Below are 56,468 nucleotides of genomic sequence, written 5' to 3'. Positions count from 1 at the left end.
GTGCGTGCGCATGGCCTTGCGAACCGTAGCCGATGATGGCAACGTTCTTGCCTTTAACGAGGGAGAGGTCGCAATCTTTGTCGTAAAAAACGTTCATGATAATTTTCCTATAATTTTTGGTGTGGGGACATGCCCGTATGGGACGTGCTCGTGGGCACGGATTAAACTTTGAGGATGCGTTCGCCGCGGCCGATACCCGATCCGCCAGTACGTACCGTTTCGAGGATGGAGGCGCGGTCGATGGAATCGATGAACGCGTCGAGCTTGCCCTTGTTGCCGGTCAGCTCGATCGTGTAGGTCTTTTCCGTGACGTCGATGATACGGCCGCGGAAGATGTCCGCGGTACGCTTCATCTCTTCGCGTTCCTTGCCGACCGCGCGCACCTTGATCAGCATGAGCTCGCGCTCGATATGCGCGCCCTCGGTCAGGTCGACCACCTTGACCACCTCGATCAGGCGGTTCAGGTGCTTGGTGATCTGTTCGATCACATCGTCCGAACCGCTGGTGACGATGGTCATGCGCGACAGGGTGGCGTCTTCGGTCGGCGCCACGGTCAGGGTTTCAATGTTGTAGCCGCGGGCCGAGAACAGCCCGACCACGCGCGAGAGCGCACCGGCTTCGTTTTCGAGCAGGACAGAAATGATATGGCGCATTACAGGTCCTCCGAGCCGAGCAGCATTTCGGACAAGCCCTTGCCGGCCTTGACCATCGGCCAGACGTTTTCGGACTGGTCAGTGATGAAGTTCATGAACACGAGGCGGTCTTTCATCCCAAAAGCTTCTTTCAGTGCACCGTCGACGTCGCCCGGCTTTTCGATCTTCATGCCGACGTGGCCGAACGATTCGGCCAGCATCGAGAAGTCCGGCAGCGAATCCATGTAGGACTCGGAATAGCGCGAACCGTAGTCGATCTGCTGCCACTGGCGCACCATGCCGAGGAAGCGGTTGTTGAGCAAAATGATTTTCGGCGTCAGGTGATATTGCTTGCAGGTAGCCAGTTCCTGGATGCACATCTGGATCGAGCCTTCGCCGGTGATGCAGGCGACCGTCGCGTCGGGATTGGCCATCTGCACGCCCATGGCGTACGGCAAGCCCACACCCATCGTGCCCAGGCCGCCGGAATTGATCCAGCGGCGCGGCTTGTCGAACGGGTAGTACTGGGCCGCCCACATCTGGTGCTGGCCGACGTCGGAGGTGATGAAGGCGTCGCCCTTGGTGATTTCCCAGACCTTTTGGACCACCGATTGCGGCTTGATGACGAGATCGGATTCGGCGAATTTCAGGCAGTCGCGCCCGCGCCATTCGCCAATCTGCTTCCACCAGTCTTTCAACGGGGCGGCATTGACCTTGGCGTCGGCGGCGTCGAGCTGCGCCAGGAATTCGATCAGCACGTCCTTGACGTTGCCGACGATGGGAATATCGACCTTGACGCGCTTGGAAATCGACGATGGATCGATGTCCACGTGGATGATCTTGCGCGGGTTCGAGGCGAAGTGTTTCGGGTTGCCGATCACACGGTCGTCGAAGCGCGCGCCGATGGCGATCAACACGTCGCAGTGCTGCATCGCCATGTTCGCTTCGTAGGTGCCGTGCATGCCGGGCATGCCGACGAAGTTGTCGCTCGACGCGCGGTAGCCGCCCAGGCCCATCAGGGTGTTGGTGACCGGGAAACCGAGCTTGTCGACCAGCTTGTTCAGCTCGGGCGAGGCATTGGCCAGGATCACGCCGCCGCCGGTGTAGATCATCGGTCGTTCAGCCTGCAGCAGCAGTTGCACAGCCTTGCGGATCTGGCCCGAATGGCCCTTGTCGATCGGCTTGTACGAGCGCATCTCGATATCCTTCGGATAGTCGTAGGCGCATTTGTGCATGCTGATGTCTTTGGGGATATCGACCAGGACCGGACCGGGACGGCCGGTGCGCGCAATGAAGAACGCTTTCTTGATCGTGGCGGCCAGGTCCTTCACATCCTTCACCAGGAAGTTGTGCTTGACGCAGGGACGCGTGATGCCGACGGTGTCGCATTCCTGGAAGGCGTCCTGGCCGATCGCGGTGCTGGGCACCTGGCCGGAAATGACGACCATCGGAATCGAATCCATGTACGCCGTTGCCAGGCCGGTGACGGCATTGGTGACACCCGGACCGGAGGTGACCAGGGCCACGCCGACGGTGTTCGAGCTGCGCGAATAGGCATCTGCCGCATGCACGGCGGCCTGCTCATGGCGTACCAGGACGTGTTGGAATTTGTCTTGCTTGAAGATGGCGTCGTAGATGTAGAGTACGGCGCCGCCTGGATAACCGAAAACGTGTTTAACGCCTTCTTCCGCCAGACAACGGACGAGTATTTCGGACCCCGTGATGGTGGCCGATGATTCGTTGTTCATGATACATTCCTTTCAAGACCCATTGGGAGGTGATCGGATGCTCTTTCCTAACGAAATTCGCGTGGCGCGACAGTGCTCAGGCTTCCCTTCTTTCTGCGGTCACGTCGATCTTTCACGTACCCATAGATACGTTACGAACCGGCGCTAAACGCAACTCGTTTGGCGTGAGTTTCTGTAGCGATTACTGCGAACCTCTCGCGCTTGTGGCGCGGGTTAGAGCAAACTGCCTACATATGAAAGCGCGTCATGCCGATGTTGGCCTTGTGTGCCGGTCTCGACTTGACCATACAGCTTCGGGGTTGCAAAGCGTCATATACCTTACTGCGTTGCACCATTGCGGTCAAGTTAAATCGGCCCGGCTTGCCTGCTTTCGTGGCCCTGCACCGGGCAATCGCAGTAAATACCATGCAAAAAGGCCCATTCTTTGCTAGCATGCGTCAGTTTTCTCCAATGCCACAGGCTATGTACCTGAGGTGCTTCATCTCCCCACCCCTGTTCGCATGGCCACAGACAAAGAGTTATCCGATTTTCTTGAGAATGTCGAACGGCGCGCTTTCAAGCAAGCCGTGTACGCCGTGCGCAAGGATGAAGCTGCGCTCGATATCGTGCAGGACGCGATGATCAAGCTCGCCGAAAAATACGGGGACAAGCCGGCCGCCGAGTTGCCGATGCTGTTTCAGCGCATCCTGCAAAACACCATCCTCGATTACTTCCGGCGCGAAAAGGTCCGTAATACCTGGGTCAGCCTCTTCTCGGGCATGGGTAAACGCGAGGGAGAAGACGAAGAATTTGATATACTTGAATCGCTTGAGGCAGAACAAGGTTCGGCCTCGGCGGAATCGAGCGCCGATCAGGTCGAGCGCCAGCAGACACTCAGTCTGATCGATGCCGAAGTACAAAAACTGCCAGCGCGTCAACGGGAAGCCTTCCTCATGCGTTACTGGCAGGACATGGACGTGGCTGAAACGGCCGAAGCGATGGGGTGTTCGGAGGGAAGTGTCAAAACGCACTGCTCGCGAGCCACCCATACCCTCGCTGAATCGCTGAAAGCCAAGGGAATAAAATTATGAACACCGACGATCTGAACTTTGCGTACAAGGTACGCCATGCCCTCAACGAGCACCTCGACGACCTCCCGGCGTCGACCAGCGAGCGCCTGGCCGCCGCGCGCGCGGCCGCGATGGCGCGCAAGAAGCCGCACGCTCCCGTCAAGGCTGCGCAAACTCAGCTGGCGGGCAATATCGGCGCCCTGTTCTCGTTTTCCTCGCTCGGCCGCATGAGCGTGGCCATTCCCCTGATGGCGCTGGTGGCCGGCCTGGCTGGCGTGTACCAGTACGAAGAACAGCAGCGTATCGCCGAAATCGCCGAGCTCGACGCGGCGGTCCTGTCCGACGAGCTGCCGCTGACGGCGTATCTGGACCAGGGTTTCAACGCCTACCTCGCGCAGCGCGGCCAATAAGGATGACGCGCGCGACCCCATCGTTGACGTCCCTGGCGCTCGCGCTTTCGTTGTTGGCAACAACTGGCGCGGCGGGTATCGCCGCAGCCCAGACTGGTGCGCCGCCACCCGCAGGCCCGCCGTTGCAAGCCCCGGCAGTCGTTCCGGGGCAGGCGCCAACGCCGGTCATTGCGCCGATCTCCAAGCCCGCACCAGCCATCGCCGCGCCTGTCGCCACGAAACCGGTGGCGATTGCCGACAAACCCTTTTGGAAAGAACTGTCGCGTCCACAGCAGGTGGCGCTCGACCCGCTCAAGGGCGAGTGGGACCACATGGAAACGGTACGCAAGCAAAAGTGGCTCGATATCGCCAACCGCTATTCCTCCATGAAACCCGATGAGCAGCTGCGGGTGCAGGAGCGCATGCGCGACTGGATCAAGCTCACGCCCGAAGAGCGGCGCCTGGCGCGCGAGAACTATACCCTGAGCAAAAAGATCGACAAGAGCAAGAAGTCGGTTGAATGGGAAAAATACCAGCAGTTACCCGAAGAAGAGAAGAAAAAGCTGGCACTTGACGCCGCCGTCGCGAAAAAGCAGGTTACCAACCTGCCGCCGACCACGCAGACCAAGCCGGTTGCTCCGTCCAAGCCGCCTGCCGCCTGTCCGCCTGGCACGATCCGCAATGCGCCGGCTGCGGTGCCGCGTTGCATCGTCAGCTCGATTGCAGGCGCTCCGCTGGCCGCGCCGGCCACGCCGCCGGCTGTTACAACTCCACCGATGACACCGCCGGGCAATCCGGCAGCTCCCGTATCCAATGCAAAATAGCAAGACCCCGATTGCCACGCCCACCCTGAAACGTCGTCTGATCTGCCTGGTGTACGAGCTGTTTCTGCTCACCGCCGTAGTCATGTTCGGCCTGCTCATCTTCCTGCTGGTGACGCAGAAACTGAGCCAGAGCATCATCGAATACGGCCGCACGGTGGTGCTGTTCCTGGTGCCGGGCGCTTACTTCATCTATTCGTGGACCGGCAGCGGCCATACGCTGGCCATGAAAACCTGGCGTATCAAGCTGGTCAAGGTCGGTCATGCGAGCGTGCCGTTCAAGGCCGCTGCCGTGCGCTACCTGCTGGGCTGGGGCTGGGTGCTACCGGCACTCATCATCTGCTGGCGCTTTCACCTGACCAGCAAGACCGAGGTGGCCAGCGCGCTGGCGATCAACATCGTGGCGTGGGCAATGACGGTGTTTCTCGACAAGGACCGCCAGTTCCTGCACGACAGGCTGGCCGGCACCCGGCTCATTTCGCTGCCCAAGCCGGTCAAAGCCGTCAAGGCTGCCAAGCCGGTACAGGCCTGAACCCAGGGGGCGGCATGAGCGACGCCTTATGTCCCCTGTGCGGCCGCCCGCTGGGAAAGCTGCATGTCGACCGCCATCACCTGATTCCCAAGACGTACAAGGGACGCGAGCAGTTCGATATCCACAAGATCTGCCACCAGAAAATCCATTCGACCTTCACCGAGCACGAGTTATTCAAATCCTTCCATACCTGGGAAGCTTTGCGGCAGCATGACGATATTCGCGCGTTTATCGCCTGGGTGGCAAAAAAGGAGCCTTCGTATTTTTCGCGCAACGTGCGCTCGAATAATAAAAAGAAGCGATAAACCGGCTGTATTGATTAGACTTCAATAATCGGTTAGCATTTGCTTGAGAAGGCTCAGGTTGGGCTTCCTTCTACCCCTGATTCAGTCTGACCGATTCCCTTCTCACCTTTCAAAAACGGATCAAGGCATGCGCCTGCATCCGTTTTTTTGCTATGGGACCCACCATGTCTGTCGATTTTAAAGAAACCCGGGCGATGCTACTGCGCCGCCAGTCCAGCGTATTCGCCGTGGAAGGTGTGGAAGGCGCCGAGCGCCAGCCCGAAGCCTGCATGCAGCTGTTCGACATCGACCTTGCCAAACTCGGCCACGCGCTCTCGCAGCGCCTGCGCGCGCGCCTGCAAACCCTGGCCACGCCTGTGCTGACCGCCTTGCAGGAGCACATCTGGAAGACCCTGGCAGCGCAGCTCGGCGCAAACCGCGAGCACACGCCACTATTCAGGCGCTTTCCCGACAATATCCCGTCCAACACCCACGCACTCTGGGTCGACCGGGTCCTGACGCACTTCATGCAGGCGCCCGGCCAGCCATGCGTGCACTGCGGCCGCAGCGGAACCACCCATGTGCTCAAACCGTGCCAGCATGTGGTGTGCGACGCCTGCTTCGATGGCGCCAATTACAGCGCCTGCCCCATCTGCCATCGTCACGCCGACCGCGACTCGCCATTTTTCCTCCCCGCCCCTGCCCTCGAACGCGGCACGGCGACGGGACCGCTCAAACTGCTCGACCTTGGCGAGAGCATGGACGACGCGGCCCAGGTGCTGGTGCGCGCCATGTGCGAGCGCAGGCAGGCCATGTCGCCCGTCGACACGGACGATTTCAAGACGCTCGCCGGCGAATACCGCCTGCGCCTGCTGGCCTGGATTCCCGACCAGATCCCGGTGCGTGAAAATATCGCCCTCCTGTTCGGCACCCTGCTCAAGCACTGCGAGCCGGCCGCCGTGCTGGCCGCGGCCGGTCCGCATATCGGCACCGCGACGGACGTCATTCGCCTCGTCGCCGTCTACTCCGGCGCCGATCCGTCGCTGCAAGGACAAGTCGTGTATCGCCAGGTTCCGGTCGCGAAGGCGCGTGGCATGGCGCGCTTCAAAACCTTGTTCACGCCGGGATCGTACTGGAACAAGCAAGCGAGCTTGCCGCTACCAGTGACCATCAAGCGCTTCAAGATGGCCAGGCTGGGGCGTCCACTGCGCCGTGCTCTCCTCGCCCTGCTCGAGAGCTTGCATCCCGATTCGCTGACCGAAGACATGCTGCGCCACCGCTCGTATTGGGTCTGGCTGGGCGAGTTCCTGCACCCGCAGGAATATCACAAGCGCTATCCGAAGGTGGCGTTCGCATTCAGCGTGGTCCGCAAGAAGGGACCGGACGGCACGCCGGGGCCGCAGTTCGAGACTTTTTACGCCGGGCTGGAAAAGGCTGTCATGCGCAAGGATGCGATTGCCATGGTCGCGCTGCTGCGCAAGCGGCCGGGGGAACTGGCGCGACGCTTCGATCATGCCCTGAGCCTGGCCGCTGGCGACAGCGCCGCCGGCAGCGCCGTACTGGACGCCTTTGCAAGGTGCGCGCCGCAGTTTGCCACGCCGGTCCTGCTGACCTTGCGCGCCCTGCTGCCAACCCGCCTGCACGCGGGAGAGAGACGCATCTACTGGCCCAAAGGGTCGGTGGCGACCGGATTCATGGCGCCCGATCAGCGCCCACCCCTGCCGCAGGAAACGGTGAACCAGGCAGTTGCCCTGATCGAGCGCGAGCTGCTGGCGCGCTTTTCAAGCAAGCCGCCGGTGGGCGACTGGTTGATCGATGCCGCGCTGGCCGACATCATGGTTCCGTTCAACGAACGCACCGCAAGCCGCTCGGCCATCCAGCTGCCGCGCGGCTCGGTGCTGCCGGTCCCGGCGGGTAAAAAGGCGCGCCTGTTCCTGCACTGGTGCCAGCCGGAGAACGGCGGGCGCAGCGACCTCGATCTCTCGGTGGCGTTCTACGACGAACAGTGGCGCTTGCGGGGAGTCTGTTCCTACTATCAGCTCACGTGCAAGGGAAGCGATGGCAGCATCATCGCCACCAGTGCGGGCGACCTGACGGACGCGCCCTTCCCCGACGGCGCCAGCGAATTCGTCGACCTGGACTGCGAACTGGCGCGCCAGAACGGCGTGCGCTATGCGGTCGCGGTGCTGAACAATTACTCGGGGATGCCGTTCGAAGACCTGGAACATGCGTTCGCCGGTCTCATGTTCCGGGACGACGTACAAGGTGCGCACTTCGATCCGCGCACGGTGGCGCTGCGCTTCGACCTGGCCGGGTCCAATGGCGTGTTCCTGCCGATGGTGTTCGACCTGCGCGAAAACCAGCTGCACTGGCTGGACCTGTACGCACCGGGCGGATTTGAATTCAATAACGTGGCAACGTCGACTGCGGCCATCAGCGCCGTGTGCCCGGCCATGATTGCCTACTTCGCCAGCAGCATCCGCATGTCGATGTACCACCTGGCCTTGCTGCATGGAGCGGCGCGGGCGCAGCGGGTGATCTTGCGTGGCGATGGCACGCTGCGGGCGCTGTCGCGCCACGAGGGTGAAGATAACGCCAGCTTCCTGGCGCGTCTGCGCAAGTGGAATCCGCAAGATGTCGACAGCGCGCCCGTCATGCACGAAGCGCCGCTGTTCGCCGCCCTGCTGGACGCCGATATCACGCTGCCGGAGAACAGCATCGTGTATGCGCTGCGGCCCGGCGTGAGCGCGGCGACCATTGCCGCCAGCGACCTGATTTCGTAAGCCTGGCGGCGCCGGGTCAGAAACGTTCGTAGTCGTGCAGGTAGCGCCACTGCCCCGACGGCAGGCTGGCCATCGGCAGGCGGCCGATGCGCAGGCGCTTGATGCTGACGATGCTCAGGCCGACCAGGCGGCACATGTGCATCAGCTGGCCGGGCTTGACGCCCTTGAGCGCGAAGCGCAGGCGCGTTTCGTTCTGCCAGCTCACTTTCATCGGCGGGATTTCCTTGCCGTTGAAGGTCAGGCCGTGATTGAGCAGCGCCAGGCCGCCTTCGCGGATATCTCCTTTGACTTCCACTACGAACTCCTGCTCGACGCGCGCACCCTCGTCGATCAGCTTGCGCGCCACGCGGAAGTCCTGGGTGAACACCACCAGGCCGCTGGCCTTGGTTTCGAGCGGCGACGTCAACGTGAGGTTGGCCAGATGGCGCTTGAGAAAGCGCTGCTTGCCGTGTTCCGCCACCAGCAGGTTTTCTTGCGTGAGCAGGTTCAGTGCCGCTTCGGCATCTGCATCGGCGCCAGCGCTGTAGCTGGCCGGCTTGTGGAACAGGATGGTGACCGGCGCCAGTTCGACCAGCGTTGCCTCGGGATGGATGACGACGTCCTGATCGTCGGCCACGCGGGCGCCGGCTTCCTCGACGACCACGCCGTCAACGCTGATCCACCCTCCCGCGATGTACTTGTCGGCTTCCGCGCGCGAGCACGGCATCATTTCGGCGACGCGCTTGGCGAGGCGGATGGTGGAATCATTCATGCAGCTTGGCGCCAGTCTTTAAAAAATGCGGTGAATACGGCGACGACACGTTCGACGTCGGCCGCGGTGATGTTGAGGTGGGTGACCAGGCGCGTATGCTGACCGACCGTGGCGCGGATATGCTCGCGCGCCAGCGTGGCACGCAGCGCGTCGCAGGCGGCTGGCGGCACCTCGATGTAGAAAATATTAGTCTGCGGCGTGGCCACCTTGAGCTGCGCAATCTGCGCCAGTGCGCGCGACAGGTTGGCCGCATTGGTGTGGTCATCGGCCAGGCGCTGCACATTGTGTTCGAGCGCGTACAAACCCGCCGCGGCGATCATGCCGGCCTGGCGCATGCCGCCGCCGAGCATCTTGCGCCAGCGCTTGCCCTGTTCGATGAAGGCCTTGTTACCCAACAGGACCGAGCCGACCGGCGCGCCAAGGCCCTTGGACAGGCACACGGAGACGCTGTCGAAACCGGCGCAGGCCGCGCGCAGGCTGATGCCCTGCTTGACGGCGGCGTTGCAGATGCGCGCGCCATCGAGGTGCGCGACCAGCCCGCGCGCATGCGCGAGCGTGGTGGCGGCCGCCATGTAGTCGGCGCCGAGCACGCGTCCGCCGATGGTGTTTTCCAGCGCCAGCACGCGGGTGCGCGCGAAGTGCATGTCGTCCGGCTTGATGTACGCCTCGATGTCGGCCAGCGCGATGCTGCCGTCGGGCTGGTTGGCGATCGGCTGCGGCTGGATGCTGCCCAGGACCGCGGCGCCCCCGCCCTCATACTTGTACGTGTGCGCCTCCTGGCCCACCAGATATTCGTCGCCGCGCGCGCAGTGCAGCAGCAGCGCAATCAGGTTGCTCTGCGTGCCCGACGGCGCATACAGACCGGCCTCGTAGCCGAACATTTCGGCGGCCGTGTCCTGCAGGCGGTTGACGGTAGGGTCGTCGCCGTACACGTCGTCGCCCACGGGCGCGCTGTGCATGGCGTCGCGCATGGCGTCGCCCGGTTGGGTGACGGTGTCGCTGCGCAGGTCAATCCAGGAGGTGGCGTCGTTACTCATGTCGTCGATTCGGCTTCCGCTAAATGTTGAGTGTAGAAACGCTCGCCCATTTCTTCCAGGCCGAGCGTGGCGAGGACTTCCTGCAAACGGTCGGTAGGACGCTTGCGCGGCAGGTTCTTGTAGCTGGCGATGATCAGCTCATTTTTCATCGAGTGCTCCCAGCCCACCAGCTCCGTCACGTTGACCTGGTAGCCGTGCGCTTCGAGCTGGAGGCAGCGCAGCACGTTGGTGACCTGGCTGCCGAATTCGCGCGTGTGCAGCGGGTGGCGCCAGATTTCGGTCAGCGCGCTCTTGCCCAGGTCCTTGCCCTTGTTCTTTTTAAGGACCGTGGCCACTTCGGCCTGGCAGCACGGCACCAGCACCATGAATTTGGCACGCTTCTTGAGCGCGAAATCGATGGCGTCGTCGGTGGCGGTATTGCAGGCGTGGAGCGCGGTGACGATGTCGATTTGTTCCGGCAGCTTGTCGGAGCGGGTCGATTCGGCGACCGACAGGTTCAGGAACGACATGCCGGGAAAGCCCAGCTTTTGCGCCAGTGCCGTCGACTTCTGCACCAGTTCTTCGCGCGTTTCGATGCCGTAGATGCGCGAGCCGTCGTTCAGCCCCTTGAAGAACAGGTCGTACAGGATGAAGCCGAGGTAGGACTTGCCGGCGCCATGGTCGACCAGCGAAATGGCAGGGTGGTCCTGCTGGATTTCCTTGAGCAGCGGCTCGATGAACTGATACAGGTGATACACCTGCTTGAGTTTGCGGCGGCTGTCCTGATTGAGTTTGCCGTCGCGCGTGAGGATGTGCAATTCCTGCAGCAGCGCGATCGACTGGCCCGGACGGATTTCGGGCGCCAGCGTTTCAGCCGGCCTGGCCTTGTCGGCGCCGGTGTCAGCGCGCTTCATCGATCCACGCCGCCTGAATCGCTTCCAGTACCTTCTCGCCGCCGCGGGTGCGGTCGTCGTCGAAGCCGTCGAGCTCAATCACCCAGTTGTGCAGGTCGACAAAACGCACCGCGGCCGGATCGACCTCGGGGTGTTTGTCGAACAGCGCCTCGGCGATAGCCGTGATGTCGCTCCATTTCATGGCGCTCTCCTGATCAATGGTTCTTTTCGGCCGCATGATTGATCGTGTACTTCGGAATCTCGACCACCAGGTCTTCGGTTCCCACGATCGCCTGGCACGACAGGCGCGAGACAGGCTCCAGGCCCCACGCGCGATCGAGCAGGTCTTCTTCTTTTTCTTCCGGCTCGTTGAGGGACGCGTAGCCTTCGCGCACCAGCACGTGGCAGGTGGTGCAGGCGCACACGCGGTCGCAGGCATGCTCGATTTCGATATCGTTTTCGAGCATGACGTCGCACACCGACTTGCCGGCGGGCGCCTCGATGACGGCGCCTTCAGGGCAGAAGACGGGATGGGGAAGGAATACGATTTGTGGCACGGTGATTGTCCTGGTAGTGTTTCTTAAACTTCGTCGAGCGTTTTGCCGGCCAGCGCGGAGCGTACGCTCTGGTCCATGCGGCGCGACGCGAATTCTTCGGTGCCGCTGGCCAGCGCATCGACCGCGGCGTGCAACGCGGCCTGCTTCGCCGCAGGCTCGCCTTCCTCGACATTCGATGCCGCCAGCGCGGCGCGCACGCCGTCCATCAGCGTGTCGACCAGGGCGCGTTCCTCGTTCGAGAGCAGCGCGGCGTCGCCATCGAGCGCCGATTGCGTGGCCAGCAGGATGCGCTCGGCCTCGACCTGTTCTTCGCGCAGCGCGCGCCGCACCATGTCGACCTGGGCCGAGGTGTACGAGTCCTGCAGCATGCGCGCCACTTCATCGTCGGCCAGGCCGTAGGATGGCTTGACGGTGATCGACGCTTCGACGCCGGAACGCGTTTCGCGCGCCGACACCGACAGCAAGCCATCGGCATCGACCTGGTAGGTGATGCGGATGCGCGCGGCGCCAGCGACCATCGGCGGAATGCCGCGCAGCTCGAAACGCGCCAGCGAACGGCAGTCCGACACCAGTTCGCGCTCGCCCTGCAGCACGTGCACCGCCAGCGCGGTCTGGCCATCCTTGAAGGTGGTGAATTCCTGCGCGCGGGCGCATGGAATGGTCGAATTGCGGGGGATGATTTTTTCGACCAGGCCGCCCATGGTTTCGATGCCGAGCGAGAGCGGGATCACGTCGAGCAGCAGCCAGTCGTCGCCGGCGGCGCGGTTACCGGCCAGCAGGTTGGCCTGGATGGCGGCGCCGAGCGCCACCACTTTGTCCGGATCGATGTTCGCGTGCGGGATGGTCTTGAAAAATTCGGTGACCGCGCGCCGCACGTGCGGCATGCGGGTGGCGCCGCCAACCATCACCACGCCATCGACATCGTCGACCGACACCGAAGCGTCGCGCATGGCTTTTTTGATCGCGGTCATGGTCTTGTTGACCAGGTGCTTGGTGATGTCGGCAAAGACTTCGGCGCTGATCCTGACGTGCACGATCTCGCCCGAGTTCAGCATGGCGTCGATGGTGGTGTCGGCGTTGGTCGAGAGCAGTTCCTTGGCCTGGCGCGCCTTGACCATCAGGATCGCGGTGTCTTCGTCGGACAAAGGTGCCAGCTTGGCCTGCTCGCATACCCAGCAGAACAGGCGGTGGTCGAAGTCGTCGCCACCCAAAGCGGAATCGCCGCCCGTGGACAGCACCTCGAACACGCCCTTGGACAGTTTGAGGATGGAGATGTCGAAGGTGCCGCCACCCAAATCGTAGACGGCGAACACGCCTTCGGAACCGTGATCGAGGCCGTAGGCAATCGCCGCTGCGGTCGGCTCGCTCAAGAGGCGCAGCACGTTCAGGCCGGCCAGCTGGGCCGCGTCCTTGGTGGCCTGGCGCTGGGCGTCGTCGAAGTAGGCGGGCACGGTGATGACCGCGCCAACCAGCTCGTCGCCGAGCGAGTCTTCGGCGCGCTGGCGCAAGGTGGCCAGGATCTGGGCCGAGATTTCAACCGGGCTTTTGATGCCGGCCACGGTTTTGAGCTGCACCATGCCGGGCGAATCCTGGAAATCGTAAGGCAGGTTTTCGGCGTAGGCGATATCGGCCAGGCCGCGCCCCATGAAGCGCTTGACCGAGACAATGGTGTTCTTCGGATCGGTGGTCTGGTGGGCCTGGGCCTTGTAGCCGATGTTGGCGTGGCCGTTCGGCAGGTAGCGCACGATGGACGGCAGCAGCGGGCGGCCCTCTTCGTCGCTCAACACTTCGGGACTGCCGCTGCGCACCGTGGCGACCAGCGAGTTGGTGGTGCCCAGGTCGATGCCGACGGCCAGCCGATGCTGGTGCGGCGCGGTCGACATGCCGGGTTCTGAGATTTGCAAAAGTGCCATGTGATTACCGATTTCTTTTTATATGCGAATGACTTCGTCGTTCCTGCGGGCGGGAATGACGTGGCACGCGCGGGAACGACGGGGTACGCGCGGGACGGGAAAGAACATCAACACGCACGGCGCAAGCGTCCGACAGCGTGCCTACTGCTCCAACGCGTCAAAGGCGAAGCTAAGTTCTTCGCCGAATTTTTCCAGAAACATCAGCGCCCTCACCCCTTGCGCCGCCTGCTCGTAATCGCCCGCGTCGAGCTGCTCGCCGATCTGGACCAGGCGCGATTTGCGCTCCTGCCTGACCTGCTCGTCGAGCGTTTCCAGCGCGCCAAGATCCTTGGCCGCGCGCGCGTCGCCGAGCGCTTCGCGCCATTCCATCTGCTGCATCAGGAACGCCATCGGCATGGCCGTGTTGGACTCGGTTTGGAGGTCGACGCCATTCTGCTCGCACAAATACTGCGCGCGCTTCTGCGGGTTTTTCAGGGTCTGGTAGGCTTCGTTGGCGCGCGTGGCCCACTGCATGGCGACGCGTTTTTCGGCGTCGGTGGCATTGACGAAGCGGTCGGGATGCACCTGCCCCTGGACGTCGCGGTAAGCGGCGTCGAGGGCGCCCGTGTCGAGCGTGAAACGGGGCGGCAGGTTGAAGAGATCGAAGTGATTCTGCATGGATGCGGCTATCCGACCGAGGTCAGATGCGGAAGCTTTCGCCGCAACCGCACTCGTCCTTGACGTGCGGATTGTTGAAGCGGAAGCCTTCGTTCAAGCCCTCGCGCGTGAAGTCGAGCTCGGTGCCATCGATGTACGGCAGGCTTTTCGGGTCGACAAAGACCTTCACGCCATGCGACTCGAAGACATTGTCTTCGGCCGCCGCTTCATCGACATATTCGAGCTTGTAGGCCAGGCCCGAGCAGCCCGTGGTGCGCACGCCAAAACGCAAGCCGACACCTTTGCCGCGACGTTCGATGAAGCGGTTGATGTGCTTGGCTGCTTTTTCGGTCAGTGTGATTGCCATGTTTCCCTCCGCGTTTACAACGCTTATTTCAACTTCAGGCGACGGCCGGATGCTTGGTCTTGTAGTCCAGTACGGCCGCCTTGATCGCGTCTTCCGCCAGGATCGAGCAGTGAATCTTGACCGGCGGCAGTGCCAGTTCTTCGGCGATCTGGGTGTTCTTGATCGACAGCGCCTGGTCCAAGGTCTTGCCCTTGACCCATTCGGTCACCAGCGACGACGAGGCAATCGCCGAGCCGCAGCCGTAGGTCTTGAATTTTGCGTCTTCGATCAGGCCATCGGCGCCAACCTTGATCTGCAGCTTCATGACGTCGCCGCAGGCCGGCGCGCCGACCATGCCGGTGCCGATCGTTTCGTCGCCCTTGTCGAAGGCGCCGACGTTACGTGGATTTTCGTAGTGGTCCAACACTTTGTCCGAGTATGCCATGGTAAAACTCCTGAATATTCAATACGGTTAGTGGGCTGCCCATTGGATCGAACTGATGTCGATACCTTCTTTGAACATATCCCACAGCGGCGACAGTTCGCGCAGCTTGTGGACTTTCGACTTGAGCAGGTCCACTGCGAAGTCGATGTCGGCTTCGGTCGAAAAACGGCCGATGGTAAAACGGATCGAGCTGTGCGCCAGCTCATCGCTGCGGCCCAGGGCGCGCAGGACATACGATGGTTCCAGGCTGGCCGAAGTACAGGCCGAACCGGACGACACGGCGATATCCTTGATCGCCATGATCAGCGACTCGCCTTCGACGTAATTGAAGCTCACGTTCAGGTTGTGCGGCACACGGTGTTCCATGTCGCCATTGATATAGACTTCCTCGATCTCCTGCAAGCCCTTGGCCAGACGGTCGCGCAGCGCGGTGATGCGCGTGATTTCGCTCTCCATCTCTTCCTTGGCGATGCGGAAGCATTCGCCCATGCCGACGATCTGGTGGGTCGGCAAGGTGCCCGAGCGCAAGCCGCGCTCGTGGCCGCCACCGTGCATCTGCGCTTCGAGGCGCACGCGCGGCTTGCGGCGCACGTACAGGGCGCCGATCCCTTTCGGACCGTAGGTCTTGTGCGCGGTGAAGGTCATCAGGTCGACCTTGCTGTTGGCCAGGTCGATCTGCACCTTGCCGGTTGCCTGGGCAGCGTCGCAATGGAAAATGATGCCTTTCGAGCGGCACAGCGCGGCCAATTCCTCGATCGGCTGGATCACGCCGATTTCGTTATTGACCAGCATCACCGACACCAGAATCGTGTCCGGGCGGATCGCTGCTTCGAGCTGGGCGACCGTGATCAGGCCGTTGTCCTGCGGCTCGAGGTAGGTGGCGTCGAAACCGACACGTTCGAGTTCGCGCACGGTATCGAGCACGGCTTTATGCTCGGTCTTGACGGTGATGATGTGCTTGCCCTTGGTCTTGTAGAACTGGGCCGCGCCCTTGAGCGCCAGGTTGTTGCTTTCGGTCGCGCCGGAGGTCCAGATGATCTCGCGCGGATCGGCGCCGACCAGGGCGGCCACGTGGGCGCGCGCTTCCTCGACTGCCGCTTCGGCGGTCCAGCCGTACATATGGCTGCGCGATGCCGGATTGCCGAACTGCTCGCGCAGGTAAGGAATCATTTTGTCCGCGACGCGTGGATCGATCGGCGTCGTCGCCGAATAATCCATGTAGATCGGGAAATGCGGGGCAGTCACGAAAGTCTGCTCGAGGTTTTTGTCCAAAGGCGCGTTCATCAAATCACTCCAATATGCTTCAATTTTGTCCGACGGCGGCGTGCGGGCGGTGTACGTGCACGACGTTTTGTTCAGAATTCTTTTGCTTCTGCTGGTCGACCAGGTCTTGCAGCGAGACCGAATCGAGATAGTCGACCATCTTTTCGTTCAGCGTGGCCCACAGCTCGTGGGTCATGCAGCGGGTGCCGGTGGCCGTATCGGCGCCGTGGCAATTTTCCTTGCCGCCGCACTGGGTCGCATCGAGCGGCTCGTCGACCGCGATGATGATGTCGGCCACGGTGACCTTGTCGGCGCGGCGCGCCAGACTGTAGCCGCCGCCCGGACCCCGGATCGATTCGACGATTTCATGGCGGCGCAGCTTGCCGAACAATTGCTCCAGATACGAGAGCGAAATGGCCTGGCGCTGGCTGATGCCCGACAGCGTGACGGGGCCCTTGCCCTGTCGCAGGGCAAGATCGATCATCGCAGTTACAGCAAAACGGCCTTTTGTGGTCAGACGCATCACAACCCCGGTCACAGTGTTAAAATATTGCCTCATTTCAATCAACAACGTCGATGAAGACTGCCATCAAAGACCGTATTAGTTGATCGAATTAGTCAAGTATACCAAATACGGGGCATCTTGTCTTGGAAGGCCCCATTTCCCCCCACGAGTGGCAGGTCCCGCATCTGGACATGAGCCCGGCATTGCACCTGGGCTTCGGCGTAGCGGCTTATCCGCCATGCATGGGACGATGCGGCTTGGGCGCGTGGATTATCGGCCCTTGCCGCCCGCAGACGTCCCGGTCAGTTTCACAGAGACCATTTTCACTTTCCCTGCGGATCACAGGCCAGCGGCGCGCAACAAGTGCATCGGCCCGAACAGGGCTTGCATGCCAGCATGCTGGATAAATGACAAATTATACGGATGCTCGGAGCTCAGCTGCGGAAAACTCTTAGTTTCCGGCAATTTCTGTAATTGTTCCGCAATTTTCCCCCATAAGACCAGGGTGGGTGCCTGTTCCCGGGCCGCCAGCGCCGCCATGACCGTTTGCAGGAACGGCAGCCAGGCGCGCGCATCGATCACCGGCGCGACATGGGAACGGAACACCAGCGAGGCATTGAGCAGCAGAAATCCTTGCTGCGTCAGATTGTGCTGCAACTCCGCCAGGGTCTGGATGCTGCCATTGCCCGCTGCCGCTGCCGCCACCGGCGCCATGGCAGCGCCGCCGGTGTCGCCGGCCTGCAGCTGCCCATCGGCCACCAGCAGCATTTTCATGAAATTGCGCAGCGACGTCGCCTTGTTGACCGGCTTGGAGAGCCCGCTCTCGCACCACAGCTTGCCGACGGCTCCATCCATGAAGCACACGCCGGTGGCGCTCTCGGCGCGCGGGTACGGCCCCTCGCCCACCAGCACGTAGCGCACTTGGTCGAGCGGCAAGGCGAAGGCGGCGAACAGGCGCTGTTCCGTCGGGAGATAGGTATCGGCGGCCAGGGTCGGCAGGTACAGGGGCTCGGCGCGCATGACCGCTTCCAGTCCCTGGCGCAGTATCGGCTGCCAGGATGGGTCCGCGCGCGAGACAGCGTCGAGGATGGCGGGAGGAATGGGTTGGACGGACATCGGAACCTGCCGGTAAAAAGGGAGGATTGTAGCCGACGCGGGTCGCCGGCAGCATGCCGGGTGATGCAATTTCAACCACGCGGCCCTTTTTTGGGAAAGCGTGCATGATGCTGCCAACCCGATTGGGATGACGCAGTAACAACTAACCTATTCAGCTCTGGAGACTCATATGCAAACCATTCAAAATGTCATGACCCGCGATGTTCAACGCGTTTCGCCGGAAGACAGCGTTCACCGCGCCGCGCAGATCATGAAAGAATTCAATATCGGCTCCATTCCTGTCGTTGATGGCGAGAAACTGGTCGGCATGATCACCGACCGCGACATCACCGTGCGCTCCACCGCTGCCGGCAAGGCGCCGGAAAGCCACCGCGTCGGCGACGTGATGAGCACCGAAGTGCGTACCTGCTACGCGACGCAGTCGGTCGATGAAGTACTGACCCAGATGGGCGACGTGCAGATCCGCCGCGTGCCGGTCGTTGACCAGCAATCGCACTCGCTGGTCGGCATTGTGTCGCTGGGCGACATGGCAACCAAGCAAACCACCGGCGTCGGCGAAGCATTGCAAGAAATTTCGTCGCCAACCGATGGTGCCGCGAAAGCAAACTAAGCACTGCTGAAGATCGCCGCAGACGGGGCCGCGCCTCGTCTGCCAACATGCAGCACCAGGCCGGCCTCTCGGCAAAATCAGCAATTCCCGTCCCCCGGCAAAGTCAGCCAGCCTAGCTCTCGGCAAAATCAGCCATTTCTACTACCGCAAAAACCCTTTGCAGCACATCAAGCCGCACTGCGCCCCATCGCTTCGAGCGCGCCAACCCATTTGTCCACCGCCTGCCGTTCCGGATCGCCCACCATGCCGATCAGAGTATCGCGTACCGGCGCCACACCAACAAACCCTAATATATTGCGCTTGAGCGACTTGACGCTGTGCGCCCGAAAATACCAGCGGTACAGCAGCGCCGGCATGCCCATCGTTACCACCACACGCGCGGAGCGCCCGGACAAGCCCTTTTTGACCAGCGGATGCATGCGATCGCCCGGAAAGGCAAAACCCGGCCGCGCCACCTGCTCCAGGAAACCTTTGAGCAAGGCCGGCATATCCCCCAGCCAGAGCGGAAAGAAAAACACCATGTGCTGGGCCCAGCGGATATCGTCCTGCGCCTGCTGCAGACCGGGCGGCAATGGGCCGTGCTCCCACTCCTCCTGGCTGCGCAGGATGGGAAAGTCGAGCGCGGCGACCTGCGTTTGCCGCACCTCGTGCCCCGCCTTTGCCGCGCCCGCCCTGTACGCAGCCGCCAGCGCGTGGCACAAGTGCCCCTGTGCCGCATCGGGATGGCCCTGGATTAACAAAATGCGCTTATGCATCGCATGCCTTTCGACAGAATCGCAGTGTCATACGCCCCCCTCAGCACGGCGAGCGCAGATGGCTTACCTGTTTATATGACAGGCCAGCGCCAGCATGGTTCCCCGCTTTGATATGGTATTGCGCATGGGTCTGCTCCTGTCCTGTACCAACCAGGGCGGCTATGCTCAGGGGAATCGGGGCGCTTGCCCTGCCGGACTTACCGAAAGGGGAACAGCATGTCTGACAAGAATCTTACTCAGGGCACCGAGCGATCGTTTTCTTCAACCCTGGCGGCGATCGCCTGGTCGTTCGTCGGCCTGCGCCGCAAATCGGACTTCGAGCGCGACGTCACGGCCCTCAATCCCGTGTACGTGATCATGGCCGGGCTGATCGGGGTGGCGGTGCTGATCGCCACCCTGCTCGGCCTGGTGGCTTTCGCCACCCGCTGAGGGCCTGTTCCGGCAAACAGCAACAGGCCCCGGGCAGCTGCTTATTCGGCGTCGGGCTGGCGCGATGGATGCGCGTCGGCAAAGGGCGGCAGCGCGGCGCACACGGCATCGATGCGGGCAATGGTCGGATACGGCGCCATGTCCACATGAAAGCGGCGCGCGTTGAACACCTGCGGCACCAGGCAGCAATCGGCCATGGTCGGCATGTCGCCATGGCAGAAACGGCCTGTCTCCCGCGAATGCGCCAGGTGCGCTTCCAGAGCGGCCATTCCTTCGCGCAACCAGTGCACATACCAGTCGGTTTTGGCTTCTTCCGACAAACCGACCTCCTGCACCAGATGGCGCAGCACGCGCAGATTGGTCAGCGGATGGATATCGCAGGCCACCATCAGCGCCAGTGAACGCACGCGCGCCCGCCCCAGCGCATCGCGCGGCAGCAAGGCCACCTGCGGATGCACCTCTTCCAGGTATTCGAGGATGGCGATCGACTGTGTCAGCGTGGTGCCCTTGTCCTGCAGGCTGGGCACCGAGGCGCTGGGGTTGATCGCCAGATACTCGGGCGCCAGCTGCTCGCCGCCATTGCGCAGCAGATGCACGGGCACCGAATCGTAGCCCACGCCCTTCATGTTGAGCGCAATACGCACCCGGTAGGCGGCGGAACTGCGGAAGTAGGTGTACAGCTTCATGGCCGGCGCTCCTCATACACGGATACTGTCTGGTCGATGGCGCCGAAGATGCTGGCACCGGCGGCATCGAACATTTCGATGCGCACGCTGTCGCCGAACTTCAGGAATGACGTTTTCGGTGCGCCGTGCTCGATCGTTTCGTACATGCGCACTTCGGCCAGGCAGCAGTAGCCGACGCCGCCATTATCGATGCTCGATCCGTGCAGATTGCCCTGCTTGTTCGACACCGTGCCGGAACCGATGATGGTGCCCGCCGCCAGTTCGCGCGTTTTAGCCGCGTGCGCGACCAGTTGCGCGAAGTTGAAGGTCATGTCGTCGCCCGCGTTCGGTTTACCGAAAGGCCGCTCGTTGATCTGCACGTTCAGCGGCAGGCGCAGCTTGGTGTCCTGCCATGCGTCGCCCAGTTCGTCAGGCGTCACGCAGACCGGCGAAAACGCGCTCGCCGCCTTCGACTGGAAGAAACCGAAGCCCTTGAGCAGTTCGTTCGGAATCAGGTTGCGCAGCGAAACATCGTTGACCAGCATGACCAGGCGCACGGCTTGCGCGCTGCGCTCGACACTGGCACCCATCGGCACGTCGCCGGTGATGACCGCCACTTCCGCTTCGAGGTCGATGCCCCACTCTTCCGACAGCGCGTAGATGGGGTCGCGCGGGCCGATGAAGGAGTCCGAGCCGCCCTGGTACATCAGCGGATCGGTGTAGAACGATGCAGGAACCTCGGCGTTGCGTGCTTTTCGCACCAGTTCCACGTGATTGATATAAGCCGAACCATCGGCCCACTGGTAAGCGCGCGGCAGTGGCGAGTGGCACAGTTCCTCGTCGAAGGGCTGCGCGTCCCAGGTGCCGTTGTCGTTCAGGGCAATGTAGACGGCCTGCAAGCGTTCGACGACATCGTCCCAGTTATCGAGCGCGAACTGCAAGGTCGCGGCAATCTTGGGAACCTTCTGATAACGCGACAGGTCGCGGCTGACCACGACCAGCGAGCCATCACGCCCGCCCGATTTAAATGTTGCAAGTTTCATGTGTGCCTTAATGTTGGTCCGCTTGGGGGTTTTCGTGCATCCATGCCGCGTGTTTTGGCGCCTTGCGCGTCTCGGACCACTCGTTGAGCATGTCCCATTTGACGGCGTCGAGCTTCTGCCGCATGTCCGGCGTGGCCGTGTTGACGGCCAGCTCGAGGCGGTGGCCATTGGGGTCGAAGAAATAGATCGACTTGAAGATGGTGTGGTTGGTCGGGCCGATGACGTCGATGCCGTCCGCTTCAAGGCGCGCCTTGGCCGATAGCAGCTCGTCCATGGAGCCCACTTCCAATGCCAGGTGCTGGACCCAGGCCGGGGTATTTTCGTCGCGGCCCATCGGCGCCTGGCTCGGCAACTCGAAAAATGCCAGCACATTGCCCATGCCGGCGTCGAGGAAAACGTGCATGTACGGGTCGGGCGCGCCGGTCGACGGCACCTGGTCTTCGGCGATGGCCAGCACGAAGTCCATGTTGAGGTAGTGGAGATACCACTCGACTGTCTCTTTGGCATCCTTGCAGCGGTAGGCTACGTGGTGAATCCTGGTGATTTTCATGCTGTGCTCCCCTGTTGATTCCCCTATTAGAGTGCAAAACGAACTATCATTCAAACAATATTTTCAACGCGACTTATCAGATTAAGCTATGAATCCCACCTTGCGCCAGATGCGCGCGCTCGTCGCGCTCGCCAAGACCGGCAGTTTTACTCTCGCGGCCGAGTATCTGCACGTGACGCAATCGGCGCTGTCGGGGCTGATCAAGGAGCTCGAACTGACCCTGGGCGTGCGCGTGGTCGACCGCAGCACGCGCCGGATCGCCCTGACCGAGGTTGGACGTGAGCTGACGCCCCTGTTTTCCAAGATGATCGACGACCTCGACGGCGCGCTGCTCGACATCGCCAGCCAGACAAGGCTGAAAAAAGGCGTGGTTCGGATTGCCGCTCCGCAGTTGATGTCGTGCACCTTGCTGCCGCAGGTCATCGCCGCCTACCGCAAGGCGTATCCGGAAATCCAGGTGCGCCTGGTCGATTGCGGGGTCGAAAACGTGACCGCACGCGTGTTCAGCGGCGAGGTCGACTGCGGCATCGGCCCTGAACGCGACCCGACGGCGCAGATCGAAGCTGCGGTTCTGTTCGAGATGCCGTTTGTGCTGGTGTTCCCGCAGCAGCATGCGCTGGAGCAGAAGGAGCGCGTGACATGGTCGGATCTGGCGGCCTACCCGTTCATCTCGCTGCAGGGGCAATTTACCGAACGTTTGCTGAGCGACATGCACCATTCGCTGCGCGATGTGCCGCTCAATCCCGTCAACGAAGTGACGTTCATGACGACCGCGCTGGCCATGGTCAGCGCCGGGCTGGGCGTGACCGTCTGCCTGCCGTACGCCGAACCGCTGGTCCGCCTGCACCAGTTGCACATGCGCCAGTTGCACGAGCCGGAACTGACGCGGCGCTTTTTCGTGTACACGCGCGACAAGCGCTCGCTCTCGCCGGCGGCCGAGAGCTTCATGGCCTTCCTCTTCAAGTTCGTCGAGTCGCATGACTGGAACATTCCGATTGCGGCCGATCACGAGCCTGCCCTATCCGCAGCCAATCGCACGCCACCGTAGGTTGTGGACGCTCAGCCGCAGCTCACGCACGCTACGAGGCGCCGTCAGCCGCGCCTGCTCAGCAGGCGCCATAGACAACGCGCTTCGTCGCCGCTGCGCCTATGGCGCGCCGCCTCTATAATTGATGCTCGTCTCCAACGGATTCTGCCCATGTCACACAACACCATCGCCATCAACCAGCGCATGGATCAATTCGACGGCCACCATCGCGTGTGGCTGTTCGGCTATGGCTCGCTGATCTTCAAGCCGGACTTTCCGTTCATCGAGCGCAAACCGGCGACGATCAGCAATTGGACCCGGCGCTTCTGGCAAGGTTCACACGATCACCGCGGCACGGAGACTGCGCCGGGGCGCGTGGCCACACTGATCGCGCAGCCCGGCGCCGTCACCGCGGGCATGGCTTACCTGATCACGCCCGAAGTGTTTGCCCATCTGGACCACCGCGAAAAGAACGGCTATCTGCGCCTGGCAACCGATATTCGCTTCGAGGACGGCGGCAGCGAACTGGGGCTGGTGTACATCGCGACCGAAGACAATGCGGCCTTCCTCGGCGAGGCCAGCGAGCGCGATATTGCCCGCCAAATCGCGCGCTCGCACGGCCCGAGCGGCGCCAACCGCGATTATCTGATCGACCTGGCGCACGCGCTGCGCGAACTGGGCATGGAGGACGCACACGTGTTTGAGATCGAGCGCTATTTAACTGAGATGCGTGAATAACAAAGTAAGCCATAAAGTAACAAGGGCACACAAGGATGCAGCGAAAATCACCCCATCGGGCTAACGGCACTAGCCGAACAAATCAAGCTGCCCCGTCGCGTTGCCGCATTGCTTGGCCGGCGCCGTCGGCACCACCAGCGGCCGCTTGAACCGTGAGGCATCGAGTTGCGCAAAGCGTCCGCCGGTGGCGTTCATGCCCAGCCGCTCCACCGCCTTGACGAAACGCTGGCGTATCAGATCTGCCCACACGCCCTCCCCGTGCATGCGCTTGCTGAAGTCGCTGTCGTAGTCCTTGCCGCCGCGCATCTCGCGCACCCGGTTCATCACGCGCTGCGCCCGTTCCGGAAAATGCGCCTGCAGCCATTCCTGAAACAGCGGATTGACCTCCCACGGCAGGCGCAGCACGACGTAGTGCGCGCTCACTGCCCCGGCGTCGCGCGCCGCTTCGAGCACCCGTTCGAGCTCGGGCTCGGTAACGAAGGGAATCACCGGCGCGACGCTGACGCGAACCGGGATGCCGGCGTCCGTGAGCCGCCGGATCGTGCGCAGACGCCGGGCCGGTGCCGCCGCGCGCGGCTCCAGCGTGCGCGAAATGTCCGGGTCGAGCGTGGTGACGGTGACGGCCGCAATCGCCTGGTTTTTCGCCGCCATGGCCGCGATCAGGTCGATGTCGCGCTCGATCAGCGACGACTTGCTGATCAGCGCCACCGGATGCTCGCAATCGTGCAGCACCTCCAGCACGCGCCGGGTGATTCCCAGCCCGCGCTCGCACGGCTGGTAAGCGTCGGTGTTCACACCCAGGGCAATTGGCTCGGGCACGTAGGATGGCTTGGCCAGCTCGCGCCGCAGCAAATCGGGCGCGTTGACCTTGGCGAACAGGCGGCTCTCGAAGTCCAGCCCGGGCGACAGACCCAGGTAACTGTGCGATGGCCGCGCAAAACAATAGATGCAGCCGTGCTCGCACCCGCGGTAGGGGTTGAGCGACACATTAAAGGGAATGTCGGGCGAGGTGTTGCGGCTGAGGATGGTTTTGGCGAACTCGTCAGTTACCTGGGTGCGGAACGGCGCCGGCGCCTCGTCCTCGCCGTCTTCATGCACCCAGCCGTCGTCGAAGCGCTCGCGCGCGTTGATTTCGTAGCGACCCTGCAGGTTGGTGACGGCCCCGCGCCCCTTCTGCGCCGCCAGCGGGCGCGGCGGGAGCATGACGCTTTCTTCAAAGTCCTTGTCGTGATCGGTCACCGCAGCACCCATTTAACTGTATGAACATACAGTATTCTACGTCGGTGCTGCCGCTTGTTCAAGCAGTGTTCAAATCCGGCCTTGATGCAGCACAAACGCATCGATGAGATCATCGAAAGCGCGGCGCAGCGGCAGGAACTTGTCATGGTCGCCGTCGATCTCGCCCAAAGCATGGCAAGCGGCCTCCAGCGTCGATAGCTGGTCCGGCGCGTGCGCCTTGCGAATGCGGTAGCGCGATGGTGGCATATCGTTCAGCGGCAGACGGGGCAGCGCATGCAGCAAGGGGTTCAGATAAAGCATCTTGCGGCTTTTGCGCCAGGTGCCGTCAAGCACCACCAGCAGCAGCTGCTCAGGCGCGTGCAACAGCTCCGGCGGCAGCGGCGGGGGCGCCGGCATGCCGAGCGACTTGTCGTCCGGCGTGTCGGGATACAGCAGCACGGCGCGCCGGCCCTCAACCGTCAGCAGTTCGCCGAGCTGTGCCGGATCGAACACCTCGCCCGCGACCAGCGTGCTGCCCGCCACGCTCAGGTGCAGCAGTCGCGCGCTGCCCTTGGCGTTGCTCACTTCCATGGGATGCTGCAGGATCAGCAGCCGCACCGCGCTCTCGACCGCACTGATCCAGCGGCAAATGCAGGCCACAACAGGCCGCGCGCAATGCGCACAGACGCTGCGCCGGGCCGGCCCGGCTTGTCCCTTCTGCGCCGGGGCATTCACCGGGCCAGCCGCAGTGGGTGCCGACGCTCGGGCGTCAAATGGCCGCGCGTCAGGCCGATTCCAGGTGTGAGATTTTTCATGTTGGCGAAGGGCGCAAGCCCTGAATTTGACAGCACGCGCATGTTAACACCTGCGCTCTGGTATCGCGAGAAAAATTTCTAATAAGAAATATTTCATTGATATCCGGCATCAACCCCGGGAGCCACGACCATCCCGGCAACAAAGCGTGCAATCCATAACTATTTTTCGCACGGTCTGCCCCAAATTGCCATTCCGGTATTGCTCAGGAGTATCTACCTGAATAGAATCAGATCATTCCTTTAGGCAATCCAATCCATCGGAGCCCACCATCGCTACCGTTTTTCCCCGCCCCCTGCGCCTGCTCCTGACTGCCCTGGTGACCGGCTTCACCTTGCTGCCGTCGGTGGCGATCGAACAGGAATTGCCGCTCGACTACCGCCTCAACGAACAGGTGATCGCCGTTCCGGCCGGTCCGTCCAGGCTGTCGGAACTGCAAACCACGGTGTTCCGGCCCAACGGCGCCGGCCCGTTTCCCTTACTGATCATCAACCACGGCAAGGAGTCGGGCGAGCCGCGCAAGCAGACCCGCGAGCGCTTCATCTACATGGCGACCGCCTTCGTCAAGCGCGGCTATGCGGTACTGGTGCCGATGCGGCGCGGCTTTGCCGGTTCCACCGGCAGCTACGCCGACCATGGCTGCAATATGACCGCCAACGGCTACGCCCAGGCCAGCGATGTGCTCGACACCATCGACTTCGCGCGCCGCCAGAGCTGGGTCGATCCCGCACGCATCGTCGTCGCCGGCCAGTCGTACGGCGGCCTGGCCACCATCGCCCTCGGCACGCGCGACGTCCCCGGCGTGCGCGGCCTGATCAATTTCGCCGGCGGCCTGCGCGACGACGCCGACCGCTGCGACTGGCGCGCGCAACTGGTGCAAGCCTTCGCCAACTACGGCGCCGGCAACAGGATTCCCAGCCTGTGGATGTATGGCGTGAACGATTCGCTGTTCGGGCCGGAGTTGGTGGCGCGCATGCACGCGGCCTTCGAGCGTGCCGGCGGCAAGGCGCGCCTGGTCGAATTCGGCGTCTTCAAGCGCGACGCGCACGGCATGATCGCCAGCCGCGACGGCGCCGGCATCTGGTGGCGCGAAACCGAACGCTTCCTGCAGCAGATCGGCATGCCGACCAGCGAAGTGGTCGCCGTGGCCGACGCGCCGACCGTGCCGAAAACCGATTTTGCCCGCGTCGACGATATCGCCGCCGTGCCCTACCTGAGCGAAAAGGGTCGCGCCGCCTACCGCGAGTATCTGCACAAGATGACCCCGCGCGCCTTTGCCGTCTCGCCCAGTGGGGCCTGGTGCTGGGCCGAGGAAGGGGAAGATCCGCACACGCGCGCGCTGGCCGCCTGCGCACGCACCAGCGGCCAGCCGTGCCAGCTGTACTCGGTCGACGACTACGTGGTGTGGCAAGGCAAGCTGGCCTCCAGCGACGCTGTTGCCGACAGCGGCGGCGCGGGCACCGGCAGCCTCTGATGTGACGCCACAGCCACAGCCACGCGACGAATGCGTGACGAATGCGCGCGCGCGCTAAATGCATATACAATGTGCCGACGTTTTTTCTCGACTGGAGAGAATCATGTTGTCACCTATCCTCCGCGCAGTCCTCGCTCCCGCTCTCTTCCTCTCCTGCGCCTTCCAAGCGGCCTCAGCAGCAAACAACTATCCGATCGTACTGGTGCACGGCTTCCTCGGCTTCGGCCCGGAACAGTACACCCGCACCGGATTCAGATACTGGGGCGGGTTCGACGATATCGTCGGCCACATGCGCACCCATCAGGGCCAGCACCAGGTGTGGGCCGCCTCGGTCGGTGCGATCAGCTCGAACTGGGACCGCGCGGCCGAACTGTACTACCAGATCAAGGGTGGCTGCGTCGACTACGGCAGCAGCCACACGGCCAAGTTCGCCAGCTTTGGCGCCGTGCGCCAGCCGCAGGGCAAATGCTGGGCCGCCGATCCGGCCAACAATCCGCAGGGCTACCCGGCCGCGCTGTACCCGGCCTGGGATGCGCGCCACCCGATCCACCTGGTCGGCCACAGCCAGGGCGGCCAGACCATCCGCGCCCTGATCGAACTGCTCGAAAACGGCTCGCCTCACGGCGACGAAGGCGGCGGCGAGCTGTACAAGGGTGGCAAGACCGGCTGGGTCGTCAGCGCCACCACCATTTCCTCGCCCAACGACGGCACCAGCCTGCGTGACGCCATGGGCGAATCGGGAGCGGCGCTCACGCAACTGGCAAGCGGCATCGCGGCCTTCGCCAGCATCGGCAACGCTGCGCAGCCGGTGCACGACTTCGGACTCGAACAGTTCGGCCTGCGCAGCACCTCGGTCGAACCGTCGGAGGCGTATCACCAGCGCGTGCTGGCCGCGCCGTTCTCGAGCCGCGACAACTTCGACTCGGCCCAGGCCGAAATGACGCCCGACGGCGCACGCACCTTCAACGACTGGGCCAAGACCTCGCGCTCGGTGTATTACTTCTCGATCAGCAACCAGGCGACCGAGGCCGGCAGCGCGTGCTGCAACAACACCGACCGCCTGCTGTTCCCGCTCCAGAAGCCATCCTTCCAGTATCCGCGCGCCGACATGGCGTCGCTGACCCGGCCGTACGCGGGCGAGTGGGTGATACCGTCGGCCGGCAAGCGCGGCATGGGCTCGTACGCGCTGGCCATCGCCGGCCGGGTGCCGGTCGACCACAACTGGTTCGCCAACGATGGCGTGGTCAACACGGTCAGCATGCGCGCGCCGGCGGGCCATCCGGCGCGCGACTACGATGGCACGCCGGTGCGCGGCAGCTGGAATTTCCTGCGCAATTACAAGACCTACGACCACTTCGACATGATCGGCTGGCCCAGGCAGGGGCCGCGCGTGTATCCGATCTACGATGGGATCGCGGCCATTTTGTACGGATTATGACGGGCTGAGCGTGCGCGACCAGGCCTGCAACTGGGCCACGGTCGCGGTCACGCCACCGCATACGATCACCAGCACGTTCTTGAACGCGCTCAATTCAGGACGGCCGGCGTAAGCCACCGCCAGCGAGGCGCCGCAGGCCGGCTCGACCACCACCCGGTGGTCGTCCATGAAGCGGATGCAGGCCGCCACCGCCGCCTGGTCGGTGACCACCATGCTGCTCATCGGATGCACCCGGGTCCAGTCGAACGCCGCCTGCGACACCTGGCGCGAACCGAGCGTGGTGGCGATGCTGGCAATGCGTGGAAGTTCGATGCGCTCGTCGGCCTCGATCGACTGCGCCAGCGAATCGGTGCCGTCGGTCTCGACGGCGAACACCGGCACCTTGTCCCAGCCATTGCGGCGCAAGCCTTCGATCACGCCGCACATCAACCCGCCTCCACCGACCGACAGCACCACCGCGTCGGCAATCACGCCGGCATGCGCCACTTCATCGATCATGGACGCGTGCCCGGTCCACAGCAGCGGATCGTCGTAGGCGTGGATGAAGGCGTCATGTTCGCCCACCATCGACAGCGCCAGCGCGTTCGCTTCGTGAAACGAGGCGCCGTGCACGATCACGTCGGCCTGCTCGCGCCGCATCAGTTCGCGGGCGCGCTCGCTGGTCGTTTCCGGCGCCACCACGACCACCGGCAGGCCCAGTTGACGGCCCGCATACGCGGCGGCAAGACCCGCATTGCCGCCGGACGAAGAGATGAAGCGTTTCGCCCCGCGCCGCGCGTACTCTTCGCAGGCGTGGCCGATGCCGCGCAGCTTGAACGAGCCGGTCGGCTGCAAGGCTTCCATCTTGAGCCAGACCGTCTGGTCCGGCTTGCTCATGGCCGACGAAGCGAGAAGTGGAGTGTCGATATGTAATGTCATCGTAAGGTCGTGATCCCGTAAAGTTGTACACCGAAGTCAAAGTTCCCCGAGCCGCGCGCGCAGCGCCGCCGCCTGCTCGCCGCAGGCGGCGCGCGCGGCGTCATCCATCTTGAACAGGTTGCGGTACACCATGCCCAGGCGCTGGTTGCCCGACAGCCGCTGCGCATTGCGCTCGAAAAAATTCCAGTACAGCGCATTGAACGGACAAGCCGTCTCCCCCAGGCGCGCTTTTTTATCGTAGTGGCAGCCCTTGCAGTAGTCGCTCATGCGGTCGATGTAGGCCGCGCTCGATACGTACGGCTTGGTCGCCAGCAGGCCGCCGTCGGCGAACTGGCTCATGCCGATCGTGTTCGGCATCTCCACCCACTCGAAGGCGTCGACATACACGCCAAGGTACCACTGATGCACCTGGTTCGGTTCGAGTCCCGCCAGCAGCGAAAAGTTCCCGATAATCATCAGGCGCTGGATATGGTGGGCATGCGCAGCGTCGAGCGACTGGCCGATGGCGTGCCGCAGGCAGCGCATTTTCGTCTTGCCGTCCCAGAACCAGGACGGCAGCGGCGTCGTGTGGGCAAACACATTGTGCTCGCCGTAGCCGGGCATATTGGCCCAGTACACGCCGCGCACATACTCGCGCCAGCCGAGAATCTGGCGGATGAAGCCTTCCACCGCGTGCAGCGGCGCGTGGCCGGCGCGCCAGGCGTCTTCGGCTTCGGCGATCACTTCGCGCGGGTGCAGCATCTTGGTATTGAGCGCGAACGAGAGCATCGAATGAAACAGGCGCGGAGCGCTCGTGTGCATCGCATCCTGGTAGTCGCCGAAGTGCGGCAGGCCGTGCTGGATAAAGGCATCCAGGTGGGTAAGCGCCTCGGCGCGGTCCTGCGGCCAGACGATGCGCGCCGCGTCGGGGCGGCCGAAGCTGTCCACCCCGGCGGCCCGGATGCTCTCCCACAGCGCCGAATGATCGTGCTGCACGCGCGCATCAAACGGTTCGGGCGGCGCGCCGCGCCAGGGCTTGCGGTTGTCGTGATCGAAGTTCCACTGGCCGCCGGCCGGCTTGCCGCCTTGTTCGACCAGCACGCCATGCACCAGGCGCATCTGGCGGTAAAAATGCTCCATCAGCCACTGCGCGCGGCCGGCGAAGATGCGTTCGGCCTCGTCGCGCGCGGTCAGGAAATGTTCGCTGCCGACCATCGTTCCCGGCACCGGCAGCCGCGCCGCGTAGTGGGCCAGCTGCAGGTCGAGCCGGTATTCGTCCGGCTCCTGGTATTCGAAGCGGGTGGCGCCGTAATGGGCCAGCAGCGCGTCGATGTTGGCGGGGATTGCTTGCAGGTTGGCCGGATCGTCGATGCGCAGGTAATGCACGCGGTGGCCCTCGCCTTCGAGCTGGCGCGCCAGCGCGCGCATGGCGGCGAAGATGGCGATGATCTTCTGGGCGTGGTGGTGGACGTAGTCGGTTTCCTGGCGCACTTCCATCAGCACGTAGACGACGTCGGCGCGCGCTTCGGAAAACCAGCTGTGCAGAGGATTGAGCTGGTCTCCCAGTATCAGGCGCAGCGTTGTCGTCGATGGCGGCATGGTCGGCGGGCAGGTGCAATCGGAGAGCGCCAGTTTATCACGCGCTGCCCGCCTCCATGGGCCGCGCCGCACGCGCCAGCAGCAGCGCCGCCAGCTCGGACGAATCGACCGGTTTGACCAGATGATGGTCGAAGCCGGCGGCGAGCGCCAGGCGCCGGTCCTGCTCCTGGCCGTAGCCGGTCACCGCGATCAGGGTCGCGCCCCGCATGCCGGCGGCCGCGCGTATCTTGCGCGCCAGCTGGTAGCCGTCCATGTCGGGCAGGCCGATATCGAGGATGCACACGTCCGGCACATGGCGCGCCGCGCTGGCCAGCCCGGCGTGCGAGCCGTTTTCGGTGAGCACGTCGTAGCCTGACGCTTCGAGCAGCATCGACAGCATCAGTGCCGCATCGGGATTATCGTCCACCACCAGCACGCGCAGTGGACGCTGCGGCGCGGCCGGCCGTTGCGCGCTTGGGGCGGGCGCCGGCGCCTGGCCGGCCAGCAGCGGCAGGCGCACGGTCAGCACGCTGCCCTTGCCCACGCCCTCGCTGGCGGCGCTGACCTGGCCGCCGTGCAGTTCGACCAGGCTGCGCACCACCGCCAGCCCCACCCCCAGGCCGCCCTGCGAGCGGTCGGCGCTGCGTTCGCCCTGGGTAAACAGGTCGAACACGCGCGGCAGCAGTTCGGCGCCCATGCCGATGCCGTCGTCGCGCACGGTGAGCACCAGGTGCTGGCCGTCCAGCGCCAGCTCGAGCACGATATTGCCGCCGTCGGGCGTGTACTTGGCCGCGTTGTTGAGCAGGTTGGTCAGCACCTGCACCACCCGCTTATGGTCGCTCATCACCGACACCGCGCCGGGCGGCAGCAGCACCGCCAGCCGGTGGCGCCGCCCTTCGATCAGCGGGAGCACCTGTTCGACCGCGTCGCCGATCATGCGCTTCATGTCGTGCGGTTTCTGGTCGGTGGAAATGAGGCCGCGCGTGACGCGCGAGACGTCGATCAGGTCGTCCACCAGCGCCGTGATGTGGGCGGTCTGGCGGATGATGATATCGGTCGTCTCGCGCAGGCGCGCATCGTCCAGGCGCACATGCTTGAGCAGCTGGGCCGCGGAGCTGATCGGCGCCAGCGGGTTGCGCAGCTCGTGCGAGAGCATCGCCAGGAATTCATCCTTGCGCCGGTGGGCGTCGCGCAAGTCTTCTTCGGCGCGCAGGCGCTCGGTGACGTCGAGTGTCACGCCGCGCACCGCGAACGGCTCGCCGTCGGCGTCGCAGCGCACCTTGCCGCGGATGTCGAGCCACAGCATGCGCCCGTCGTCGGCGCGCCTGAAACGCACGATCTCTTCGTAGCCGCCCGCCTCGGCGATGGCGCGCTCGCGGGCGCGGCGCATGCGCGCCACATCGTCCGGGTGGATCGATTCGCTGAGCGTGTCGATATCGGGATCGCGCCGCCCCAGCACCAGTTCGGCGTTATCCGAAAACACCATCTTGCCCGAGCCGATTTCCCAGTCCCACACCACCATGCGCGCCGCGTTCATGCCCTCGGACAGGCGCTCGGCGCTGTCGGCGCTGGCCAGCTGCGCGGCGTGCGCTTCGCTTACATCGTGGCCCTGCACGAAGATGCCGCTGGTGCGCCCTTCCTTGTCGAACAGCGGCTGGTACAGCAGGTCGATATGGCTCTCGGTGACCGGTCCGTCCGCCACCCGCTGCACCGCCACCCGCAGGCCGCGCCCGACAAACGGCTTGCCGCTGCGGTAGACCTGGTCGAGCAGCTGCTCGTAGCCCTGGCCACGCACTTCGGGCAGCGCGTCCCACACCGGCTTGCCGAGCAGCTCACGGTGTCCCACCAGCTGGTAGTAGGCTTCGTTGACCATCTCGAACACATGCTGCTCGCCGGTCAGCACGGCGATGAAGCCGGGCGCCTGGTTGAACAGGTCGCGCAGGTGGCCGCGCTCGACCATCAGGATGCGGTTCATCGCCTGGTGCATCTGGGCCTGGTTGAAATGGTCGTCGGCCACAAGCGGGCGGGTGTCCGGGTCGACCGAGGCCACGTGCGACTGGCGGTCGAAGCGGTACAGCTCGGTCACGTCGATGGCGTTTTGCGCCACGAAAGCGGTCTGGCCGTCGGCACCGCTGATGGGCGTGTGCACGGTGCTCCAGAAACGCTCGTCGAAGCCGCCGCCCAGCCCCGGGGCGCGCGGCACCGAATAGCGCAGGAAGGCCGTGGTATCGGGCTTGCCGCTGGCAATGGCGCGCTGCAGCGAGGAGCGCACCTCGGCGATGTTGGTCGAACCGGGATCGTCCGGGTTTTCAGGGAAGGCATCGAACACGTAACGGCCCAGCAAATCGCCTTCGTCGCGGCCGGTCGCGTGCAGATACGCGTCGTTGGCGCCGATGATGTTGAGCTCCAGATCCATCAGCAAATAGGGATAGGGGGAGGCGCGAAACAGCGCCTGGTAATCGGGTTGTCTGGTCATTCGGAATTGTCGCATGCGCACCGGCGCGCAAGGGGTATGCGTGTTGCCAAACCGCACACCTGAAAAGTTGTTTTCAGCACAGCTAACGTGCGTGGCACGACATAGTGTATGCAGTAAAATTATGCTTTTGAAATATGGCGCCCCGACCCGTGCCAGGAACCCCTCCATGAGCCAGGCCAACCCCGAACATCCTCCAATGGACTTGTCGAGCTGCGACAGGGAACCGATCCGCACGCCCGGCAGCATCCAGCCGCACGGCTTCCTGCTGGCGCTCTCGCCCACGCTGGAGGTGCTGCAGGCGAGCGGCAATCTGGAACAGATGATCGGGGCCGACGCCGCGCGCGCCATCGGCCAGCCGCTCGAAGGCGTGATCGGCGAGCAGGCCAGCCTGCAGCTGCGGCCCGAGATCGAGGCCGCCGGCATCGGCCAGCGCCCGCTCTACCTGTGCACCCTGGGGATCGGTCCGGCGCGCCATTTCGACGTGCTGGCGCACTGCTACGACGGCCTGCTGATCCTCGAATTCGAGGCGGTGGAACGGGCATCGGCGGCCGACTTCCGCCACCTGCACCGCCAGGTGGGCGACTTTTTGCTCAAGGTGAGCGACAGCGCCACGGCCCAGGCCATGTGCGAGCTGGCGGCCCAGGAAATCCGGCGCGTCACCGGCTTTGGCCGGGTCATGGTGTACAAGTTCGACGAGGAAGGCCACGGACACGTGCTGGCCGAATGCCGTGACGCCGCTTACCCGTCCTACCTGGGGCAGCGCTTTCCGGCGTCGGACATTCCGCGCCAGGCGCGCGAGCTGTACATGCTTAACCGGATCCGCCTGATCCAGGATGCCAATTACACGCCGGCGCGCCTGGTCCCGCCCGTCAATCCGGTCACCGGGGCCGCCAACGACCTCTCGTTCGCGGCCTTGCGCAGCGTCTCGCCGATCCACCTGCAGTACATGCGCAACATGGGCACCTTGGCCTCGATGTCGGTGTCGCTGATGGTCAAGGGCCAGCTGTGGGGGCTCATTTCGTGCCACCACGCGACGCCCTGCGCGGTCGCTTTCGACAAGCGCACCGCCTGCGAGCAGCTGGGCCAGATCCTGGCCATGTGCATCGAGTCGCGCGAGGACGCCAACGAGCTGCAGTTCCGCCTCGACGTGCGCCGCATCATGGTGTCGATGCTGGCCGGGCTGACCCAGAGTGCCGACTTCATCGATAACCTCTCCAGCGTGTTCCCGGCCCTGCTGCAGTTCGCGCGCGCCGGCGGCGCCGCCATCGTGTTCGACGAGCGCCTGCTGACCTACGGCGACACCCCCGGCGAAGAGGCGATTCGCGACCTGGTCGGCTGGCTCGACCTGCACTGCCACGGCGACGTATTCCACACCGACCACCTGGCGGCGCTGTACCCGCCGGCGGCGGCCATGTGCGGCAACGCGGCGGGCCTGCTGGCCATGCCGGTCTCGCGCATCCACAAGCATTACCTGCTGTGGTTCCGGCCCGAGGTGGTGCGCACGGTCGAATGGGCCGGCAACCCGCACCAGAAAGACGGCGATGCGGAGCGCGCCGCGCCCATGGCGCAGCTCTCGCCGCGCACCAGCTTCGCCACCTGGCGCGAAACCATCACCGGCACCAGCGCGCCATGGCACGGCGGCGAGATCGAACTGGCCATCGAGTTTCGCACGGCGCTGCTGGGCATCGCGCTCGAGCGCGCCGAACAGATGGCCGAACTGGCCGAAGAACTGGGCCGCGCCAACAAGGAACTCGAAGCGTTTTCGTATTCGGTGTCGCACGACCTGCGCGCGCCGCTGCGCCACATCGTCGGCTTTTCCGACCTGCTGCTGGAACCGGCCACCAGCGAAAACCTGGAAAAGCGCCAGCGCTTCCTGCGCAACATCAAGGATTCGGCGCGCCTGGCCGGCAAGCTGGTCGACGACCTGCTCAGTTTTTCGCAGATGGGCCGCGCCGCGCTGCGTCCGACCCTGGTCCAGATGGGCGACCTGGTACGCTCCTGCATCGACAAACTCACGCTCGACGTCGGCCAGCGCCAGGTCGACTGGGACATCGGCCCGCTGCCGGCGCTGCGCGCCGACCCCACCTTCGTGCAGCTGGCGCTGTATAACCTGCTCTCGAACGCGCTCAAGTTCACCAGCCAGAAAGAGCGCGCCGTCATCACCATCCGCGCCAGCGACGAGGGCGCCGAATGGGTGCTGTCGATCGCCGACAATGGCGCCGGTTTCAACATGGATTACGTGCACAAGCTGTTCGGCGTGTTCCAGCGTTTGCACCGCATGGAAGACTTCCAGGGCACCGGCATCGGCCTGGCCAATGTGCGCCGCATTATCGAGCGTCACGGCGGGCGGGTCTGGGCCAGCGGCGTGCAGGGCGAAGGCGCCACGTTTTACTTCAGCATCCCCAAAGAACTCCATATTTAAGGTACGTAATACATGTTAAAGCCCATCCTTCTGGTCGAAGATAATCCGCACGACCTGGAACTGACGCTGATCGCGCTCGAAAAGAGCCAGCTGGCCAATGAAGTCATCATCGCGCGCGACGGCGCCGAGGCGCTCGACTACCTTTTCTGCCGCGGCGAGCACGCCGCCCGCCAGGTCGGCAATCCGACCGTGGTGCTGCTCGACCTGAAGCTGCCGAAAATCGATGGCCTGGAAGTGCTCAAGGAAATCCGCAGCACGCCCAACCTGAAAAGCATTCCGGTGGTGATGCTCACCTCGTCGAAGGAAGAACAGGATCTGCTGCGCAGCTATGAGCTGGGGGTCAATGCGTATGTGGTCAAGCCGGTCGACTTCGAGGAATTCGTACGCGCGATTGCCGACCTGGGGATTTTCTGGGCGGTGCTCAATGAGCCGCCGCCGGGGTCGCACCGCTACGTCAAGCCGCAATAGGCGACGGCGGGCGGCGCGGCCGCGCTCAGTGCGAGGTGGCGCCGGCCGGCTTGCGCCGCCTGAGCAGGTGGCGGATGCGCGCGCTGAGCACATCGGCGTTATACGGTTTTTGCAGCAGGTTGACCTTGGCATCGAGCTTGCCCTCGTGCGCCAGCACCCCTTCGGCATAGCCGGACGTAAACAGCAGCTGCGCCGACGGCAGCTTGGTGCGCACCACTTCGCTCAATTCCAGGCTGCTCAGTTTCCCCGGCATGATCACATCCGAAAACACCAGGTCGATCCTGGCGCCGGAGTCGATCAGTTCCACGGCATGCGCCGCGTCTTCGGCCTCGAACACCTGGTAGCCCAGCGCGGACAGCAGTTCGACCGTGCTGGTGCGCACATCCTCTTCATCTTCCACCACCAGGATCGTTTCCAGGCCGCCGAACAGGGGCGTTTGCACGTGGTCCTCGGTGTCTTCCGGTTCGCTGGCGCTGCGCTGCAGGAAAATCTTGACGCTGGTGCCGGCGCCCGGTTCGCTCTTCAACTGGATTTCGCCGCCCGACTGCTTGACGAAGCCGTACGCCATCGACAGCCCGAGCCCCGTGCCCTGCCCGGTCGGCTTGGTGGTGAAGAAAGGTTCGAAGGCGCGCTGCAACACCGCTTGCGGCATGCCGCAGCCGGTATCGGCCACTTCGACCATCACGTAGTCGCCGCTGGCAAGTTCCGACAGCATGGGCGAGCCGACCGGCACATTGGCCGCGCGGATGGTAAGCGTGCCGCCGTCGGCCATGGCGTCGCGCGCGTTGATGGCCAGGTTCAGAATCACGTTGTTCAACTGGCTCGGATCGACCGTGGTGCTCCACAGCTGCTCTTCGATGTCGGTGACGATGACGGCGCGCGGACCGAGCACGCGGCGCATCATTTCATCCATGTCGCGCAGGACCGCGCCCGGATTGACCACCACCGCCTGCAGCGGCTGACGGCGGGCGAAGGCCAGCAGGTGGGCCGACAGCCTGGCGCCGCGTTCGACCCCGGCCAGCGCGATATCGATGCGGGTGCGCGCGCTGTCGCTCACGCCGCCGAGCAGCTTGAGCAACTGCAGGTTGCCGCCGATGATCTGCAACACGTTATTGAAGTCGTGCGCCACGCCGCCGGTCAGCTGGCCGATCGCTTCCATCTTCTGGGCCTGGTGCAGGGCCGACTGGCTCGCCGCCAGTTCTTCCTGGCTGCGCCGCAGCGACACGAACGCTTCGTCGCGCTGCTTGCGCGCGATGTAGGCGCCGCTGTGATAGCGCACGCGCGCGGCCAGTTCGCGCCCGTCGGGCCACTTGACCAGGTAATCGTTGGCGCCCGAGGCAAAGGCGCGGGCCTTGATCTCGGCGTCTTCTTCGGACGACAGCAAAATGACCGGCAAATGCTCGGTGTCGCGATGCTGGCGCAGCAGACGGATGACGTCGAACCCGTCAGCTCCCGGCATGCGCAAGTCGACCAGCACCACCGTGGCATCGACCTCGATGGCCAGCTCGACGACACGCTCGGACTGCGATGCGTAACGCAGGGCCACGTCGGAGCAACCCTCAAGGCAATGCGCGATGAAGTCCTCGGCGAAGGGCTCATCGTCGATCAGCAGTACCGAACAGGGATAGGATTTGTCGTCGATCATATGTATTGCTATAACATAAATTTCATTATATTTTACATGAGGACAAGCTGTTTTGAATGCAACAAAACCAACCGTGCGCAGGGCCGCTCAATCCAGGCGGACCAGCAAAGGCTGGTGGTCCGGGCCCAGGTCGTCCCTCGCCACGCCGACCTCCGCCAGGCGCGGGGCCAGGTCTTCGCTGACGAATACGAAGTCGCAGGTGAACGGATCGGCCGGGCGAGCGGGATGGTCGTGCAGGCAAACGCTGGGCGCATGCGCCTGATCCGGATGACGCAGGCGCCAGGCATCGGCCCAGGCGGGCGTGCCATCGTCAAACGGTGCTTGCAAACAATGATATTCCCAGGAACCGGGCAGGAAATTGCAGTCGCCGGCGAGAATGGCGGCGCCGGCGCGCGGGATGGCGCAAAACGGTCCGGCGGCGGCGCCGGCCCTCGGACGGGCGGCGTGCGCGGCCGCCTCGCGCTGCAGGTCGCGCAGGCGCTGCACCTGGGCGCTGCGCTGCAGGCGTGAAAAATACTCCAGATGGGTGGTGGTCACGCGCACCAGGCCGAGCGGGGTATCGAGCGTCGCTTCGAGCGCGATGCGCTGCATGCTCATCACGTCCGGGTCGGGCGGCCATGGCAAGGCGTGGCGAATCACTTGCAATACCGGGTAGCGCGACAGGATCATGTTGCCGAACATGCGGCGCGCGCCGCCCTCCCCCGCGCTGTCGCAGGCCAGTCCGGCCACCGGCACATGCGCGGGAAAATGCCCGGCCAGCAGCGCAAACTGGTTGGCGCCATCGCAGCCGGGCATGTCGGTGTAGCCGGACGATACTTCCTGCAAGCAAATTACATCGGCATCGGCCACGGCGCGCAGGCTTGCGGCCGTGTGCGCGATGCTGCAGTCGCCGCCGGGCGTCCGGCCGCGCTGGATATTCCATGTGATCAGGTTCATGCCGGTCGCCTCCACACTGTCGTCAAGTGCTCAGGCTAGCCCGGTCGTGCCGCGCGGGGATGATGCAAGTCAGGCGGGCGCCAGTTGCCGTTCCGGCCACGTCATGCGGGCCGCCAGGCAACAGATGAAGCGCGCATCGTCGACATGGAACAGGCCGGGGTCGACCCGGTCCTGGGTGCCGATGAAGAAGATCCAGCCTTTGACCTGGCTGTCGCGCCGGGCATGTTCGACCGCTTCCGTGCGCGCCGCCTCGATTTCGTGCAGCAAGGTGCGGCGGCGCGTATCGGACCAGCCCGACCAGTCGACCCGCAGCCGGCACAGGCTCAGGTAGCCCCGCGTGGCGCTGTCCCATTGGCCGGCGCTCAGGGTCAGTTCGCAGTGCGTGTCGCTGATGACCGGTTCCACTTTCCAGCGGATCGGCGCATGGAACAGGTGGCGCGGATTGTTGAAGAAGGCCGGCTTTTTGTTGGGAATGAGCCAGAACAGCTGGGCGTAGGTGCTGCCCCAGACACCGGGGATCTCGAGCGGCAGGTAGGCGCGGTCGTTGGGGAAGTTGATGTAGGTGCGGCACAGCGGACGGATGGTCTTGACGGTGTGGCCGTGGTACTGGCGCCTGGCGGCGGCGCGGGCGGCGGCGTGGACGGCGGCCAGCGTGGCCGATCCGAACGCCGGGGCGGCTGAGCCTGGGGGGCTGGCCGGATGCGCGTCGCTCAGGCTCAGATTGCTCGGGAATGGCATCGGAAAGCCGTCGCTGCCGCCGACCCGCTCTTGCCGGGCGCGGCTGACGATCGTGTTTTCGCCATCGACGTCGCAGCCCTGCGCGTGATGATTACCTTTACCGAGCGTGAAATACGGGCGGCGCTTGTTCACCGCCGGGTCGTACGATGCCGGAAATACCCTGGTGGCGCAGCCGCGGCAGACATAGGCGTCCTTCTCGACCACGTCCATATTCCATAATTCTTCCGCCTCGACCAGCTCACCGGTATGGAGATTGCGCGCCACATCCATGTTCAGCTCCCAAAAACTGCTTGAAGGCCGATTATGCGCGGCGTATTTGCGCAAGGTTTGAGGCCGGATAATATGGGAGAAGTCCGTGCAAAAACGCGACGCCAATGAAAAAGGGCCTGCAATTGCTTGCAGGCCCTTTCAAATTCTGGCTCCCCGACCTGGACTCGAACCAGGGACCTGCGGATTAACAGTCCGTCGCTCTACCAACTGAGCTATCAGGGAAAAGAGGCCGTATTATATAGGCCCCGGGCGAATTTTAGAAGTAGAAGTTACCGAAAATGCCGATGTGGTCGCCTTTGGTCTCGCCGTTGCGCAAGACGTAACGACGGTCACGGTAGGTGTAATCGTAGGTTTCTTTCACGAGACGCACTTTGAGGCCAACGCTCGGGCCGAAGAAGTACTCGCCCTCGACCACGGCGCCGACGGTGTTATCGAACTCCTTGTAGATGCCGGAGCCGAAACCTTTGCCGTTCAGCTTAGGGCTGGACACATAACGCACGCCGCCGCCGAAGCGGAAGTTTTCGGTCGGGTGGAAATACCCCAGCAGTTCGATCGGGAAACGCTTGAAGGTCACGTCGCCGTTTTCGGCGCTGGCTTGGTCAACGTGGAAACCCACGGTGCTCTGGATCGAGAACTGGCGATTGATGCGATAGTCGACGCCGCCCACGAAGGCGATCAGGCCGCCGGCGCGCACATCGACCGAACCGCCGTGCTCGTATTCAGCGGTAGCCAGCTTGTCGCCACCGCCGGTCAGGCCCATGCCGACAACGAAGCGCAACGGCTTGCCTTCGGCGGGAGCGTTTTGTGCCTGGGCCGAGCTCAGGGATGCGATCGCAACAGCGATCACGAATGCAATTTTTTTCATGGTATTTTTAGATGTAAGGTTCGGATAACGCGCGGGAGTGCTGCGTATTTACCAGGCAGTATGATACGTGCCGGGATTGCAAATAAGCAAGGAAGAATACCACTAAGCGTTGTTTATAGGTAACAAATAGTGCGAATCCGAACAACTTACAAAAAAGGCCACGTTGTTCAACGTGGCCTTTCGTCATTCTGGCTCCCCGACCTGGACTCGAACCAGGGACCTGCGGATTAACAGTCCGTCGCTCTACCAACTGAGCTATCAGGGAAAAGAGGCCGCATTATATCGGGCAAAAACGGGACTGTCCAGTACCCGTGTTCGATGGACGTTTCTGCGGCTGCACGTCAGGGTCGATGAGAATACGCTCAAGGCGGGCGAGAGGTCAGCTGCGAGCGCGTCCGCACGCGCCCCGGGGTACTGCGCGCGCCAACGTTATCAGAATAAACTTGATTCTTGCTTTTAAACCCTTGCTGCGTCCATACTGACGGGTGCCCCAACTTCCCCCCGCCTTTTCCGCCGCAGCCTTCGCCCTCGCCTCTTTTCTCGCAACCCTATTAGTGAGCAAAATGTTCGCCAAAGAAATCGAAGGAAACGGCGGCGAATATATGCTATTCGTATTTGTGGGCAGCATTTACTACCTGGTCCTGTGCCCGATTGGCGTGTTCGTCTTCCGCTTCATTCTGCGCCGCTTGCCGGGCAAGGAACTGCGCATTGGTTTTATTGCAGTAAGCAGCATCGCGATGCTGGCGGTGCACGGCATCCCGGGCTGGTTTGTCATGCTGGTCGGTACCACCCTGACCGTGGTCACCTATCGCGCCGAAGTGAAGAACGCGAACAACGCCCGCGCCCTCGAACAATTCGACACCCATGGCGGTTAGGCAAACTCCCCCGCCGGGGTTTCTCGGACATTACCGCAATCCGCTGTGGCGCGCCGCCGGCATGACCGGCACGCGCGCCGTGTCGATTGCCGAAGGCACGCGCGGCGGCTACCAGTTCACCGTGCTCGAACTTGAACATCGGTCTATGCGGGTGAGGAACGAAAACGGCAACGACATCACCACGGTATTCATTCTCAAGCTTGGCCGCGCCTCCGACACCTGGCAAAACAATCTGTCCAGCTCCAACGGGTCGACCGTGTGGCTGGACAATGACACCCTGTACCTGGCCCGCATCGGGGTCGAGACGCCGGTTGCCGACTGGAACGACCTGCTCGCCCATGCCATTCGCGCGGCCGGATACGCCACCGATGCACCGAGCCCGACGCCGATTCCCGAGCCGCGCATCCGCGCCAAGAACGATGAAAGCAGTATTCTGTTCTGGGCCGTTACCGCAGGCTTGCTGCCCGGTTTTTCCGTCGTCTGCGGCTTTTTCATCCTGGCCTCCGACATCCTGAACCGGCTCATTGGCCGGTGTTATCCGACCACAGGGAATGCGGCAGGGCTGTCGGAACATAACCAGATCCTGTTCGCACTGGCGCTGTGCCTGCCCCTGATCGGGCACTTCTTCGGCTTTAAAGTCATGTACGACTATTATGGGCGCCCGGGCTTTTTCTGGCGGCTGCTGCTCAATATCGCGCTGACCGGCATGCTGACCGTTGGCGGCTTTGCCATCGCAATGGAATGGACCAAACTGAGCCCGGCCGCGCTGGCCGCGCAAGCAACTTGCCAGGTGGTCCGGCGGTAGCACGGCGCACGCGCTGTCATCGATGCGGCGCATCAACAGCGAGGGCGGCAAATCGCCGCGACGCAAGGTTTGTTCGCAATACGAAACGAGCACGCGTAGCGGCGACTGTGAGCTGCCCATTTTTCCCCCGCGTGACAAACGGCACTGCGCAAAGCAGGCGGTGCTCTCGCGTACCGCTTTTCCAAACGCCGGTTAATCAAACCCACGATGTATGACAAGTATAATTTCACAGGAACAATAGCTGACTGCAGCGACCTACCTGTCGAAGTTCAGATTGAAAGGACCGGCTGATGGCTCATGCTGAAACCAAAGTGCTCACCGCACACGTTCCGCTATCGTTGGCAGACAAGGTTGACGAGCTGGCCGCCCGGCTTGAGCGTTCGCAGGGATGGGTTATCAAACAGGCCCTGAGCGCATGGGTCGATCAGGAAGAAGAGCGCAGCCGCCTCACGCGTGAAGCCCTGGCCGACGTCGATGCGGGACGCCTCGTCGATCACCAGACTATCCAGCGCTGGGCAGATAGCCTCGCCACCGACAACCCGCTTCCAGCGCCCATGGTGCCCTGATGCAGCCGCAATGAACCAGCAAGGCGCTTGCTGACCTGGTCCGTCTTCATCAATTCCTTGCGGTCTTGATAAGCCCGCAGCAACGCTAAATGCCGACAGGAGAAATGTGCGCCGGATCGGACAGCACAGTTCACCACTGGAACCCACGAGCGCCAACGAAAAAAGCCACGCAAACGCGTGGCTTTTTTCTTAATTCTGGCTCCCCGACCTGGACTCGAACCAGGGACCTGCGGATTAACAGTCCGTCGCTCTACCAACTGAGCTATCAGGGAATAAAAGAAACATTATATGCTGTAATGATCAGACCATCAAGTTGTTGGCAGTAATCGCTGCAGCACCATGCTCTTCTTCGTATCAATCTTTCGATCAATTCGAAGAAGCAAGATATTAAAGGACTTTGGCGATGGCGTCAATCACGCGGTCGATATTTTTCGAATTCAGGGCCGCCACGCAGATGCGGCCGGTGTCGACCGCGTAGATCGAATGTTCAAGGCGCAGGCGCTCGACCTGCTGCTTGGTCAGACCCGAATACGAGAACATGCCGACCTGCTCGCGCACGAATTCGAAATCGTGCGCCGGCGCTTTTTCCTTGAGCTTTTGCACGAAGGTGTTGCGCATTTCCTTGATGCGCACGCGCATGCCGGCCAGTTCGTCTTCCCACAGTTGGCGCAGTTCCGGGGTGGTCAGCGCGGTGGCGACGACCTTGCCGCCATGGACCGGCGGGTTCGAGTAGTTGGTGCGCACAACGCGCTTGAGCTGCGAGAGCAGGCGCGCCGCTTCTTCCGCGCTGGCGCCAACCACCGACAGGGCACCGACGCGCTCGCCGTACAGCGAGAACGACTTCGAGAACGAATTCGAGATCAACAGCGGACCACCGGCGGCGGCAAACTTGCCCACCACCGCGCCGTCTTCGGCGATGCCCGAGCCGAAGCCCTGGTAAGCCATGTCCAGGAATGGAATCAGGCCGCCGGCGCCGATGGCGGCAATCACTTCATCCCACTGGGCGGACGTGATGTCGGCGCCGGTCGGATTGTGGCAGCAGGCATGCAGCAGCACGATGGCGCCCTTCGGCATGGCTTTCAGGTCGGCCAGCATGCCGGCGAAATCGACGCCGCGCGTGGCCGCGTCGTAGTAACGGTAGGTGTGGACGGTGAAACCGGCGCTCTCGAACAGGGCGCGGTGGTTTTCCCAGCTCGGATCGCTGATATACACGCTCGATCCCGGGGCGAAGCGCTGCAGGAAGTCGGCGCCGATTTTGAGCGCGCCGGTGCCGCCGATGGCTTGCACGGTGACCGCGCGCTTGTCTTGAATAATCGCGCTGCCGGCACCAAATACCAGCTCTTGCACAGCGGCGTCGTACGCGGCCAGGCCTTCGATCGGAAGGTAGGTGCGCGGCGCCAGTTGCTCCATCAGCAGCTCCTCCGCTTTGCGTACGCACGCGAGCAGCGGCACATTGCCATTGTCGTCATAATAGACACCCACGCCCAGATTGATTTTGGCGGGATTGGTGTCCGCATTGAACGCCTCGGTGATGCCCAGGATCGGGTCACGCGGGGCCATGTCGATGGCGCTGAAGATGGTGGCGGAAGCTGTTGAAGTCATCGTGGTAAACTTGAGTGTCGGCTGGGTTGTATAGACAGCGACCCATATACTGATTGGGTGTTTCCTGGGCCGCAAGCGGGACACCATTCTAACAAAGGTCTGATCGTATGGCTGAATTATCCGTTGCACACGACCCGTCACCGACCGTCGTCACCTTCCCCGATTCCCCGTTCAAGCTGCACCAGCCGTTCGAACCGGCCGGCGACCAGCCGACCGCGATCGAAGGGCTGATCGAAGGCATCAACGACGGTCTCTCGTTCCAGACCCTGCTCGGCGTGACCGGCTCGGGTAAAACCTACACCATGGCCAACGTGATCGCGCGCGCCGGCCGTCCGGCAATCGTGTTCGCGCCGAACAAAACCCTGGCCGCGCAGCTGTACTCGGAGTTCCGCGAATTCTTCCCGCAAAACGCGGTCGAATATTTCGTGAGCTACTACGATTACTACCAGCCGGAAGCCTACGTGCCGCAGCGCGACCTGTTCATCGAAAAGGACTCGTCGATCAACGAGCATATCGAGCAGATGCGCCTGTCGTGCACCAAGTCGCTCATGGAGCGGCGCGACGTCGTCATCGTGGCCACCGTGTCGGCCATTTACGGTATCGGCAACCCGAGCGAATACCACCAGATGATTCTGACCCTGCGCGCCAAGGACAAGGTCGCGCAGCGCGACGTCATCGCGCGCCTGATCCAGATGCAGTACACGCGCAACGAAATCGACTTCGGGCGCGGCACCTTCCGCGTGCGCGGCGACACCATCGACATCTTCCCCGCCGAGCATGCGGAACTGGCGATCCGGGTCGAGATGTTCGACGACGAAATCGAGTCGCTCCAGCTGTTCGACCCGCTCACCGGACGCATACGCCAGAAGATCCCGCGCTTTACCGTCTACCCGGGTTCGCACTACGTCACGCCGCGCTCCACGGTGCTGCGCGCGATCGAATCGATCAAGCTCGAACTGCGCGACCGGCTCGAGTACTTCCGCCAGGAGAACAAGCTGATCGAAGAGCAGCGCCTCGAACAGCGCACCCGCTTCGACCTCGAAATGATGGCCGAAATCGGCTTCACCAAGGGCATCGAGAATTACTCGCGCCACCTGTCGGGCGCCATGCCGGGCGACCCGCCGCCGACCCTGGTCGACTACCTGCCGAAAGACGCGCTGATGTTCCTCGACGAGTCGCACGTGCTGGTCGGGCAGCTCAACGCCATGTACAACGGCGACCGTTCGCGCAAGACCAATCTGGTCGACTATGGTTTCCGCCTGCCGTCGGCGCTCGACAACCGCCCGCTCAAGTTCGAGGAATTCGAGGGCAAGCTGCGCCAGACGATCTTTGTGTCGGCCACGCCCGCCGAATACGAGAAAACGCATTCCGACAATGTGGTCGAACAGGTGGTGCGCCCAACCGGCCTGGTGGACCCGCTGGTGATCGTCAAGCCGGCGCTGTCGCAGGTCGACGACCTGATGTCCGAAATCCAGGACCGCGTCAAGAAGGATGAACGGGTGCTGGTGACCACGCTCACCAAGCGCATGTCGGAGCAGCTCACCGAGTACCTGAGCGACCATGGCATCAAGGTGCGCTACCTGCACAGCGATATCGAGACGGTGGAACGGGTCGAGATCCTGCGCGACCTGCGCCTCGGTACCTTCGATGTGCTGGTCGGGATCAACCTGCTGCGCGAGGGCCTCGATTTGCCGGAGGTGTCGCTGGTGGCGATCCTGGACGCCGACAAGGAAGGCTTCCTGCGTTCCGAGCGCAGCCTGATTCAGACCATCGGGCGCGCGGCGCGTAACCTGAACGGGGTGGCGATCCTGTACGCCGACCGCATTACCGATTCCATGGAAAAGGCGATCGGCGAAACCGAACGCCGGCGCGCCAAGCAGATCGCCTACAACATCGAGCATGGCATCACCGCGGTCGGCATCAAGAAGCAGATCAAGGAGCTGATCGACGGCGTCTACAGCCCGCAGCAGGCGCGCGACACCCTGAACGCGGCCAAGGAAACCGCCAAGGTCGAGTCGATGAGCGAGAAGCAGATCGGCAAGGAGATCAAGCGTCTAGAAAAGCTGATGGTCGACCACGCGAAAAATCTGGAATTCGAGAAGGCCGCGCAGGTGCGCGACCAGCTGCATATCCTCAAGCAGCAGGCGTTCGGCGCGCCAGGCACCGACAATGTAGTGTCGATCCTGGGCAAGTAAAAAAACAGGTCGGGCGGCGCCACCCCCCGGCACCGCCGCCCGCCTTACCGCCGTCTCCTCCTTCGCGCAGGAGACGGCACCGCCCCGCCTGTGGATTCAAGGCGAGCGGCGAGCACAACACCTCACAACGACTTGATGAACTCGCGGATGCCCGCCAGGAACATCTCGACGGCCATCGCGCTCAAAATCAATCCCATCAGGCGTTCGAAAGCGGTCATCACTTGCGGGCCGAGTTTTTCCTGCAAGCGTTCGGCGCTCAGGAATACGGCCAGCCAGACCAGCGCCACGGCTACCAGCGCGCCCACGTGAACGACGACTTCGACGGTCGAATTCGACGAAAACAACAGCACGGTTGCCAGCGCCGACGGCCCGGCGATGGCTGGAATGGCGAGCGGCACGATGAACGGCTCTCCCCCCTTTTCGGTATCGCCGAACATGCCGCCCGGCTGGGGAAAGACCATGCGCATGGCAATCAGGAACAGGATCACGCTGCCGCCGATGCGCAGCGAGATTTCGGACAGCTGCATGGCCGCCAGCAGGTGGCGCCCGAAGAACATGAACAGCAGCAGCACGAAGAAGGCGATCAGGCACTCGCGCACCACGACTTTCCAGCGCCGCTCGGCCGGCACGTTGGCCATGGCGCTGACGAACAGCGGGACGTTGCCGAACGGGTCGGTGACCAGGATCAGCAGGATAAAGGTTTGAATGAAAGTTTGAGTCATCCGACATGATAACTTGCCGCACGGCACATGCACCAGTGTGCTGAATTCGTGGCAAAAATCATACAACAAACCACCCGCGCCGACCGGTCATGATTTTGAACACGCTCCCCATGAAACGGCTGAAATGTACGCGCTGACATCGCCAGAGGCTGCTGCGTGCCTGCCGTCGCCTGCGCGGTGTTTCTTGTTGACTTGCTAAAAAACGCAGCATAGTGTTGCTTATAACAAAACAATGAAAGGAAATCCACCATGTCTGTTTTTCATTACCGCGCTTGCACATCACGGGGCCTGGCCAGCCTCGGCGCCGTGCTGCTGGCCGCTTGCGGCGGCGGTGGCAGCGCACCGGACCAGGTTTCCGCGTCGGCGCCCACAGCACCGCTCTCGGCGCCGCCTGCCGCCCTTGCTGGCGAGGTCGGCACGCAAGCGGAAAGGAGCGCCCTGCTCTCGCTCCAGCCTGCCAATCCGCTGACCCCGGCCCCGCCGCTGGGGCTGCCGGCGCCGATCGGTACCACCCTGACGACTTTGCAGCTGATTAACAAATCCACCTACCCGCAATACAATGTCCCACTCACCTTCGGGCAAGTCTTTGCGCCTGGAACATTCCCTGCGGCAGGCGGGCTGGCCGGTGTGTATGCCGGCGCTGCGCTGCCCTTGCAGGTCAACATCAAGGCCAGGCACGCGGATGGATCGGTACGTCACGCGATCATCACCGCGGTCCTGCCCCAGATGGCCGCGGGCCAGAACGGCACGCTGGCGCTGAACGCCGCCGCCGCGCCGCCGGTCGCTGCGACCGGTCCAGAAGCCCTGCTGGCCAGCGGCTTCGACTCGACCGTCAAGCTGACCCTGGCGGGCCAGTTGTACACGGCCTCGGCGGCGGAACTGCTGCGCGGCACCGCGTACCAGACCTGGCTGTCCGGCCCGATGGTCAATGAATGGCAGGTGTCGGCGCCCTTCAAGTCGGCTGCCGGCGTGAACCATCCGCACCTGAGCGCGCGCTTCGCCATCCGCTCCAACAGCAGCAGCCCCAGTGCCAGGGGCAAGGTACGGGTCGACGTCACGGTCGAGAACAACTGGGCCTACGAGCCGGCCCCGAAGACCTTCACCTACGACGCCGAAGTGCTGATCAGAGGCAAAAGCATCTACAACATCGCCGCCCTGCAGCACTACCACCACGCGCGCTGGCGCAAGGTGTTCTGGCCCGAGCTCGAACCGTCGGTCCACATCAAGCACGACACGGCCTACCTGATCGCCTCGAAGGCGGTGCCGAACTACGACCAGAGCCTGACCATATCGCCGGACGCACTGACCACCATGAAGACCACCTGGGACACGGCCAAGGCGGGCCCGATGGGCATGGCCATGGTCGTTAAGTACATGCCCGCGACGGGAGGCCGCCCGGATATCGGCCTGAACCATGCATGGGGTGCGATGTACCTGCTCAGCATGGATGAGCGCGCCAAGGAAGTCACGGTCGGCTTGAGCGACCTGAGCGGCAGCTGGCCGATGCACTACCGCGACAGCAACACCGGCCAGCCGGTATCCATCGTCGAGTACCCGTACGTGCGCGACGTGCGCATCAGCAGCGACAGCTACAACCGGGCACTCAGCCGCTGGGAAGACATGCCGCAGTGCACTCCCGCCATCGAGTGCAAGACGCCTTACACTCCCGAGACGGCGCACCACCCATCGTTCTCCTACCTGCCTTACCTGGTCACCGGCGACACCTATCACCTCGACGAGCTGCACTTCTGGGCCAACTGGAACCTGATCACCCAGAACCCGGCCTACCGCAGGCACGCCACCGGCCTGGTCATGAGCCACCAGGTGCGTGGACAGGCGTGGTCATTGCGCTCGCTGACGCAGGCGGCCTACATCGCGCCGGACGATCACCCGCTCAAGGGCTACTTCAACAAGATCGTCGACAATAACCTGGACTGGTACACCGCGACCTACGTCACTGGCAACAGCAACCAGTTGGGCTTCCTCGACAACAGCGGCGGCAGCGCGGTCGTTTACGGCGGTCCGGGTGGCCCGAAAACCGGCATGGCGCCATGGCAGGACGATTTCTTCACCTCCAGCGTGGGCCAGGCGTACGAACTGGGCTTCACCAAGTCCAAGACGCTGCTCGACTGGAAAGCACGCTTCCCGGTCGGCCGCATGACGGCGCCCGGCTATTGCTGGGTGGACGGCGCTGAGTACGCCCTGTCGGTGCGCGCCACTGCGACGTCGCCGTATTTCACAACGTTCGGCCAGGCTTGGCAGGCGACCGTCCGCGCGGCGGACAATACCGACCTGGTCAACAGCACCGGCCAACGGTATGTGGACCAGCCGTGCGGCAGCCAGTTGCAGGCCGACTGGCGCACCCAGCGCGATCGCGACGAGAAACGGGTTCGCGCGCCGTGGCTGGCCGGCGAGATGACGGGCTATGCAAGCTCGCCGGAAGGCTTCCCGGCCAACATGCAACCGGCGCTGGCGATGGCGGCCGGCACCGGCATCCCGAACGCGCGCGCGGCGTGGGACGTGTTCGCCAGGCGCGCGCTCAAGCCCGACTACACCAAGCGGCCGCAGTTCGCCATCGTGCCGCGCTAGTGTCCGGGGCCGGACCCCGGCCCCCGGCGCATCAGTCCTGCCAGCGGGTGCTCCACGGCGCACCCGCTAGTGCCGCCTCAACTGCAAAGCAGCGGCTGCGCAGTCGACCGGCGCAGCCCCTTGAGCGCGACCTCGAAGCGCTTGCCGCCCGGCGTGCGCATCACGTCATGGGTCTGGTCGACGCCGATCGGGAGCATCCGCCTTCCGTCTCGATGGTGAAAGGTTCAGTCCGATGCCTTGCGTGGCCGACCATGTCGATTTGAATGAAAGTTTGGGTCATTCGGCCTGATAAATTGCCGCCCAGGTCCTGCGCCATTGTGCTGAATTCGTGGCGAAAATCAGACAATTGAACATAGTGTCGAGCCGCTACGATTTTGAACACGCTCCCCATGAAACGCCTGAAATGTGCGCGCTAACATCGGCCGCGAGCACCCCCTGTATGCCACCATCTTTGCAATGTTTCGTGTTGACAATTTCAACACAGCAGCATAATGTTGCCTTCAGTAAAACATTTAAAGGAGATTAACCGTGTCAAATATTCACTACCGCGCTTATACCTCACTGGGCGTGGCCAGCCTCGGTGCCGTGCTGCTCGCCGCTTGCGGCGGCGGTGGCAGCGCACCGGGTCAGGTTTCCGCAGCGGCGCCCACCGCACCGCTCTCGGCCCCGCCTGTCGCTCTTGCTGGCGAGGTCGGCACGCAGGCGGGAAGCAGCGCCCTGCTCTCGCTCAAGCCGAGCAATCCCCTGACCCCCGCCCCGCCGCTGGGACTGCCGGCGCCGATCGGGACCACCCTGACGACGTTGCAGCTGATTAACAAATCGATCTACCAGCAATACAACCTCCCGCTCACCTTCGGGCAAGTCTTTGCACCGGGAGCGTTTCCCGCTGGAACCGGCTTGGTGGGTGTGTACGCTGGCGCCCAGCTGCCCTTGCAGGTCAACATCAAGGCCAAGCACCCGGATGGATCGGTGCGTCACGCCGTCATCACCGCGATCCTGCCGCAGATGGCCGCGGGCCAGAACGGCACGCTGGCGCTGAACGCCGCCGCCGCGCCGCCGCCGGTCGCGCCGACCGGTCCGGGCTCGCTGCTGGCCAGCGGCTTCGACTCGACCGTCAAGCTGACCTTGGGAGATCAGTTGTACACGGCCTCGGCGGCACAACTGCTGCAGAGCACCGCGTACCAGACCTGGCTGTCCGGCCCGATGGTCAATGAGTGGCAAGTGTCGGCGCCGTTCAAGTCGGCTGCCGGCGTCAACCATCCGCACCTGAGCGCCCGCTTCGCCATCCGCTCCTACAAGGGCGGCAACGGCGTCCAAGGCAAGGTACGGGTCGACGTCACCGTCGAAAACAACTGGGCCTACGAGCCAGCCCCGAAAACCTTCACGTACAACGCGGAAGTGCTGATCAGAGGCAAAAGCATCTACAACATCAATGCCCTGCAACACTATCACCACACGCGCTGGCGCAAGGTGTTCTGGCCAGAGCTCGAACCGTCGGTCCACATCAAGCACGACACGGCTTACCTGATCGCCTCCAAGGCGGTGCCGAACTACGACCAGAGCCTGACCATTTCGCCGACCGCGCTCACCTCCATGAAAACCACCTGGGACGCGGCCAAGCCGGGCCCGATGGGCATGGCCATGGTTGACAAGTACATGCCTGCGGCGGGGGGCCGTCCGGATATCGGCCTGAACCATGCGTGGGGTGCGATGTACCTGCTCAGCATGGATGAGCGCGCCAAGGAAGTCACCGTCGGCTTGAGCGATCTGAGCGGCAGCTGGCCGATGCACTACCGCGACCGCAACACCGGCCAGCCGGTATCGATCGTCGACTACCCGTTCATCCGCGACGTGCGCATCAGCGGCGACAGCTTCAACCGCGCGCTCAACCGCTGGGAAGACATGCCGCAGTGCACTCCCGCCATCGAGTGCAAGACGCCATACACTCCCGAGACGGCGCACCACCCATCGTTCTCGTACCTGCCTTACCTGGTCACCGGCGACACCTATCACCTCGACGAGCTGCACTTCTGGGCCAACTGGAACCTGATCAACCAGAACCCGGGCTACCGCAAGCACGCCACCGGCCTGGTCAAGAGCCACCAGGTACGCGGACAGGCGTGGGCATTGCGCTCGCTGACCCAGGCCGCGTACATCGCGCCGGACGATCACCCGCTCAAGGGCTACTTCAACAAGATCGTCGACAATAACGTGGACTGGTACACCGCGACCTACGTCACGGCCAACAGCAACCAGCTGGGCTTCATCGACAACAGCGGCTTTGCGGCGGTGGCCTACACCGGTCCGGGCGGCCCGAAAACCGGCATGGCGCCATGGCAGGACGATTTCTTCACGTCCAGCATCGGCCAGGCGTACGAACTGGGCTTCACCAAGTCCAAGACGCTGCTCGACTGGAAAGCGCGCTTCCCTGTCGGCCGCCTCACGGCGCCAGGCTATTGCTGGGTGGATGGCGCGGTGTACGCCCTGTCGGTGCGCGCCACCGAAACGTCGCCGTACTTCACGACGTTCGGCCAGGCCTGGCAGGCAACCTTCCGCGCGGCGGATAATACCGACCTGGTCAACAGCACCGGCAAACGGTATGTGGACCAGCCGTGCGGCAGCCAGTTGCAGGCCGACTGGCGCACCCAGCTCGAAATCGACAAGAAATCGGGCCGCACGCCGTGGCTGGCAGGCGAGATGACGGGCTATGCAAGCTCGCCGGAAGGCTTCCCGGCCAACATGCAGCCGGCGGTGGCGATGGCGGCCAGCACCGGCATCCCTAACGCGCGCGCCGCGTGGGACGTGTTCGCCAAGCGCACGGTCAAGCCCGACTACAGCGCGCGGCCGCAGTTCGCGATCGTGCCGCGCTGATGTCCGGGGCCGCAAGCTGGCCCCAGACAGATAGGTAATAAGTAATACCCCAGCCGCCGGGCAGGCCTCGGCGGCTGGGGCCGCCTCAACTGACGAGTACCTGCCCCGCCGGCGACTCGCGCAGTACCGTGAGCGCGACCTCGAACTGCTTCCCACCCTGCGTCACCATCGCATCATAAGTCTGGCCGACGTTGAAGCTCCCTTCGTGCGCGGCCGGGAGACTGTCCACCGACGCCATGGCATCGCCAGGCATGGTGGTGGCCTTGGGTATCGGCCAGATGCGCCATCCTCTCCTGTTTTGCTCGGCAGCCCTGGTCTGCAGGATGCTCACGTGGATGTGCGCCGTGTGAGGATTGGCGCCCGTGTACCTGTGTGGGCGAAATCCATACCGGCGCGACCAGATGGTCCTGTTGAAAATGACGTAATTGGTGGAAGGATGCCGCATGACGGCACGCACCACGAGCATCGGCACGATGCCGTCCTTGTCGATGTCGAGCGCATTGACGGAATTGCGCCTGTTAGGGTTGTGATCACTGGGCCCACGACAGTGACGCTCATCGCCAATGGCGCCGTCGGAGCGCTTGTCGCGCCGCGGCCAGCGTCGGTTGAGCTCGGCACGCAAGCGCAGCAGCGAAGGCGCGACATACCAGGGCCGCTTACTGCAGGAGCTGGCTACCCGCACTTCCCTGGAGCCGCGATCATCGGCGATGTCCGTCTCGGTGTCCGCCACCTCGAGGGCGCCTTGCTCTTCGGCACTGAGCTCTTCTCCGATGAATTCATCAGGGGTGTCGTCTTCCAACTCGATGGTGAGGTCGATGCTTCTGGCGCTTTCGCTTTCCAGTTCGGCGATATCGGCGTCAAGGGCGCCATCGGCTTCGTCGGCTTCGTCGGGCTCGTCCTCGGTGGGGTCGAGCTCCTGGTTTTCCATATCGGTAATGTCGGCACCGACCAGGCGGGCTTGGTCGCCGGTGGCGGTGGTGCCGCGGTTCTCGTCCTGCGTGCCGCCCGCGCCAGGCTGGGCGCCGCCGAAGCCTTGAACGGCGTCGCTGTCCTGGTCGCCGTCGCCGATCCGGATCGGGCTGAGCGTTGCGCCGCCGGGGCGGTCGGTGTCACCGCTGACACGGGCGCCACCGCGTTGGGCCGCCAGCGGCGGCAAGCAGGCCACGCCGCCCGGGAGTTGGAAAAATCCGCTGCTGACCAGCCACCGGCCATACTGCGCAATGCTCGGCCTGACGTCGCCCACTGGGATCACCAACTGCTCCGCGGGCGCGTTGACCAGGCCTGCAAGCGACACCTCGCGCTCGAGCGTGTCGGTGCTCAGCAGATCGATATCGGCAACGTCGGCGCCGACCACCACGGTCAGCGCCGACGGCAAGCGGCGAAAGCCGAACAGCGCCGGCGTGAACGGCACCGAAAACGCGAGTGGGGCCGTGCGGCTGACTGGCTTCAATATTGCCGAACCCAACACTTGATCGTAGAACACGACAGCAACGCGCAGATGAAAATTCGGATCGAACTGCTCTTCTGGAATCCGGGAAAGGTCCAGTGTTCCGGTAACGGTGGTCATCATCAACTCCTTGTGTAAAGGGATGCAGCGACCTTCACTCTACGGATTTTCGGATCGGCCGCCTACCCGCAGAGTCGCCGCCGCTTGTGTCCAATCATGAGCTCGTTTAAATGACCGACTACCCCGGAAACTTAAAAAAACGCGGCGCAAGATTTCCCGCGCAAGTGTGGCCGCAATGAAAAACGGCGGGGGACCGTCCGATCCTCCCGCCGCGCGGCGTCAACTATTTCCTGCGGCATGGCGTCACGGCTTCATCGACCAGGACCCGATTCCCCATCCGTCCCGGTTCTCCTCGGCCATCCTCGACTGGAGGATACTGATGTGCACGCGGGTGGTGTAGCGGTCGCTGCCCCCCTTTAACGTGAATGGACGAAATTTTCGCGAACGCATCCAGATAACCCCGTTGAAGATAATGTAATTCGTGGAGGTATGGCGTTTTGCCGCATTCACAATGACCATCACTGTGACACCATCCTTGCCGATGTCGAGCGCATTGACCGAACGACGGGCGTTGGAACTGTGATCTCGCCCTGCGGCAGCGGCAATCGTGCGGTCGCCTGACCTGTCCCTGCGCCGCCAGCGCCGGTCGACCTCGGAAAGCAAACGGACCAGACAAGGGGCAAGGTGCCAACGTTTGCCGTCCTTGCCAATGCCGCCCGTCGGCGCTCCTTCGGTACCGGAAAATCCCGGTCCGCCTTCTCCCGGTATCTGGTCGATACCGGCGCCTCCCGGGCCGCCTTGGTCCGGCCCCCCTTCCGGACCGGTTTCCGCCTGCTCGAGGGCGGCTTCCTCTTCCGGCGTGAGCTCGTCGCCCACGAACTGTTCGAGGTCCTGTTCTTCCGTGTCAGTTGTGCCGGCCTGGAGCGTGGTATCGCTAAGGTCTTGCGTCTGGTCCGGGTCCGGTGTGTCGGTAAATTCATTCATCATCAACTCCTCGTTGTGAACGGATGATCCGTCTTCGACTGTAGGCAGTTTGGGGCGCCACGCCTAGCCGCAGAGCCGGCACGCCTTGCAATGTGTACGCCAGGCTTTAACGATCGCCAAGGCCACATCAACACCTCGCCCGACGGTGCAGCCCTGACGCGCAAGCCTGCGCACCGGCGACAACGCGCACCATCGGGACGCGCGCTGCCTGCCGGCCTGTTTCAGGCGCGCGGGTCAGTGCTCAGATACCCCAGCGCTTCTTGTTTTGCTCGGCAGCCCGGGTCTGCAAAATGCTGACGTGGATGTGCGTTTGGTGGGGATTGTCGCCCTTGTACTTGCGTGCGCGGAATTTATAGGCGCGGGACCAGATGACCTTGTTGTAGATAACGTAATTGGTCGAGGGATGCCTGATTGCGGCGCGCACCACGACCATCGGGGTGATACGGTCCTTGTCGATGTCGCAGGCATTGACGGAACCGCGGGAGTTCGGTTTGTGGTCGCTGCGCGTGTGCCGCCAATCGCCAATGGTGCCGTCGGAGGTCTTGTCCCTCTTCGGCCAGCGCCGGTTGACTGCGGCAAACAAACGCCGGAGCGAAGGGGCAAGATGCCAGCGTATGCGCTTCTTGCCAACGAAGCCATCCGGCGTGCCTTCGGCATCGGTATCACCTGCGATCTGCGTTCCACTGTCATCGGTGTCCTTGTCCATGTCCATGTCGATGTCCATGTCCATGTCCGTATCATCGAGATCGCCCGGTATATCTTCATTACCGGGAGCATCGATGATGCCCGGGTCCGCACCTTCCTCTTCGAGCGCTGCTTCTTCTTCGGGAGAAAGCTCGTCTCCCACCAACAGCTCGGGGTTCTCGTCCTCCATGTCGTTTGTGTCGGCGCCAGGGTCGGCGTCCTGGGTGGGTGGAATTGTTTCCGGGTCCTGTGGTCCATTATTCGTGTTCATCATCAGCTCCTGTGTGTGGGAAGGGATGGTTCGTCTTCGACTGTAGGCAGTTCGGGATCGGTT

The 56,468-nt window shown here is 63.3% G+C and carries 53 protein-coding genes and 3 tRNA genes (1 of these 56 running past the window's edge); 20 read left to right on the top strand and 36 right to left on the bottom strand.

Annotated elements, in window-relative coordinates; translation table 11 throughout:
- The 3 genes from ilvC to RBA40_RS00825 all read right to left on the bottom strand — a co-directional run.
- Positions 1-97, bottom strand: the 5' end (the start) of a protein-coding gene (ilvC, locus tag RBA40_RS00835) for a ketol-acid reductoisomerase (RefSeq protein WP_054263690.1). It extends 920 nt beyond the left edge of the window; the window shows 97 of its 1,017 coding nt (coding positions 1-97); it begins with the start codon at positions 95-97; its stop codon lies beyond the left edge, outside the window.
- 64 nt (positions 98-161) lie between these two features.
- Positions 162-653: an acetolactate synthase small subunit gene (gene ilvN / locus RBA40_RS00830; protein ID WP_054263691.1), complete on the bottom strand. Its 492-nt coding sequence runs from the start codon at positions 651-653 to the stop codon at positions 162-164.
- Positions 653-2,380, bottom strand: a complete 1,728-nt coding sequence (locus tag RBA40_RS00825; protein WP_099876478.1) for an acetolactate synthase 3 catalytic subunit — start codon at positions 2,378-2,380, stop codon at positions 653-655. Before RBA40_RS00825 ends, ilvN begins: the two co-directional genes overlap by 1 nt.
- Before the next feature lie 500 nt (positions 2,381-2,880).
- Here RBA40_RS00825 and RBA40_RS00820 point away from each other — a divergent pair, with 500 nt between their 5' ends.
- From RBA40_RS00820 to RBA40_RS00795, 6 genes are all read left to right on the top strand, one after another.
- Positions 2,881-3,450: an RNA polymerase sigma factor gene (locus RBA40_RS00820; protein ID WP_099876475.1), complete on the top strand. Its 570-nt coding sequence runs from the start codon at positions 2,881-2,883 to the stop codon at positions 3,448-3,450.
- Positions 3,447-3,839, top strand: coding sequence for a DUF3619 family protein (locus RBA40_RS00815; protein ID WP_099876474.1), 393 nt, complete (start codon positions 3,447-3,449; stop codon positions 3,837-3,839). The genes RBA40_RS00820 and RBA40_RS00815 overlap by 4 nt, the downstream gene beginning before the upstream one ends.
- Before the next feature lie 122 nt (positions 3,840-3,961).
- On the top strand, positions 3,962-4,642 hold the full coding sequence (locus RBA40_RS00810; protein WP_306645149.1) for a DUF3106 domain-containing protein: 681 nt from the start codon (positions 3,962-3,964) through the stop codon (positions 4,640-4,642).
- The gene (locus RBA40_RS00805; protein ID WP_306645147.1) at positions 4,632-5,171 is read left to right on the top strand and encodes an RDD family protein; all 540 of its coding nucleotides are present in this window, start codon (positions 4,632-4,634) and stop codon (positions 5,169-5,171) included. The genes RBA40_RS00810 and RBA40_RS00805 overlap by 11 nt, the downstream gene beginning before the upstream one ends.
- 14 nt (positions 5,172-5,185) lie before the next feature.
- Positions 5,186-5,476 (top strand): hypothetical protein, encoded by a 291-nt coding sequence (locus tag RBA40_RS00800; protein ID WP_306645145.1) that lies wholly within the window; start codon positions 5,186-5,188, stop codon positions 5,474-5,476.
- A 164-nt stretch (positions 5,477-5,640) separates the two neighbouring features.
- On the top strand, positions 5,641-8,238 hold the full coding sequence (locus RBA40_RS00795; protein WP_306645143.1) for an MXAN_6230/SCO0854 family RING domain-containing protein: 2,598 nt from the start codon (positions 5,641-5,643) through the stop codon (positions 8,236-8,238).
- Between the two features lie 16 nt (positions 8,239-8,254).
- Here RBA40_RS00795 and RBA40_RS00790 read toward each other — a convergent pair whose 3' ends face one another.
- The 12 genes from RBA40_RS00790 to RBA40_RS00735 form a co-directional block, all read right to left on the bottom strand.
- Entirely contained in the window at positions 8,255-8,989 is a 735-nt protein-coding gene (locus tag RBA40_RS00790; RefSeq protein ID WP_306645142.1) for an rRNA pseudouridine synthase, read from the bottom strand.
- Positions 8,986-10,026: a low-specificity L-threonine aldolase gene (gene ltaE / locus RBA40_RS00785; protein ID WP_306645141.1), complete on the bottom strand. Its 1,041-nt coding sequence runs from the start codon at positions 10,024-10,026 to the stop codon at positions 8,986-8,988. Before ltaE ends, RBA40_RS00790 begins: the two co-directional genes overlap by 4 nt.
- Positions 10,023-10,919, bottom strand: coding sequence for a class I SAM-dependent methyltransferase (locus RBA40_RS00780; RefSeq protein ID WP_306645140.1), 897 nt, complete (start codon positions 10,917-10,919; stop codon positions 10,023-10,025). Before RBA40_RS00780 ends, ltaE begins: the two co-directional genes overlap by 4 nt.
- On the bottom strand, positions 10,906-11,100 hold the full coding sequence (gene iscX / locus RBA40_RS00775; RefSeq protein ID WP_306624503.1) for a Fe-S cluster assembly protein IscX: 195 nt from the start codon (positions 11,098-11,100) through the stop codon (positions 10,906-10,908). Before iscX ends, RBA40_RS00780 begins: the two co-directional genes overlap by 14 nt.
- Positions 11,101-11,113: 13 nt before the next feature.
- The gene (gene fdx / locus RBA40_RS00770; RefSeq protein WP_054263701.1) at positions 11,114-11,455 is read right to left on the bottom strand and encodes an ISC system 2Fe-2S type ferredoxin; all 342 of its coding nucleotides are present in this window, start codon (positions 11,453-11,455) and stop codon (positions 11,114-11,116) included.
- A gap of 23 nt (positions 11,456-11,478) precedes the next feature.
- A complete protein-coding gene (gene hscA, locus RBA40_RS00765) occupies positions 11,479-13,368 on the bottom strand; it encodes a Fe-S protein assembly chaperone HscA (protein WP_306645139.1) in 1,890 nt (629 codons plus the stop codon).
- A gap of 141 nt (positions 13,369-13,509) precedes the next feature.
- Positions 13,510-14,025 (bottom strand): Fe-S protein assembly co-chaperone HscB, encoded by a 516-nt coding sequence (gene hscB, locus RBA40_RS00760; RefSeq protein WP_306645138.1) that lies wholly within the window; start codon positions 14,023-14,025, stop codon positions 13,510-13,512.
- A gap of 22 nt (positions 14,026-14,047) precedes the next feature.
- Positions 14,048-14,371, bottom strand: coding sequence for an iron-sulfur cluster assembly protein IscA (gene iscA, locus RBA40_RS00755; RefSeq protein ID WP_166876663.1), 324 nt, complete (start codon positions 14,369-14,371; stop codon positions 14,048-14,050).
- A 34-nt stretch (positions 14,372-14,405) separates the two neighbouring features.
- Positions 14,406-14,795, bottom strand: coding sequence for a Fe-S cluster assembly scaffold IscU (gene iscU, locus RBA40_RS00750; RefSeq protein ID WP_099876445.1), 390 nt, complete (start codon positions 14,793-14,795; stop codon positions 14,406-14,408).
- A 27-nt stretch (positions 14,796-14,822) separates the two neighbouring features.
- Complete coding sequence (locus tag RBA40_RS00745; RefSeq protein ID WP_306624507.1) at positions 14,823-16,079, bottom strand: IscS subfamily cysteine desulfurase; 1,257 nt, start codon at positions 16,077-16,079, stop codon at positions 14,823-14,825.
- Between the two features lie 19 nt (positions 16,080-16,098).
- Positions 16,099-16,581: a Fe-S cluster assembly transcriptional regulator IscR gene (gene iscR / locus RBA40_RS00740; protein WP_099876440.1), complete on the bottom strand. Its 483-nt coding sequence runs from the start codon at positions 16,579-16,581 to the stop codon at positions 16,099-16,101.
- Positions 16,582-16,902: 321 nt separating this feature from the next.
- Positions 16,903-17,679, bottom strand: coding sequence for a uracil-DNA glycosylase family protein (locus tag RBA40_RS00735; protein ID WP_306645137.1), 777 nt, complete (start codon positions 17,677-17,679; stop codon positions 16,903-16,905).
- Positions 17,680-17,848: 169 nt separating this feature from the next.
- Between RBA40_RS00735 and RBA40_RS00730 the strand changes: the two genes are divergently transcribed.
- Positions 17,849-18,289, top strand: a complete 441-nt coding sequence (locus RBA40_RS00730; protein ID WP_306645136.1) for a CBS domain-containing protein — start codon at positions 17,849-17,851, stop codon at positions 18,287-18,289.
- Between the two features lie 167 nt (positions 18,290-18,456).
- On the opposite strand, the gene RBA40_RS00725 is transcribed toward RBA40_RS00730, so the two are convergent.
- On the bottom strand, positions 18,457-19,044 hold the full coding sequence (locus RBA40_RS00725) for an NAD(P)H-dependent oxidoreductase (RefSeq protein WP_306645135.1): 588 nt from the start codon (positions 19,042-19,044) through the stop codon (positions 18,457-18,459).
- A 216-nt stretch (positions 19,045-19,260) separates the two neighbouring features.
- On the opposite strand from RBA40_RS00725, the gene RBA40_RS00720 reads away from it, so the two are divergent.
- Positions 19,261-19,473, top strand: coding sequence for a DUF2970 domain-containing protein (locus RBA40_RS00720; protein WP_306645132.1), 213 nt, complete (start codon positions 19,261-19,263; stop codon positions 19,471-19,473).
- 41 nt (positions 19,474-19,514) lie between these two features.
- Here RBA40_RS00720 and maiA read toward each other — a convergent pair whose 3' ends face one another.
- From maiA to RBA40_RS00705, 3 genes are read right to left on the bottom strand one after another with little or no spacing between them, the layout of a single operon-like run.
- On the bottom strand, positions 19,515-20,159 hold the full coding sequence (maiA, locus tag RBA40_RS00715; protein WP_306645131.1) for a maleylacetoacetate isomerase: 645 nt from the start codon (positions 20,157-20,159) through the stop codon (positions 19,515-19,517).
- Entirely contained in the window at positions 20,156-21,181 is a 1,026-nt protein-coding gene (locus tag RBA40_RS00710) for a fumarylacetoacetate hydrolase family protein (protein WP_306645130.1), read from the bottom strand. The genes maiA and RBA40_RS00710 overlap by 4 nt, the downstream gene beginning before the upstream one ends.
- A 7-nt stretch (positions 21,182-21,188) precedes the next feature.
- Positions 21,189-21,731 carry a VOC family protein gene (locus RBA40_RS00705; RefSeq protein WP_306645128.1) on the bottom strand — a complete coding sequence of 181 codons (543 nt, stop codon included), beginning with the start codon at positions 21,729-21,731 and terminating at the stop codon, positions 21,189-21,191.
- Positions 21,732-21,819: 88 nt separating this feature from the next.
- Here RBA40_RS00705 and RBA40_RS00700 point away from each other — a divergent pair, with 88 nt between their 5' ends.
- Both RBA40_RS00700 and RBA40_RS00695 read left to right on the top strand, forming a co-directional pair.
- On the top strand, positions 21,820-22,779 hold the full coding sequence (locus RBA40_RS00700; RefSeq protein WP_306645127.1) for a LysR family transcriptional regulator: 960 nt from the start codon (positions 21,820-21,822) through the stop codon (positions 22,777-22,779).
- Between the two features lie 150 nt (positions 22,780-22,929).
- A complete protein-coding gene (locus RBA40_RS00695) occupies positions 22,930-23,496 on the top strand; it encodes a gamma-glutamylcyclotransferase (protein WP_306645125.1) in 567 nt (188 codons plus the stop codon).
- A 69-nt stretch (positions 23,497-23,565) separates the two neighbouring features.
- On the opposite strand, the gene RBA40_RS00690 is transcribed toward RBA40_RS00695, so the two are convergent.
- Positions 23,566-24,699, bottom strand: a complete 1,134-nt coding sequence (locus tag RBA40_RS00690; RefSeq protein WP_306645124.1) for a PA0069 family radical SAM protein — start codon at positions 24,697-24,699, stop codon at positions 23,566-23,568.
- Positions 24,700-24,804: 105 nt separating this feature from the next.
- Positions 24,805-25,374 carry a tRNA-uridine aminocarboxypropyltransferase gene (locus RBA40_RS00685; protein ID WP_374710445.1) on the bottom strand — a complete coding sequence of 190 codons (570 nt, stop codon included), beginning with the start codon at positions 25,372-25,374 and terminating at the stop codon, positions 24,805-24,807.
- 472 nt (positions 25,375-25,846) lie between these two features.
- Between RBA40_RS00685 and RBA40_RS00680 the strand changes: the two genes are divergently transcribed.
- Both RBA40_RS00680 and RBA40_RS00675 read left to right on the top strand, forming a co-directional pair.
- The gene (locus RBA40_RS00680) at positions 25,847-27,001 is read left to right on the top strand and encodes a dienelactone hydrolase family protein (protein ID WP_306645122.1); all 1,155 of its coding nucleotides are present in this window, start codon (positions 25,847-25,849) and stop codon (positions 26,999-27,001) included.
- A gap of 103 nt (positions 27,002-27,104) precedes the next feature.
- Positions 27,105-28,439 (top strand): esterase/lipase family protein, encoded by a 1,335-nt coding sequence (locus RBA40_RS00675; protein WP_306645121.1) that lies wholly within the window; start codon positions 27,105-27,107, stop codon positions 28,437-28,439.
- Here the strand turns inward: RBA40_RS00675 and RBA40_RS00670 are convergent.
- From RBA40_RS00670 to RBA40_RS00660, 3 genes are read right to left on the bottom strand one after another with little or no spacing between them, the layout of a single operon-like run.
- Positions 28,434-29,357, bottom strand: coding sequence for a pyridoxal-phosphate dependent enzyme (locus tag RBA40_RS00670; RefSeq protein ID WP_306645120.1), 924 nt, complete (start codon positions 29,355-29,357; stop codon positions 28,434-28,436). The genes RBA40_RS00675 and RBA40_RS00670 overlap by 6 nt on opposite strands.
- A gap of 36 nt (positions 29,358-29,393) precedes the next feature.
- On the bottom strand, positions 29,394-30,935 hold the full coding sequence (locus RBA40_RS00665; protein WP_306645119.1) for a cryptochrome/photolyase family protein: 1,542 nt from the start codon (positions 30,933-30,935) through the stop codon (positions 29,394-29,396).
- A gap of 37 nt (positions 30,936-30,972) precedes the next feature.
- On the bottom strand, positions 30,973-33,390 hold the full coding sequence (locus RBA40_RS00660) for a PAS domain-containing hybrid sensor histidine kinase/response regulator (protein ID WP_306645118.1): 2,418 nt from the start codon (positions 33,388-33,390) through the stop codon (positions 30,973-30,975).
- Between the two features lie 166 nt (positions 33,391-33,556).
- Between RBA40_RS00660 and RBA40_RS00655 the strand changes: the two genes are divergently transcribed.
- Positions 33,557-35,812 carry an ATP-binding protein gene (locus tag RBA40_RS00655; protein ID WP_306645116.1) on the top strand — a complete coding sequence of 752 codons (2,256 nt, stop codon included), beginning with the start codon at positions 33,557-33,559 and terminating at the stop codon, positions 35,810-35,812.
- A 12-nt stretch (positions 35,813-35,824) separates the two neighbouring features.
- A complete protein-coding gene (locus RBA40_RS00650; protein WP_306624529.1) occupies positions 35,825-36,280 on the top strand; it encodes a response regulator in 456 nt (151 codons plus the stop codon).
- A 25-nt stretch (positions 36,281-36,305) separates the two neighbouring features.
- Here the strand turns inward: RBA40_RS00650 and RBA40_RS00645 are convergent, their stop codons facing one another.
- The 6 genes from RBA40_RS00645 to RBA40_RS00620 all read right to left on the bottom strand — a co-directional run bounded on the left by RBA40_RS00645 (position 36,306) and on the right by RBA40_RS00620 (position 40,999).
- A complete protein-coding gene (locus RBA40_RS00645; RefSeq protein ID WP_306645115.1) occupies positions 36,306-37,925 on the bottom strand; it encodes a response regulator in 1,620 nt (539 codons plus the stop codon).
- Between the two features lie 87 nt (positions 37,926-38,012).
- A complete protein-coding gene (locus RBA40_RS00640) occupies positions 38,013-38,861 on the bottom strand; it encodes an endonuclease/exonuclease/phosphatase family protein (protein ID WP_306645114.1) in 849 nt (282 codons plus the stop codon).
- A gap of 69 nt (positions 38,862-38,930) precedes the next feature.
- The gene (locus RBA40_RS00635; RefSeq protein WP_306645112.1) at positions 38,931-39,869 is read right to left on the bottom strand and encodes a hypothetical protein; all 939 of its coding nucleotides are present in this window, start codon (positions 39,867-39,869) and stop codon (positions 38,931-38,933) included.
- Between the two features lie 146 nt (positions 39,870-40,015).
- Positions 40,016-40,091 (bottom strand) — tRNA-Asn (locus RBA40_RS00630).
- Positions 40,092-40,125: 34 nt separating this feature from the next.
- The gene (locus RBA40_RS00625) at positions 40,126-40,734 is read right to left on the bottom strand and encodes an outer membrane beta-barrel protein (RefSeq protein ID WP_306645111.1); all 609 of its coding nucleotides are present in this window, start codon (positions 40,732-40,734) and stop codon (positions 40,126-40,128) included.
- Between the two features lie 189 nt (positions 40,735-40,923).
- Positions 40,924-40,999, bottom strand: a tRNA-Asn gene (locus RBA40_RS00620).
- Positions 41,000-41,336: 337 nt separating this feature from the next.
- On the opposite strand from RBA40_RS00620, the gene RBA40_RS00615 reads away from it, so the two are divergent.
- The 3 genes from RBA40_RS00615 to RBA40_RS00605 all read left to right on the top strand — a co-directional run bounded on the left by RBA40_RS00615 (position 41,337) and on the right by RBA40_RS00605 (position 42,980).
- Positions 41,337-41,609: a hypothetical protein gene (locus tag RBA40_RS00615; protein ID WP_306645109.1), complete on the top strand. Its 273-nt coding sequence runs from the start codon at positions 41,337-41,339 to the stop codon at positions 41,607-41,609.
- On the top strand, positions 41,599-42,414 hold the full coding sequence (locus RBA40_RS00610; protein ID WP_306645108.1) for a hypothetical protein: 816 nt from the start codon (positions 41,599-41,601) through the stop codon (positions 42,412-42,414). Before RBA40_RS00615 ends, RBA40_RS00610 begins: the two co-directional genes overlap by 11 nt.
- A 290-nt stretch (positions 42,415-42,704) precedes the next feature.
- On the top strand, positions 42,705-42,980 hold the full coding sequence (locus RBA40_RS00605; RefSeq protein ID WP_306645107.1) for a CopG family ribbon-helix-helix protein: 276 nt from the start codon (positions 42,705-42,707) through the stop codon (positions 42,978-42,980).
- A gap of 196 nt (positions 42,981-43,176) precedes the next feature.
- Here the strand turns inward: RBA40_RS00605 and RBA40_RS00600 are convergent.
- Both RBA40_RS00600 and RBA40_RS00595 read right to left on the bottom strand, forming a co-directional pair.
- Positions 43,177-43,252, bottom strand: a tRNA-Asn gene (locus RBA40_RS00600).
- Positions 43,253-43,367: 115 nt separating this feature from the next.
- Complete coding sequence (locus RBA40_RS00595; protein ID WP_306645105.1) at positions 43,368-44,582, bottom strand: amino acid aminotransferase; 1,215 nt, start codon at positions 44,580-44,582, stop codon at positions 43,368-43,370.
- Positions 44,583-44,689: 107 nt separating this feature from the next.
- On the opposite strand from RBA40_RS00595, the gene uvrB reads away from it, so the two are divergent.
- Positions 44,690-46,777 (top strand): excinuclease ABC subunit UvrB, encoded by a 2,088-nt coding sequence (gene uvrB / locus RBA40_RS00590; RefSeq protein WP_306645104.1) that lies wholly within the window; start codon positions 44,690-44,692, stop codon positions 46,775-46,777.
- Between the two features lie 122 nt (positions 46,778-46,899).
- Here uvrB and RBA40_RS00585 read toward each other — a convergent pair whose 3' ends face one another.
- Positions 46,900-47,499 (bottom strand): MarC family protein, encoded by a 600-nt coding sequence (locus RBA40_RS00585; RefSeq protein ID WP_099876401.1) that lies wholly within the window; start codon positions 47,497-47,499, stop codon positions 46,900-46,902.
- A 249-nt stretch (positions 47,500-47,748) separates the two neighbouring features.
- On the opposite strand from RBA40_RS00585, the gene RBA40_RS00580 reads away from it, so the two are divergent.
- Together RBA40_RS00580 and RBA40_RS00575 are read left to right on the top strand one after the other, a co-directional pair.
- Positions 47,749-50,088: a hypothetical protein gene (locus tag RBA40_RS00580; RefSeq protein WP_306645103.1), complete on the top strand. Its 2,340-nt coding sequence runs from the start codon at positions 47,749-47,751 to the stop codon at positions 50,086-50,088.
- A gap of 528 nt (positions 50,089-50,616) precedes the next feature.
- Positions 50,617-52,959, top strand: coding sequence for a hypothetical protein (locus RBA40_RS00575; protein ID WP_306645102.1), 2,343 nt, complete (start codon positions 50,617-50,619; stop codon positions 52,957-52,959).
- Between the two features lie 85 nt (positions 52,960-53,044).
- Here RBA40_RS00575 and RBA40_RS00570 read toward each other — a convergent pair whose 3' ends face one another.
- From RBA40_RS00570 to RBA40_RS00560, 3 genes are all read right to left on the bottom strand, one after another.
- On the bottom strand, positions 53,045-54,529 hold the full coding sequence (locus tag RBA40_RS00570; RefSeq protein WP_306645101.1) for a hypothetical protein: 1,485 nt from the start codon (positions 54,527-54,529) through the stop codon (positions 53,045-53,047).
- A gap of 240 nt (positions 54,530-54,769) precedes the next feature.
- Entirely contained in the window at positions 54,770-55,453 is a 684-nt protein-coding gene (locus tag RBA40_RS00565) for a hypothetical protein (protein WP_306645100.1), read from the bottom strand.
- A 238-nt stretch (positions 55,454-55,691) separates the two neighbouring features.
- Positions 55,692-56,408, bottom strand: a complete 717-nt coding sequence (locus RBA40_RS00560) for a hypothetical protein (RefSeq protein WP_306645099.1) — start codon at positions 56,406-56,408, stop codon at positions 55,692-55,694.
- Positions 56,409-56,468: the final 60 nt, after the last annotated feature.

Source organism: Massilia pseudoviolaceinigra, from assembly GCF_030846505.1.
In the GTDB taxonomy this organism is placed as follows: Bacteria; Pseudomonadota; Gammaproteobacteria; order Burkholderiales; family Burkholderiaceae_D; genus Telluria_A; species Telluria_A violaceinigra.
This window is presented reverse-complemented; position numbering and strand designations above follow the sequence as displayed.

Coding starts and splice junctions, on each gene's coding strand:
- ilvN (WP_054263691.1), bottom strand. CDS start 653: ATGCGCCATATCATTTCTGTCCTGCTCGAAAACGAAGCCGGTGCGCTC.
- RBA40_RS00825 (WP_099876478.1), bottom strand. CDS start 2,380: ATGAACAACGAATCATCGGCCACCATCACGGGGTCCGAAATACTCGTC.
- RBA40_RS00820 (WP_099876475.1), top strand. CDS start 2,881: ATGGCCACAGACAAAGAGTTATCCGATTTTCTTGAGAATGTCGAACGG.
- RBA40_RS00815 (WP_099876474.1), top strand. CDS start 3,447: ATGAACACCGACGATCTGAACTTTGCGTACAAGGTACGCCATGCCCTC.
- RBA40_RS00805 (WP_306645147.1), top strand. CDS start 4,632: ATGCAAAATAGCAAGACCCCGATTGCCACGCCCACCCTGAAACGTCGT.
- RBA40_RS00800 (WP_306645145.1), top strand. CDS start 5,186: ATGAGCGACGCCTTATGTCCCCTGTGCGGCCGCCCGCTGGGAAAGCTG.
- RBA40_RS00795 (WP_306645143.1), top strand. CDS start 5,641: ATGTCTGTCGATTTTAAAGAAACCCGGGCGATGCTACTGCGCCGCCAG.
- RBA40_RS00790 (WP_306645142.1), bottom strand. CDS start 8,989: ATGAATGATTCCACCATCCGCCTCGCCAAGCGCGTCGCCGAAATGATG.
- ltaE (WP_306645141.1), bottom strand. CDS start 10,026: ATGAGTAACGACGCCACCTCCTGGATTGACCTGCGCAGCGACACCGTC.
- RBA40_RS00780 (WP_306645140.1), bottom strand. CDS start 10,919: ATGAAGCGCGCTGACACCGGCGCCGACAAGGCCAGGCCGGCTGAAACG.
- iscX (WP_306624503.1), bottom strand. CDS start 11,100: ATGAAATGGAGCGACATCACGGCTATCGCCGAGGCGCTGTTCGACAAA.
- hscA (WP_306645139.1), bottom strand. CDS start 13,368: ATGGCACTTTTGCAAATCTCAGAACCCGGCATGTCGACCGCGCCGCAC.
- hscB (WP_306645138.1), bottom strand. CDS start 14,025: ATGCAGAATCACTTCGATCTCTTCAACCTGCCGCCCCGTTTCACGCTC.
- iscA (WP_166876663.1), bottom strand. CDS start 14,371: ATGGCAATCACACTGACCGAAAAAGCAGCCAAGCACATCAACCGCTTC.
- iscU (WP_099876445.1), bottom strand. CDS start 14,795: ATGGCATACTCGGACAAAGTGTTGGACCACTACGAAAATCCACGTAAC.
- RBA40_RS00745 (WP_306624507.1), bottom strand. CDS start 16,079: ATGAACGCGCCTTTGGACAAAAACCTCGAGCAGACTTTCGTGACTGCC.
- iscR (WP_099876440.1), bottom strand. CDS start 16,581: ATGCGTCTGACCACAAAAGGCCGTTTTGCTGTAACTGCGATGATCGAT.
- RBA40_RS00735 (WP_306645137.1), bottom strand. CDS start 17,679: ATGTCCGTCCAACCCATTCCTCCCGCCATCCTCGACGCTGTCTCGCGC.
- RBA40_RS00730 (WP_306645136.1), top strand. CDS start 17,849: ATGCAAACCATTCAAAATGTCATGACCCGCGATGTTCAACGCGTTTCG.
- RBA40_RS00725 (WP_306645135.1), bottom strand. CDS start 19,044: ATGCATAAGCGCATTTTGTTAATCCAGGGCCATCCCGATGCGGCACAG.
- RBA40_RS00720 (WP_306645132.1), top strand. CDS start 19,261: ATGTCTGACAAGAATCTTACTCAGGGCACCGAGCGATCGTTTTCTTCA.
- maiA (WP_306645131.1), bottom strand. CDS start 20,159: ATGAAGCTGTACACCTACTTCCGCAGTTCCGCCGCCTACCGGGTGCGT.
- RBA40_RS00710 (WP_306645130.1), bottom strand. CDS start 21,181: ATGAAACTTGCAACATTTAAATCGGGCGGGCGTGATGGCTCGCTGGTC.
- RBA40_RS00705 (WP_306645128.1), bottom strand. CDS start 21,731: ATGAAAATCACCAGGATTCACCACGTAGCCTACCGCTGCAAGGATGCC.
- RBA40_RS00700 (WP_306645127.1), top strand. CDS start 21,820: ATGAATCCCACCTTGCGCCAGATGCGCGCGCTCGTCGCGCTCGCCAAG.
- RBA40_RS00695 (WP_306645125.1), top strand. CDS start 22,930: ATGTCACACAACACCATCGCCATCAACCAGCGCATGGATCAATTCGAC.
- RBA40_RS00690 (WP_306645124.1), bottom strand. CDS start 24,699: ATGCTCCCGCCGCGCCCGCTGGCGGCGCAGAAGGGGCGCGGGGCCGTC.
- RBA40_RS00675 (WP_306645121.1), top strand. CDS start 27,105: ATGTTGTCACCTATCCTCCGCGCAGTCCTCGCTCCCGCTCTCTTCCTC.
- RBA40_RS00670 (WP_306645120.1), bottom strand. CDS start 29,357: ATGACATTACATATCGACACTCCACTTCTCGCTTCGTCGGCCATGAGC.
- RBA40_RS00665 (WP_306645119.1), bottom strand. CDS start 30,935: ATGCCGCCATCGACGACAACGCTGCGCCTGATACTGGGAGACCAGCTC.
- RBA40_RS00660 (WP_306645118.1), bottom strand. CDS start 33,390: ATGACCAGACAACCCGATTACCAGGCGCTGTTTCGCGCCTCCCCCTAT.
- RBA40_RS00655 (WP_306645116.1), top strand. CDS start 33,557: ATGAGCCAGGCCAACCCCGAACATCCTCCAATGGACTTGTCGAGCTGC.
- RBA40_RS00650 (WP_306624529.1), top strand. CDS start 35,825: ATGTTAAAGCCCATCCTTCTGGTCGAAGATAATCCGCACGACCTGGAA.
- RBA40_RS00645 (WP_306645115.1), bottom strand. CDS start 37,925: ATGATCGACGACAAATCCTATCCCTGTTCGGTACTGCTGATCGACGAT.
- RBA40_RS00640 (WP_306645114.1), bottom strand. CDS start 38,861: ATGAACCTGATCACATGGAATATCCAGCGCGGCCGGACGCCCGGCGGC.
- RBA40_RS00635 (WP_306645112.1), bottom strand. CDS start 39,869: ATGGATGTGGCGCGCAATCTCCATACCGGTGAGCTGGTCGAGGCGGAA.
- RBA40_RS00625 (WP_306645111.1), bottom strand. CDS start 40,734: ATGAAAAAAATTGCATTCGTGATCGCTGTTGCGATCGCATCCCTGAGC.
- RBA40_RS00615 (WP_306645109.1), top strand. CDS start 41,337: ATGCTATTCGTATTTGTGGGCAGCATTTACTACCTGGTCCTGTGCCCG.
- RBA40_RS00610 (WP_306645108.1), top strand. CDS start 41,599: ATGGCGGTTAGGCAAACTCCCCCGCCGGGGTTTCTCGGACATTACCGC.
- RBA40_RS00605 (WP_306645107.1), top strand. CDS start 42,705: ATGGCTCATGCTGAAACCAAAGTGCTCACCGCACACGTTCCGCTATCG.
- RBA40_RS00595 (WP_306645105.1), bottom strand. CDS start 44,582: ATGACTTCAACAGCTTCCGCCACCATCTTCAGCGCCATCGACATGGCC.
- uvrB (WP_306645104.1), top strand. CDS start 44,690: ATGGCTGAATTATCCGTTGCACACGACCCGTCACCGACCGTCGTCACC.
- RBA40_RS00585 (WP_099876401.1), bottom strand. CDS start 47,499: ATGACTCAAACTTTCATTCAAACCTTTATCCTGCTGATCCTGGTCACC.
- RBA40_RS00580 (WP_306645103.1), top strand. CDS start 47,749: ATGTCTGTTTTTCATTACCGCGCTTGCACATCACGGGGCCTGGCCAGC.
- RBA40_RS00570 (WP_306645101.1), bottom strand. CDS start 54,529: ATGATGACCACCGTTACCGGAACACTGGACCTTTCCCGGATTCCAGAA.
- RBA40_RS00565 (WP_306645100.1), bottom strand. CDS start 55,453: ATGATGAATGAATTTACCGACACACCGGACCCGGACCAGACGCAAGAC.
- RBA40_RS00560 (WP_306645099.1), bottom strand. CDS start 56,408: ATGATGAACACGAATAATGGACCACAGGACCCGGAAACAATTCCACCC.